Below are 40,377 nucleotides of genomic sequence, written 5' to 3'. Positions count from 1 at the left end.
ATGGCGAAGGCAAAGTTTGAACGGACGAAACCGCATGTGAACATCGGGACCATCGGTCACGTTGACCATGGCAAGACGACGCTGACGGCGGCGATCACCAAGTATTTCGGCGAATTCAAGGCCTATGACCAGATCGACGGCGCGCCGGAAGAGCGGGCGCGTGGCATCACGATCTCGACCGCGCATGTGGAATACGAGACCGAGAAGCGCCACTACGCCCACGTCGACTGCCCCGGCCACGCCGACTATGTGAAGAACATGATCACCGGGGCCGCCCAGATGGACGGCGCGATCCTGGTGGTGGCGGCCTCGGACGGCCCGATGCCGCAGACGCGCGAGCACATCCTGCTGGGCCGTCAGGTGGGCATCCCCTACATGGTCGTCTACATGAACAAGGTGGACCTCGTGGATGACGAGGAACTCTTGGAACTGGTCGAGATGGAAGTGCGCGAGCTTCTGTCCTCCTACGAATATCCCGGCGACGAGATCCCGATCATCAAGGGCTCGGCCCACCAGGCGATGATCGGCGAGAACCCCGAGATCGGCGAGAAGTCGATCCGCGCGCTGATGGCGGCGGTGGACGACTACATCCCGACCCCGGCGCGGGCGGTGGACCAGCCCTTCCTGATGCCGATCGAGGACGTGTTCTCGATCTCGGGCCGCGGCACGGTGGTGACCGGCCGGGTGGAGCGGGGCGTGATCAACGTCGGCGACGAAGTGGAGATCGTGGGCCTGCGCGAGACCAAGAAGTCGGTCTGCACCGGGGTGGAGATGTTCCGCAAGCTCTTGGACCGCGGCGAGGCGGGCGACAACATCGGCGCGCTCCTGCGCGGGATCGACCGTGACGGGGTTGAGCGTGGCCAGGTGCTGTGCAAGCCCGGCTCGGTCAAGCCGCACACCAAGTTCGAGGCCGAGGCCTATATCCTGACCAAGGAGGAAGGTGGCCGTCACACGCCGTTCTTCGCGAACTACCGCCCGCAGTTCTACTTCCGCACGACGGACGTGACGGGCACGGTGAAGCTGCCGGAAGGCACCGAGATGGTGATGCCGGGCGACAACCTGAAGTTCGAGGTCGAGCTGATCGCCCCGATCGCGATGGAAGAGAAGCTGCGCTTCGCCATCCGCGAAGGCGGCCGCACCGTCGGCGCCGGCGTCGTGTCGAAGATCATCGCCTGATGACGATCGCAGGGTGGGCGATATCGCCCACCCTACCTGACCCTCGGAAGGGCTGCCCTCGGGCGGCCCTTTTGCGTCTGGAGTCACAGCTGCGGAACCGACCATGGGATCGGTTGACGATTCGTGCGATCAGCCCCACCCTTCCCCTCTCGACAGGGCCAGCAGGGGAGCGCCAGCCATGTGTCAGATGTTCGCCGGACAGGATCCGGCCCGCTACGAATATGTCACCCGCCGCTTGCGGCTGAACGGCCAGTCCACCTCGATCCGGCTGGAACGCGCCTTCTGGGGCATCGTCGACCAGATGGCGGCGAAGGACGGCTCCTCCACGCCCGCCTTCCTGTCCAAGCTGCACTCCGAGGTGCTGGAACTGCATGGCGAGGCGACGAATTTCACCTCGCTGCTGCGCTGTGCCTGCACGATCCACCTGGGCGAGCTTGACCAGCTGCCGCAAGCCGGCGCAGCCATGGCGGCTGAGTAGAAAAACCGGACTGTAGTAATCCGCTACTACCCGGCCCGGAAACTGGTTCGGTAACCTTACCAATATCAAGTGCAGATGGGGTCAGGCATGGCCAAGGCGATCCATTCGATGATCCGCGTCCTGGATGAGGCGCGGTCGCTGGCGTTTTACGAGACGGCCTTCGGGCTGAAGGTGGCCGACCGGCTGGATTTCGACAGCTTCACGCTGATCTACCTGTCGAATACCGAAAGCAGTTTCGAGCTCGAACTAACCGTGAACAAGGGCCGGACCGAACCCTACGATCTTGGCGACGGCTACGGGCATCTGGCGGTCAGCGTGGCCGATGTCGATGCCGAGCACGCCCGGATGACCGCAGCGGGTCTGGCCCCGCGCAAGCTTGTCGATTTCGCCCCGGCGGGCAGCGTCATTGCCCGCTTCTTCTTCATCGCGGACCCCGACGGCTACCAGATCGAGGTCCTGCAACGCGGCGGGCGCTATCTCTGAGGAGGGAGCGGCGTCCGACCCGAGCCATACACCAGGGAGGAAACCATGACAAAACATGATCTCAGGGGGCTGACGCGGCGTCAGCTTCTGTCGCGCGGCCTTTCCGTGGGCGCCCTGGCGGTCGTCGGCAGCGGCTTCATCGCTGCGCCGGACGCCGCCTGGGCGGTCGAGGTGACGGTGATCACGCCCGAACAGATGGCGACGCTTTTGCAGATGGCGCGCGACATCTATCCACATGACCAGGTGGCGGACCGGTTCTATGCGGTGGCCGTCAAGGGTTATGACAGCGAGGAGATGAAGGCGATGGTGGCCGAGGGCGTCGCGGCCCTGGATGCCGCCGCAAAGGCTGCCGGGTTCGACAGCTATGTCGCCGCCGGATGGGAGGAGGACCGGGTGAAGCTCCTCCAGGGTATCGAGATGACTCCCTTCTTCCAGACGGTGCGCTCGGGTCTGGTGACCGGGCTTTATAACCAGAAAGAGGTCTGGCCGATCTTCGGCTACCAGGGGGAAAGCTTCTCTCAGGGTGGCTACATCGAGCGCGGCTTCAACGACATCGACTGGCTCTGAGGGGGGACGATCATGGCACCGTTTGACAAGAACGACGATTCAGTGGTCGTCATCATCGGCACCGGCGCGGGCGGCGGGGTTCTCGCCAACGAACTGGCGCAGAAGGGCGTCAAGGTCGTGGCGCTGGAGGCCGGGGGCCGTTATCTGCCCGAGGATTACATCAACGACGAATGGGAAAGCTTTGGTCAGCTGGCCTGGCTGGATGCCCGGACCACCAGCGGCAGCTGGCGTGTGGCCAAGGATTTCGCCGGCCTGCCCGCCTGGATCGTGAAGGCCGTGGGCGGCACCACAACGCATTGGGCCGGGGCCTCGATCCGCTTCCAGGACCATGAATGGAAGGCGCTGACAACCTATGGCCCGGTCGAGGGCGCGAACCTCTTGGACTGGCCGATCGACGCGGCGGAAATGGCGCCCTGGTATGAAAAAGCCGAGACCAAGCTGGGCGTCACCCGCACCGGCGACCGCGCGGGCCTGCCGGGGAACAACAACTATCTGGTTTTCGAGAAGGGCGCGAAGGCCCTGGGCTACAAGGAGGTCCACACCGGCCGGATGGCGATCAACTCGGCCGATTACGATGGCCGTATGGCCTGCCAGCAGACGGGCTTCTGCTTCCAGGGCTGCAAATGGGGCGCGAAGTGGTCGGCGGCCTATACCGACATACCGGCGGGCGAGGCGACGGGGAACCTGGAGGTCCGCGAGCGCAGTCACGTTGCGCGCATCCTGCACAATGAGGCGGGGAAGGTGACCGGGGTCGAATATTTCGACAAGGACGGCACCTTGCAGATGCAGAAGGCGCGGATCGTCTGCGTCGCGGGGAACTCGTTCGAGAGCCCGCGCCTGCTCTTGAACTCGGCGTCCTCGATGTTCCCGGACGGGCTGGCGAATTCCTCGGGCATGGTCGGCAAGAACTACATGCGCCACACCACGGGGTCGGTCTATGCCATATTCGACAAGCCGGTGCGGATGTGGCGCGGCACGACGATGGCGGGGATCGTGCAGGACGAGGCGCGGCATGACCCGTCGCGCGGCTTCGTCGGCGGCTACGAGCTGGAGACGCTGAGCCTGGGCCTGCCGTTCATGGCGGCCTTCCTCAACCCCGGCGGCTGGGGCCGCAGCTTCACCACCGCGCTTGACCATTACGAGAACATGGCGGGCATGTGGATCGTGGGCGAGGACATGCCGCAGGCGACGAACCGGGTCACGCTGTCCGAGACCAAGGACCAGTTCGGCCTGCCGGTGGCGAATGTCCATTTCGACGACCACCCGAACGACATCGCCATGCGCAACCATGCCTACCAGCAGGGCATGGCGATCTACGAGGCCGTGGGGGCGACCCGCGCCTTCCCGACGCCGCCCTATCCGTCCACGCACAACCTGGGCACCAACCGGATGTCCGAGAAGCCCGAGGATGGCGTGTGCAACAGATGGGGGCAGACCCATGACATTGCGAACCTCTTCATCTCGGACGGCTCGCAGTTCACCACAGGGGCGGCCGAGAATCCGACGCTGACCATTGTCGCGCTGGCGATCCGTCAGGCGGACCACATCGCGCGCGAGATGAGCGCGGGAAATATCTGACACCAGGACCGGGCCGGGGGCAGCTTCCGGCCCGGTCTGCGGTGGGCGGGTGCGTCGGGTCCCCAGCGGCTCCCGCTTCCGCCTAAACCTGCGCCCTCGCCGCTGCCTGCTTCATCTGCCAGCCCAGCCGCACGCCCGGGTTGGCCCGGATCTGGTCGAGCATCGCCTTGAAGCGCGCACGCGGCACCATGGCCTCGTGCCACTTCGCCGCCTCGCGCACCCGTTGCATCAGTCTGCCATCGGTCAGCCCTCCGACCCGTGCCGCGGCCAGAGCCGCCTCTGTCACCGGGGCCACCGACAGGAACACCACGCCGACGCGCGGCACCTGGGCCAGCGGCTGGAAACAGTCGCGCAGCGCCACCATCTGGGCGGGAAGCCAGGGTTGCACCGCCATGAGGTAGTCCTGCTGCACGACGATTGACCGCCCCGGCACCAGGGCCGGAAAGAACTCGGCCGCGACATGGTCGGCCATGACGGCACCCTTGGCGGCATCGACCGACAGGATCTCGATCGGCCCCCCGGTCCAACGCTTTTCGCCGATGTCGCCGATGTGAAGTGTCACATGGTCGGCCCAGGGGGCGAGGTGGCGTCGCACGACCGGCAGAAGGTCGGCATCGTCGGCTTCGGGCAGGGGCTCGTCGGGCAGGTACTTGGCCCAGAAGGCGCGGGAGGAGCGGAAGCGGTCAAAGCTGTGGACATGGAAGCGGCGCCCCGAGAGGGCGAGCCCCGACAGCAACCGCGCGGCCGAGCCTCCGGCATAGGCGCCAAGGTCCACCGTCGCGCCATCGCCCTGCACCCGGCGGCCGAGCCAGTGATACAGCAGGCGCTCTTCGGGGGTCAGCATGGTCGGCACGTCGGCTGCCGGACCAAGATCGGCCTCGGCCACCTGTTTCCAGGGCCGCCGGGCGAAGTTCTCGGCAATCTCGGCTATGGTCTGCACGGGGCTCCTCCTGGCGGCAGACTAGGCAAGGTCATGCGACCTTTCCAGACCGTCCTGCGGCGCGCCATCTGCCTTTCCTCACACAGCCGCCCGTGTGCGCAGATGAAATCAGGAAGGCTCCCGGACGGCTTCGGTCTTTGCCCCGGCCTTGCGGCAGCGGTCCGAGCAGAAGCGCACCGCGTCCCAGTCCCGCGCCCACTTCCTGCGCCAGGTGAAGGGCAGGCCGCAGGCGGCGCAGACCTTGGTCGGCAACTCGGATTTCTTGCGCATCTTCGGCATGGCGGTCTCCGTCTTCCGGGGAAACTGGCTTGGCCTGTCGTGCGGACAAGGGCAACCGCCCGGTCGGAGCCTTGCCTTCCCCGCCACTTTCCCCCCGGTAGGGGCGCGGTGAGACAAGGGGCCTGCCAGAGGAGGCGCAGATGGATCAGACGGCCTGAACCGTTTGCACCTTTCCCTTCCCCGGTCTTCGATCCCTGCTCCACCGTCGCGGGCAACCCGGCGCGCCTGATCCGGCAGGCCAAGACCGGGCCGGAAACGGCGGGAGGTGCGCGAGAGAATCCCTTGACCTCTCGCCGCGCCTGCCGTAACTCGGCCTCCGCATAGGGGTATAGCTCAGCTGGTAGAGCGACGGTCTCCAAAACCGTAGGTCGCGGGTTCGAGCCCTGCTGCCCCTGCCATCCCTCCTGTCCTTGCAGATGACCGACCGGACCCGGCTGCCATGCCGGAACCGGATCCGCGCTGGCGCGTTCCTTCATCAGCAACACGTTTGCAGGATAATGGAGTTCATCATGTTTACATCACGCAGCCTCACCACGGGCGCCGCGACCTGTGCCTTCGTCTCGCTTCTGGCCATTCCGGCCTTCGCTGGTGTGGACAAGATCGCGAAGATCGACGTTCAGGTCGACCTCAGCGCCGTGCAGAACGAACAGGCGGCCGCCTATTGGGCGACCCTGGAAACCGATCTGGAGAATGCCCTGGCCGCCCGTCTGGTCGACCGTCTGGTCACCGAAGCGGCCAAGCCGGATGACAGCGGCAAGATCGACGGGGCGCAGATCATCGTCGACATCCGCGAGTTCGAACTGGCCAACGCGCTTCAGCGCGAGTTGAACCTTGGCGACGCGGTCCTGGTGGGTCAGGTGACCATCAAGGACGACACCGACAACTCGAATGCCGATGGCTACGAGCTGACCACGACGCTGGAAAACGCAAAGGTCGAGGTGCCCGAAGGCATGACCGTGGTCCTGTCGACCGACACCAGAGAAGCCTACACCCGGCTGGTCGACGCCTTTGCCGAAGGGGTCGTGACACGTCTGAAGTAACGACCGGCGGCGGCCCTTTCGCCCTCGGTCCTCTGCGCCCTCCGATGCCGGTCCGGCATGGGGGCGCAGTCGTTTTCAGCGGCCGGCCAGGCGATCGACCGCCCCGTTTCCCGGCGCGGCTTGAAATCCCGGGCCGAACCCCGTATCTCCCCCGTGACCCAACCCCGGAATCCCCATGTCCACCACGAACCCCTTCCAGTTCCTCCAGCAGGTCCGCACCGAAGTCTCCAAGGTGGTCTGGCCCACCCGGCGCGAGGTTCTTCTCACCACGTTGATGGTGTTCATCCTCTCGGCGCTGGCGGCGACCTTCTTCAGCCTGGTGGACCTGCTGATCCGCACGGGCCTGACCTACATCGTCGGGGCGTGATTTCGGTCAGGCCCGGCTTTCCCTCTTGAATTGACCGCGGCCAGGGGGTAGACCCCCGGCCTAACCAAAGGGACACCGGCGCGCATCGATTCGGGGTGCGCGCTGTTTTTTGTTCCGGGCGAAGACGAAGACGGGGCCGAATGGCCCGCGCAGCAAGGATTGAGGCAGATGGCGAAGCGCTGGTATTCGGTAAGCGTTCTCTCGAATTTCGAGAAGAAAGTGGCCGAGCAGATCAAGACCGCCGTTGCCGAAGCCGGTCTTCAGGACGAGATCGACGAAGTGCTGGTGCCCACCGAAGAGGTGGTCGAGGTCCGGCGCGGCAAGAAGGTCACGTCCGAGCGCCGCTTCATGCCGGGCTATGTGCTGGTGCACATGGAGATGTCGAACCGCGGCTATCACCTGATCTCGTCGATCAACCGCGTCACCGGCTTCCTGGGCCCCCAGGGCAAGCCGATGCCGATGCGCGACAGCGAGGTGAACGCGATCCTGAACCGGGTCGAGGAAGGTCTGGAAGCCCCGCGCAACCTGATCCGCTTCGACATCGGCGAGACGGTGCAAGTGACCGACGGCCCGTTCGAGGGCTTTTCGGGCATGGTCGAGGATGTGGACGAGGCGCACAGCCGCCTGAAGGTCACGGTGTCGATCTTCGGTCGGGCGACGCCCGTGGAACTGGAATTCACCCAGGTCTCGAAAGGGGCCTGAGTGCATCGCGTGGGAGGTGCGCGTCCCCGACTGGATCGGGGATGACAAGCCGGACCACTAAACCCCGTCCCGGGCCTGACCCGGGACCTCTGCAAGACGCAGAGCAACGGTGACAAAGGAGAAGGCCAGATGGCCAAGAAGATTATCGGCAGCCTCAAGCTGCAAGTGAAGGCCCAGCAGGCCAACCCCTCGCCCCCGGTCGGCCCGGCCCTGGGTCAGCGCGGGCTGAACATCATGGCCTTCGTGAAGGAATTCAACGCGAAGACCGCCGACATCCCGCCGGGCACGCCCACGCCCGTCATCATCACCTATTACCAGGACAAGTCGTTCAGCCTGGAGCTGAAGACCCCGCCGGCCTCGTTCCTCATCAAGCAGGCCGCCGGTCTGCCGCCGGTGGGCAAGCGGTCGCGGTCCAAGGGCTCGGCCAAGCCGGGCCGGGAAGTGGCCGGCACGATCACCGCGGCGCAACTGCGCAAGATCGCCGAGACCAAGATGAAGGATCTGAACGCCAACTCGATCGAGGCGGCGATGAAGATCATCCTCGGTTCGGCGCAATCCTGCGGCATCGAAGTGAAGGGCTGAGCACCATGGCAAAGATTGCAAAGCGCATGGCCAAGGCGAGAGAGCTTTTCGCGGGCAAGTCGAACGTTTCGGTCGAAGAGGCGGTGAAGCTGGTCAAGCAGGCCGCTTCGGCCAAGTTCGACGAAACCGTCGAGATCGCGATGAACCTGGGCGTCGATCCGCGCCACGCCGATCAGATGGTCCGTGGTGTGGTCGCCCTGCCGAACGGCACCGGCAAGACCGTCCGCGTCGCCGTCTTCGCCCGTGGCGCCAAGGCCGACGAGGCCAAGGCCGCCGGGGCCGACATCGTGGGCGCCGAGGACCTGATGGAGACGATCCAGCAGGGCAAGATCGAGTTCGACCGCTGCATCGCGACCCCGGACATGATGCCGCTGGTCGGCCGTCTGGGCAAGATCCTGGGGCCCCGCAACCTGATGCCGAACCCGAAGGTCGGCACCGTGACGATGGACGTGAAGGCGGCCGTCGAGGGTGCCAAGGGCGGGGAAGTGCAGTTCAAGGTCGAGAAGGCCGGCGTGGTCCACGCGGGCGTCGGCAAGGTGTCCTTCGACGAGGCGAAGCTGGCCCAGAACATCCGCGCCTTCGTGGATGCGGTGTCCAAGGCCCGGCCGACCGGCGCCAAGGGGACCTACCTGAAGAAGGTGTCGCTCTCCTCGACCATGGGTCCGGGCGTGTCGGTGGACATCGCCTCGGCGACCCAGGCGTAAGTCAGAGTCGGGGCAAGCCCCGACCTACGAATTCCCGGGAAACCGGGATGCTACCCGGGCCGCCTGTTTGGCCCGGTTCTGTCCGAGACGGTGGGTGGTGCGCAAACACCATAAATCCTGCCTGAGATGGGGAACGAGATTGAAGGCGCCTTTCGAGGCGATCTTGGTTTCGGGAACCAAAGCGGACCCGACGCCTCCAGCGATGGGGGCAAACATGAGCCGGGGGGAAACCCCCAACCTTGGAGTGAAACTGTGGATAGAGCCCAGAAAGAGAAAGTGGTCGAGGAACTCGGCCAGATCTTCGAAAGCTCTGGCGTTGTGGTGGTTGCCCACTACACCGGGATGACGGTTGCACAGATGCAGGACCTGCGCGCGAAGCTTCGCGAAGTGGGCGGGTCCGTTCGCGTTGCCAAGAACACGCTCGCCAAGATCGCCCTTGAAGGGAAGCCCGCTGCAAAGATGGGTGACCTGCTCACGGGCATGACCGTGCTGTCCTTCTCGGAAGACCCCGTGGCTGCGGCCAAGGTCTGCGATGCCTACGCCAAGACGAACGACAAGTTCGTCATCATCGGCGGGGCCATGGGCGAAACGGTTCTGGACCAGGCCGGTGTCAAGGCCGTGGCCGCCATGCCGTCGCGCGAAGAGCTTATCGCTCAGATCGTGTCGTGCATCGGTGCGCCCGCGTCGAACATCGCCGGGGCCATTGGCGCGCCTGCTTCGAACATCGCAAGCATCCTGTCGACCATCGAGGAGAAGGCTGCCGCCTAGTCGGGGGCCCGATCCTTTCATCCCGGTTGTGGTTGACCCCGCACCGTTGGAACCCATCTCAACATACGGAACGTGAAAAATGGCTGATCTGAACAAACTCGCCGAAGAGATCGTCGGTCTGACCCTCCTGCAAGCGCAGGAACTGAAGACCATCCTGAAGGACAAGTACGGCATCGAGCCGGCCGCCGGTGGCGCCGTCATGATGGCTGCTGCTCCGGGCGCTGGCGCTGCTGCCGCCGCCGAAGAAGAGAAGACCGAGTTCGACGTCGTCCTGACCGACGCCGGCGCGAACAAGATCAACGTGATCAAGGTCGTGCGCGAAATCACCGGCCTGGGTCTGAAGGAAGCCAAGGACCTGACCGAAGCCGGTGGCAAGGTCAAGGAAGGCGTCTCGAAGGCCGACGCCGAGGCGATGAAGAAGAAGTTCGAAGAAGCCGGCGCCAAGGTCGAGCTGAAGTAATCGGACATCCGACAGCGGCAGGGGGCGGCGGATCGCTGGCACCTGACCGCACGAAAATCCGCCTCCCCGGCGTTCTTGCCGGGGCGGCGTTCTTCGTCTGAAGACCCCCGCCCTTACGGACATCCTGCCCCTTGCCCTATCTTTTGCCCCAGAAGAAGCTTGCCGTGTTCTTCTCGCCCAAGGCGGCGGGAACCTCGGTGCGCGCCTTTCTGTTCGAGCTCGAGAACGGCTTTCCGCTGATGCCCTACCAGGTCCAGGGATGCGTTCACGACCTGAACACGGTGGCGAACCAGCTGGTGGTCAACAACCGCTTCAGGCTGGTGGATCACGCGGCGATCGCGGATTTCGAACGCATCGCCCTGGTCCGCGATCCGGTCCGGCGGCTGTTGTCGGCCTATTCCAACCGGGTGCTGCACTACCGTGAACTGAGCGAGGAGGCCGCAGGCCCCGCCCTGGCGGCCGCAGATCTTGCGCCCGACCCCGATATCGACCTTTTCATGGCCAATATCGCGCGCTACATGCAGATCTCCAAATCGATCGCGCGTCACTTCAGCCATCAGGAGGTCTTCCTGGGCAAGTCCAGGGACTATTTCAGCAAGCTGTTCCTCGTCGAGGACATGGGCAGCTTCGAGACCGAGATGAACCGTCACTTCGGGGCCAAGGCCAAAGTGCCCAGGTTGCAGGACGGCGGGCCGAAGATCGACTTTCACAGCCTCGCCCCGGCGACCAGGGAAAGGATCATGGCCTATGTCGGGACCAGCGTGATCTTCGACTGGGTAAAGGAATACAGGGAGGCATACGCCGACGCAGACCTGCCGGTGTGAGGCCGGAAAACACGATCGCCTCTCGTTGGAGGCTCGCGTGCGAGCCTCTTCCCAGACGCGACCGGGTTCGGGAGCCGCCCTTCGGGACGGGCGGCACGAATGGAACCCATCGGTCTCTTCGCAAGCGGTGCGCGCCCGTGGCCCGACGGGTGGTGCGCCAGCGAAACACGGAAAGGTGACCAGAAACATGGCGCAAGCTTATGTTGGCCAGAAACGCATCCGCCGCCACTACGGCAAGATCCGCGAAGTGCTGGAGATGCCGAACCTGATCGAGGTTCAGAAATCCTCCTACGACCTGTTCCTGCGGTCCGGCGACGGCGACAAGCCGATGGACGGCGAAGGGCTTCAGGGGACGTTCCAGTCGGTTTTCCCGATCAAGGATTTCAACGAGACTGCGGTCCTGGAATTCGTCAAGTACGAGCTGGAAAAGCCCAAGTATGACGTGGACGAATGCCAGAGCCGCGACATGACCTATGCCGCGCCGCTGAAGGTCACGCTGCGCCTGATCGTGTTCGATGTCGATGAAACCACCGGGGCCCGGTCTGTCAAGGACATCAAGGAACAGGACGTCTACATGGGCGACATGCCCCTGATGACCGCGAACGGCACGTTCATCGTGAACGGCACCGAACGGGTGATCGTCAGCCAGATGCACCGTTCGCCCGGCGTGTTCTTCGACCATGACAAGGGCAAGACCCATTCCTCGGGCAAACTCTTGTTCGCCTGCCGCATCATCCCGTATCGCGGCAGCTGGCTGGACTTCGAGTTCGACGCCAAGGACATCGTCTATGCCCGCATCGACCGCCGCCGGAAACTGCCGGTGACGACGCTGCTCTATGCGCTGGGCATGGACCAGGAAGGCATCATGGATGCCTATTACGAGACGATCAACTTCCGCTATGTGAAGAACAAGGGCTGGGTCACCAAGTTCTTCCCGAGCCGCGTGTCGGGCACCCGTCCTACCTATGATCTGGTCGATGCCGCGACCGGCGAAGTCATCCTGAAGGCGGGCGAAAAGGCCACGCCGCGGATGGTGAAGAAGTGGAAGGACGAGGGCACCGTCACCGAGCTTCTGGTGCCCTTCGACCACATCCTCGGCCGCTATGTCGCCAAGGACATCATCAACGAGGAAACCGGCGAGATCTGGGTCGAGGCCGGGGACGAGCTGACCTGGGAACTGGACCGCGACGGCGAAGTGAAGGGCGGCACGGTCAAGCTGCTGCTGGACCAGGGCATCACCGACATTCCGGTGCTGGACATCGACAACGTCAACGTCGGCCCCTACATCCGCAACACCATGGCGGTGGACAAGAACATGAGCCGGGACACCGCGCTCATGGACATCTACCGCGTGATGCGCCCCGGTGAGCCGCCGACCGTCGAGGCCGCCGCCGCGCTGTTCGACACGCTGTTCTTCGACAAGGAACGCTATGACCTGTCGGCCGTGGGCCGGGTCAAGATGAACATGCGGCTCGACCTCGACAAGCCGGACACCCAGCGCACGCTGGACCGCGAGGATATCGTCGCCTGCATCAAGGCGCTGTGCGAGCTGCGCGACGGCAAGGGCGAGATCGACGACATCGACCACCTCGGCAACCGCCGGGTGCGGTCCGTCGGCGAGCTGATGGAGAACCAGTATCGCGTGGGTCTCCTCCGCATGGAGCGCGCGATCAAGGAGCGGATGTCCAGTGTCGAGATCGACACGATCATGCCGCAGGACCTGATCAACGCAAAACCGGCGGCCGCTGCGGTGCGGGAATTCTTCGGTTCTTCGCAGCTGTCGCAGTTCATGGACCAGACCAACCCGCTGTCCGAAGTCACCCCCAAGCGCCGCCTGTCGGCGCTTGGGCCGGGCGGTCTGACGCGGGAACGTGCGGGCTTCGAGGTCCGCGACGTTCACCCGACCCACTACGGCCGGATGTGCCCGATCGAGACGCCGGAAGGCCAGAACATCGGCCTGATCAACTCGCTGGCGACCTTTGCCCGGGTGAACAAGTACGGCTTCATCGAGACCCCCTACCGCAAGGTGATCGACGGCAAGGTGACCGACGAGGTCGTCTACATGTCGGCCACGGAAGAAATGCGCCACACCGTCGCCCAGGCGAACGCGGCGCAGGACGCGGAAGGGCGCTTCACCGACGACCTGATCTCCAGCCGGAAGGCCGGGGAATTCATGCTGAACCCGCCGGACGCGATCGACCTGATCGACGTCTCGCCGAAACAGCTGGTCTCGGTCGCGGCCTCGCTGATCCCCTTCCTGGAAAACGACGACGCCAACCGCGCGCTGATGGGGTCGAACATGCAGCGTCAGGCGGTGCCGCTGTTGCAGTCGGACGCCCCGTTCGTGGGCACCGGCATCGAGGCGGTCGTCGCGCGTGACAGTGGCGCGGCCATCATGGCGCGGCGCGCGGGTGTCATCGACCAGGTGGACGCGACCCGTATCGTCGTGCGCGCCACCGAGATGCTGGAGCCGGGCGAGCCGGGCGTGGACATCTACCGTCTGCGCAAGTTCAAGCGGTCGAACCAGTCGTCCTGCATCAACCAGCGCCCGCTGGTGAAGGTGGGCGATCAGGTCAAGCGCGGCGAGGTCATCGCCGACGGCCCCTGCACCGACATGGGCGAACTGGCTCTGGGCCGGAACGTGATCGTCGCCTTCATGCCCTGGAACGGCTACAACTACGAGGACTCGATCCTGATCTCGGAACGGATCCTGCGGGATGACGTGTTCACCTCGATCCACATCGAGGAATACGAAGTCGCCGCCCGGGATACCAAGCTGGGGCCGGAAGAGATCACCCGCGACATCCCGAACGTCGGCGAGGAAGCCCTGCGCAACCTTGACGAGGCGGGCATCGTCTACATCGGCGCCGAAGTGCAGCCGGGCGACATCCTGGTCGGCAAGATCACGCCCAAGGGCGAAAGCCCCATGACGCCCGAAGAGAAGCTGCTCCGCGCCATCTTCGGGGAAAAGGCCAGTGACGTCCGGGACACCTCGCTGCGGCTGCCTCCGGGCGCCTATGGCACGGTGGTCGAGGTGCGGGTGTTCAACCGCCACGGCGTGGACAAGGACGAACGCGCGCTCCAGATCGAGCGGGAGGAGGTCGAACGCCTCGCCCGCGACCGCGACGACGAGCTGGCGATCCTGGAACGCAACATCTACGCGCGCCTGAAGTCGCTGATCCTGGGCAAGACCGCCGTGAAGGGGCCGAAGGGCATCAAGGCGGGCTCGACCATCGACGAGGAGCTCTTGTCCACGCTGAGCCGCGGCCAGTGGTGGCAGCTTGCCGTGGGTGAAGAGGACCTGGCCAAGGAGATCGAAGCCCTGAACGACCAGTTCGAGGCGCAGAAGCGCGCCCTGGAACACCGGTTCGACGACAAGGTCGAAAAGGTGCGCCGCGGCGACGATCTGCCCCCCGGCGTGATGAAGATGGTCAAGGTCTTCGTCGCGGTGAAGCGCAAGCTGCAACCGGGCGACAAGATGGCCGGCCGTCACGGCAACAAGGGCGTCATCTCGAAGGTCGTGCCGATGGAGGACATGCCGTTCCTCGCGGATGGCACTCCGGTCGATCTGGTGCTGAACCCGCTGGGCGTGCCCAGCCGGATGAACGTGGGCCAGATCCTGGAAACCCACATGGGCTGGGCCGCGCGCGGCCTCGGCCTGAAGATCGACGAGGCGCTGAAGGAATACCGCCGTTCGGGCGACCTGACCCCGGTGCGTGAGGCCGTCCGTCTGGCCTATGGCGACGAGACCTACGAAGAGGCCTTCGCGGGCCGCTCCGAGGAGGAGTTCCTGGAACTGGCGGGCAACGTGACCAAGGGCGTGCCGATCGCCACCCCGGTCTTCGACGGCGCGAAAGAGGCCGACGTGAACGACGCGCTGGTGCGCGCCGGGTTCGACACGTCGGGCCAGTCCGAGGTGTTCGACGGCCGCACCGGCGAGAAGTTCAGCCGCAAGGTGACGGTGGGCGTGAAATACATGCTGAAGCTGCACCACCTGGTCGACGACAAGCTGCACGCGCGGTCCACCGGCCCCTACAGCCTGGTGACCCAGCAACCGCTGGGCGGCAAGGCGCAGTTCGGTGGCCAGCGTCTCGGCGAGATGGAGGTCTGGGCTCTGGAAGCCTACGGCGCCGCCTACACCCTGCAGGAAATGCTGACGGTGAAGTCGGACGACGTGGCAGGCCGGACCAAGGTCTACGAGTCGATCGTCAAGGGCGAGGACAACTTCGAAGCCGGCGTGCCGGAATCGTTCAACGTCCTTGTCAAGGAAGTGCGGGGCCTCGGCCTCAACATGGAACTCCTGGATGCGGAGGAGGAGTGAGGGCCAAAAATCTTCGAAGATTTTTGCAAATTCCTTCGAAGGAATTTGGCCTCAACCCTCTGACCGCAGCCCCGAACATGGGAAAATGACATGAACCAGGAACTCTCGACCAACCCGTTCAACCCGGTTGCCCCGATCAAGACCTTCGACGAGATCAAGATCAGCCTGGCCTCGCCCGAGCGGATCCTGAGCTGGTCCTACGGCGAGATCAAGAAGCCGGAAACCATCAACTACCGGACCTTCAAGCCGGAACGCGACGGCCTGTTCTGCGCCCGCATCTTCGGGCCGATCAAGGACTACGAATGCCTTTGCGGCAAATACAAGCGCATGAAGTATCGCGGCGTCGTCTGCGAGAAATGCGGTGTTGAAGTCACGCTCCAGAAGGTGCGGCGTGAACGCATGGGCCATATCGAACTGGCCGCCCCCGTCGCGCATATCTGGTTCCTGAAGTCGCTGCCCAGCCGGATCGGCCTCATGCTCGACATGACGCTGCGCGATCTGGAACGCATCCTCTATTTCGAGAACTACGTCGTCATCGAGCCGGGTCTGACCGACCTGACCTATGGCCAGCTGATGACCGAAGAGGAATACCTCGACGCGCAGGACCAGTATGGCGCGGACGCCTTCACCGCCAACATCGGTGCCGAAGCGATCCGCGAGATGCTGGCGGCGATCGACCTGGAGGCGACCGCCGAACAGCTGCGTGAAGAGCTGAAGGAAGCCACTGGGGAACTGAAGCCGAAGAAGATCATCAAGCGGCTGAAGATCGTCGAGAGCTTCCTCGAATCCGGCAACCGGCCGGAGTGGATGATCCTGACCGTGCTTCCGGTGATCCCGCCGGAACTGCGCCCGCTGGTGCCCCTGGACGGCGGCCGCTTTGCCACGTCCGACCTGAACGACCTCTACCGTCGCGTCATCAACCGCAACAACCGCCTGAAGCGCCTGATCGAGCTGCGCGCGCCGGACATCATCGTCCGCAACGAAAAGCGGATGCTGCAAGAGGCGGTCGATGCGCTGTTCGACAACGGCCGTCGCGGCCGCGTCATCACGGGAACCAACAAGCGCCCGCTGAAGTCCCTCAGCGACATGCTGAAGGGCAAACAGGGCCGGTTCCGTCAGAACCTCCTGGGCAAGCGGGTGGACTTCTCGGGCCGTTCGGTCATCGTGACCGGGCCGGAACTGAAGCTGCACCAGTGCGGCCTGCCGAAGAAGATGGCCTTGGAACTCTTCAAGCCCTTCATCTACTCGCGGCTGGAGGCCAAGGGGCTTTCCTCGACCGTGAAGCAGGCCAAGAAGCTTGTCGAAAAGGAACGCCCCGAGGTCTGGGACATCCTGGATGAGGTGATCCGCGAACACCCGGTCCTCCTCAACCGCGCGCCGACGCTGCACCGTCTGGGCATCCAGGCCTTCGAGCCGATCCTGATCGAAGGCAAGGCGATCCAGCTGCACCCGCTGGTCTGCTCGGCCTTCAACGCCGACTTCGACGGCGACCAGATGGCCGTGCACGTGCCCCTCAGCCTCGAGGCCCAGCTGGAAGCGCGCGTGCTGATGATGTCCACCAACAACGTGCTGTCGCCCGCCAACGGCAGCCCGATCATCGTGCCGTCGCAGGACATGGTCCTCGGCCTCTACTACGTCACGATGGAGCGCAAGGGCATGAAGGGCGAGGGCATGGCCTTCGCCGACATCGACGAGGTGGAACATGCGCTTGCGGCAGGCGAAGTGCATCTGCACGCCAGGATCAAGGCGCGCATCCGTCAGGTGGACGAGACCGGCAACATCGTCTGGAAACGGTATGACACCACCCCGGGCCGCCTGCGGCTGGGGAACCTCCTACCCTTGAACGCCAAGGCCCCCTTCGACCTGGTCAACCGGCTTCTGCGCAAGAAGGACGTCCAGACCGTCATCGACACCGTCTACCGCTACTGCGGCCAGAAGGAATCGGTGATCTTCTGCGACCAGATCATGACGCTGGGCTTCCGCGAGGCCTTCCGCGCCGGCATCTCCTTCGGCAAGGATGACATGGTGATCCCCGACACCAAGTGGACCATCGTCAACGAGGTGAAGGAACAGGTCGCGGGCTTCGAACAGCAGTACCTCGACGGGCTCATCACCCAGGGCGAGAAGTACAACAAGGTCGTGGACGCCTGGACCAAGTGCAACGACAAGGTGACCGAGGCCATGATGGCCACGATCTCGGCCGTCCGCACCGACGAGACCGGCGCCGAGAAGGAGCCGAACTCGGTCTACATGATGGCCCACTCCGGCGCCCGGGGCTCGGTCATCCAGATGAAGCAGCTGGGCGGCATGCGCGGCCTGATGGCCAAGCCGTCCGGTGAGATCATCGAGACGCCGATCATCAGTAACTTCAAGGAAGGTCTGACCGTTCTTGAATACTTCAACTCGACCCACGGCGCCCGGAAGGGTCTGTCCGACACCGCGCTGAAGACCGCGAACTCGGGCTATCTCACCCGCCGTCTGGTCGATGTGGCGCAGGACTGCATCGTCCGCATCCACGACTGCGGCACCGAACAGTCGATCATGGCCTCGGCCGCGGTCAACGACGGCGAGGTGATCGTGCCGATGGGCGAACGGGTTCTTGGTCGCGTCGCGGCCGAGGACGTCATCGCCCCCGGCTCGGACGAAGTGATCGTCGCGAAGAACGAGTTGATCGACGAACGCAAGGCCGACGCCATCTCGGCGGCCGGTCTCGCCTCGATCCGCATCCGCTCGCCGCTGACCTGCGAGGCCGAAGAGGGCGTCTGCGCGCTCTGCTACGGGCGCGACCTGGCGCGCGGGACGCTGGTGAACATCGGCGAAGCGGTCGGCATCATCGCCGCCCAGTCCATCGGCGAACCTGGCACCCAGCTGACGATGCGGACCTTCCACATCGGCGGCGTGGCGCAGGGCGGCCAGCAGTCCTTCCTGGAAGCCAGCCAGGAAGGCAGGATCGAGTTCCGCAACGCCAACCTGCTGTCCAACGTCTCGGGCGAGCAGATCGTGGTCGGCCGGAACATGTCGATCGCGATCATCGACGAGGCGGGCCATGAACGGGCCGTCCACAAGCTGACCTACGGCGCGAAGCTGCACGTGAAGGAAGGCGAGACCGTCAAGCGCGGCACCAAGCTCTTCGAATGGGACCCCTTCACCCTGCCGATCATCGCCGAAAAGTCCGGCGTGGCGCGGTTCAAGGATCTCGTCGCGGGGATCTCGGTCCGCGAGGAAACCGACGATGCGACGGGCATGACCCAGAAGATCGTGTCGGACTGGCGGTCGGTGCCCAAGGGCGGCGATCTCAAGCCCGAGATCATCGTGATGGACCCGGCGACCGGCGAACCCGTGCGCAACGAGGCGGGCAACCCGATCACTTATGCCATGTCGGTGGACGCGATCCTGTCGGTCGAGGACGGCCAGGAACTGCGGCCCGGCGACGTTGTGGCGCGGATCCCGCGCGAAGGCGCCAAGACCAAGGACATCACCGGGGGTCTGCCCCGCGTGGCCGAACTGTTCGAGGCGCGCCGTCCGAAGGATCACGCGATCATCGCCGAATGCGACGGCTATGTGCGGTTCGGCAAGGACTACAAGTCCAAGCGCCGCATCACCATCGAGCCGGTGGACGAGACGTTGCAGCCGATGGAATACATGATCCCCAAGGGCAAGCACATTCCGGTCCAGGAAGGTGATTTCGTCCAGAAGGGCGACTACATCATGGATGGCAACCCGGCTCCGCACGACATCCTGCGGATCCTGGGGATCGAGGCGCTTGCCAATTACATGATCGACGAAGTGCAGGACGTCTATCGCCTGCAAGGCGTGAAGATCAACGACAAGCACATCGAGGTCATCGTCCGTCAGATGCTTCAGAAGTTCGAGATCACCGACTCGGGCGACACCACGCTGCTGAAGGGCGAACAGGTCGAGAAGATCGAGCTGGACGAAGAAAACGCCAAGGCCGTGGCCCGTGGTGGCCGTGAGGCGAAAGCCGAGCCGGTCCTCCTTGGCATCACCAAGGCGTCGTTGCAAACGCGCAGCTTCATCTCGGCGGCCTCGTTCCAGGAAACCACGCGCGTCCTGACCGAGGCCTCGGTGCAGGGCAAGCGGGACAAGCTGCTGGGCCTGAAGGAAAACGTCATCGTGGGCCGGTTGATCCCGGCGGGCACGGGTGGCGCCACCAGCCGCGTGAAGAAGATCGCCGCCGACCGCGACCAGACCGTGATCGAGGCCCGCCGGTCCGAGGCGGAACACGCCGCCGCGCTGGCTGCTCCGATGGCGGTGGTAGAGCCCGAAGCGGACGACGTCTTCGACGGCGGCCTCGTGGACACGATCGAAAGCCGGGACTGATCCGGACCGGCGATCCGCAAGGTCAGCCCCCGCCATCCGAAAGGGTGGCGGGGGTTTCCCTTTTCGGAAAGGGGTGGCGTCTTCCGGGGCAGTCATCGGCCGGGAAAACCCATGCGTTTTCTGATCGGGCTCACCCCCCCCACCCCTTCCTCGGTCGGCGCTGCCGCGGATGCAGTTGCAAGGCGAGGCGCCAGGCTGAAACTGCCGACGCCCGGGGGAAGTGCTTGAAACCGGCAATCACCCTTGCCGTTTCCCGCGCGGAGAGTCCGCGCCTCTCTCTCGCAGCCGTGCCGGCTGACCGGCTCCGGCTTGCTCACGTCGAAAATACTCTCCGGGGGTTCGGGGGTGGAAAACCCCCATCACCCGAGAAGGAGGCGGAGCCCGACGACGCGACAAAGGACTTGCAGGGCCGCGCCCAAGTCGAAATCCAGACGCGAAATCCACCCCGGCCAGGCAAGGCGGCAAGCCTTTCCGGACGGCAGACACCCCCGCCTGAACCCTTGAGTGCAAAGACGCGAAAAGTCTTTTCGCGGGTTGACCCTTCCCCTTGCCCATGCCGCCTGCTACCGAAGGGGCCAGGAGAAGGACCCCATCTTGCCCGTATCGGAAAACCTTCGCGGCATCCTTCTGATGTGCGCCTCGATGGCCGCCTTCACCATCAACGACACCTTCATGAAATCGGTCACCCTGACCCTGCCCCTGTTCCAGACCATCGGCCTGCGCGGGCTGATCGCGGTGGCGGGCCTTGCGCTGCTGTGCCTGGCGACGGGGGCCTTCCGCTTTCGTCCGAACCGCCGCGACGCGGGGCTCATCCTGTTGCGGTCGCTGGCGGACGTGGCCGCAACGGTCTTTTTCCTCGAGGCCCTGCTGCGGATGCCGCTTGCCAATCTGTCGGCCATCCTTCAGGCCCTGCCGCTGCTGATCACCCTCGGCGCCGCCATCGTCTACGGCGACCGGATCGGCTGGCGGCGGATGACCGCGATCCTGGTGGGCCTCGCAGGCGTCCTCATCATCATCCGCCCGGGCACCGAAGGCTTCGACCGCTGGTCGCTGCTGGGTCTTGCCTCGGTCGCCTGCGTGGTGGTCCGCGACCTGTCGGTGCGGCCCTTGCAGGGCCAGGTGCCCTCGGCCCTGGTCGCCCTGGGCGCTGCGGTCGCGGTGACACTGATGGGCTGGACCGGCACCCTGTTCCAGGGCTGGCAAAGCCCCGACAGCGGCGAGGCCGCCAAGGTGCTTGGCGCCGGGCTTTTCCTGATCGTCGGCTACCTCACATCGGTCAGCGCCATGCGCCACGGCGATGTCGGCATGGTCGCGCCGTTCCGCTATACCTCGCTGCTCTGGGCCATCGTCCTGGGACTTTTCGTCTTTGGCGACCTGCCCGACGGCTGGACCCTGCTCGGTGCGGCGATCGTCGTCGGCGCGGGTCTCTTCACGCTCTGGCGCGAGCGCCAGCTGCGCCGCCGGCCGGGCTGAGCGGCAGGGCAGGGGGCGTCCATTGACACCTCCACCGATTCCCCCTATACGCCGCCCAACCCGAAGGGCGAGGTCTGCCTTGTCCCAGGGCTCAGAGCGCTTGATGTGGTCATGATCCGGGCCGAAAACGCCCCGATCCTCTGGAATTCCACCGCGGCATCGCCGGAAACGGCGGTGGATGCGGTGTTCGTGTTTTGCGATTCGCGCAGGGCACGGTCGAGAAGCGGCGCCGAGGTGGCACCCGGCGAGTATCGAAACGAGGAACGTGAATGCCGACGATTCAACAGCTGATCCGGAAGCCCCGGGAAGCAGTGGTCCGGAAATCCAAGTCGCAGCACCTGGAATCCTGCCCGCAGAAACGTGGGGTCTGCACCCGCGTCTATACCACCACCCCGAAGAAGCCGAACTCGGCCATGCGGAAAGTCGCCAAGGTGCGCCTGACCAACGGCTTCGAGGTCATCTCCTACATCCCCGGCGAAAAGCACAACCTTCAGGAACACTCCGTCGTCCTGATCCGTGGCGGCCGGGTCAAGGACCTTCCGGGTGTGCGTTACCACATCCTCCGCGGCGTTCTGGACACCCAGGGCGTGAAAGAGCGTCGTCAGCGTCGTTCGAAATACGGCGCCAAGCGTCCGAAGTGAGGAGATAGAAGATGTCCCGTCGTCACGCCGCCGAAAAGCGCGAAATCCTGCCCGATGCCAAGTTCGGCGACCGGGTGGTCACCAAGTTCATGAACAACCTGATGCTCGACGGCAAGAAATCGGTCGCCGAGTCGATCGTCTATGGCGCGCTTGACCGCGTCCAGACCCGTCTGAAGCGCCCGGCGGTCGAGGCTTTCCACGAAGCGCTCGACAACGTGAAGCCCTCGGTCGAGGTCCGCTCGCGCCGCGTCGGCGGTGCGACCTATCAGGTCCCGGTCGAGGTTCGGACCGAACGTCGCGAGGCCCTGGCGATCCGCTGGCTGATCGCCGCCGCTCGCAAGCGCAACGAGAACACGATGGAAGAGCGTCTGGCCGCCGAACTGGCCGATGCCGTGCAGAACCGCGGCAGTGCCGTGAAGAAGCGCGAAGACACCCACAAGATGGCCGACGCGAACAAGGCGTTCAGCCACTATCGCTGGTAAGGAGCGCAGATCATGGCACGCGAATATCCGCTGCACCTCTACCGCAACTTCGGGATCATGGCCCATATCGACGCGGGCAAGACCACCACGACCGAGCGGATCCTGTATTACACCGGCAAGTCGCACAAGATCGGCGAAGTGCACGACGGCGCTGCGACCATGGACTGGATGGAGCAGGAGCAGGAGCGCGGGATCACCATCACCTCGGCTGCGACCACCACCTTCTGGGAACGCACCACCGACGGCAAGACCGCCGAAGGCCCGAAGCACCGCTTCAACATCATCGACACTCCCGGCCACGTGGACTTCACCATCGAGGTCGAACGATCGCTGGCCGTGCTTGACGGGGCCGTCTGCCTGCTGGACGCCAACGCCGGCGTCGAGCCGCAGACCGAAACGGTCTGGCGTCAGGCCGACCGCTACAAGGTGCCGCGCATCGTCTTCGTCAACAAGATGGACAAGATCGGCGCCGATTTCTTCAAATGCGTCCAGATGATCAAGGACCGCACCGGCGCGACCCCCGCCCCGATCGCCTTGCCGATCGGCGCCGAGGACAAGCTGGAAGGCATCATCGACCTGGTGACGATGAAGGAATGGGTCTATCAGGGCGAAGATCTGGGCGCGACCTGGGAAATCCGCGACGTCCGCGACAGCCTGAAGGGCGAGGCGGAAACCTGGCGCGCCAAGCTGATCGAGCTTGCCGTCGAACAGGACGACGAGGCGATGATGGCCTATCTCGAAGGCCAGGAACCGGACGTCGAGACCCTGCGCAAGCTGATCCGCAAGGGCACGCTGAACATGTCCTTCGTGCCGGTCACCGCCGGTTCCGCGTTCAAGAACAAGGGCGTCCAGCCGGTCCTGAACTCGGTCATCGACTATCTGCCCTCGCCCCTGGACGTCCCGCCCTACCTGGGCTACGCCCCGGGCGACGAGACGGAAACCCGCAACATCGAGCGCAAGCCCGATGACGCCGAGCCCTTTGCGGCCCTGGCGTTCAAGATCATGAACGACCCCTTCGTGGGCTCGCTCACCTTCACCCGCATCTATTCCGGCACCCTGAAGAAGGGCGACCAGATGCTGAACTCGACCAAGGGCAAGCGCGAGCGTGTCGGTCGGATGATGATGATGCACGCCATCAACCGCGAGGAAATCGACGAAGCCTTCGCGGGCGACATCATCGCGCTGGCGGGGCTGAAGGAAACCACCACCGGGGATACGCTCTGCGATCCGAACAAGCCGCTGGTGCTGGAAACCATGACCTTCCCCGAGCCGGTGATCGAGATCGCGGTCGAGCCGAAGTCGAAGGCCGACCAAGAGAAGATGGCGCTGGCCTTGCAGCGTCTGGCCGCCGAAGACCCGTCCTTCCGCGTCGAGACCGATCTGGAATCGGGCCAGACCATCATGAAGGGTATGGGCGAACTTCACCTCGACATCCTCGTCGACCGCATGCGGCGCGAGTTCAAGGTCGAGGCGAACATCGGCGCCCCGCAGGTGGCCTACCGCGAAACCATCTCGCGCCCGACCGAGATCGACTACACCCACAAGAAGCAGACCGGCGGCACGGGCCAGTTCGCCCGCGTCAAGCTGGAGATCACGCCCACCGAGCCGGGCGAGGGCTACAGCTTCGAAAGCCGCATCGTCGGCGGCGCGGTGCCGAAGGAATACATCCCCGGCGTCGAGAAGGGCATCAAGTCGGTCATGGACTCGGGCCCGCTGGCGGGCTTCCCGGTCATCGACTTCAAGGTGGCGCTCGTTGACGGTGCTTACCACGACGTCGACTCCAGCGTGCTCGCCTTCGAGATCGCGACCCGGGCTGCGATGCGCGAGGGCCTGAAGAAGGCCGGCGCGAAACTGCTGGAACCGATCATGAAGGTCGAGGTCGTGACGCCCGAGGAATACACCGGCGGCGTCATCGGCGACCTGACCTCGCGTCGGGGCATGGTGACCGGGCAGGACAGCCGCGGCAACGCCAATGTCATCAACGCGATGGTGCCGCTGGCCAACATGTTCGGCTACATCAACAACCTGCGCTCGATGACGAGCGGTAGGGCGGTGTTCACGATGCTCTTCGACCACTACGACGCGGTGCCGGAGAACATCAGCCAGGAAATCCAGAAGAAATACGCATGACATTCGGTGCGCCCTAAAGGCGCACCCTACCAACCCGTAGGGTGCGCATTCATCGCGCACCGCACCGAAACAGGAGGCCAGCATGGCGAAGGCAAAGTTTGAACGGACGAAACCGCATGTGAACATCGGGACCATCGGTCACGTTGACCATGGCAAGACGACGCTGACGGCGGCGATCACGAAGTATTTCGGCGAATTCCGCGCCTATGACCAGATCGACGGCGCGCCGGAAGAGCGGGCGCGGGGGATCACGATCTCGACCGCGCATGTGGAATACGAGACCGAGAAGCGCCACTACGCCCACGTCGACTGCCCCGGCCACGCCGACTATGTGAAGAACATGATCACCGGGGCCGCCCAGATGGACGGCGCGATCCTGGTGGTGGCGGCCTCGGACGGCCCGATGCCGCAGACGCGCGAGCACATCCTGCTGGGCCGTCAGGTGGGCATCCCCTACATGGTCGTCTACATGAACAAGGTGGACCTCGTGGATGACGAGGAACTCTTGGAACTGGTCGAGATGGAAGTGCGCGAGCTTCTGTCCTCCTACGAATATCCCGGCGACGAGATCCCGATCATCAAGGGCTCGGCCCACCAGGCGATGATCGGCGAGAACCCCGAGATCGGCGAGAAGTCGATCCGCGCGCTGATGGCGGCGGTGGACGACTACATCCCGACCCCGGCGCGGGCGGTGGACCAGCCCTTCCTGATGCCGATCGAGGACGTGTTCTCGATCTCGGGCCGTGGCACGGTGGTGACCGGCCGGGTGGAGCGGGGCGTGATCAACGTCGGCGACGAAGTGGAGATCGTGGGCCTGCGCGAGACCAAGAAGTCGGTCTGCACCGGGGTGGAGATGTTCCGCAAGCTCCTGGACCGTGGGGAAGCTGGCGACAACATCGGCGCGCTCCTGCGCGGGATCGACCGTGACGGGGTGGAGCGTGGCCAGGTGCTGTGCAAGCCCGGCTCGGTCAAGCCGCACACCAAGTTCGAGGCCGAGGCCTATATCCTGACCAAGGAGGAAGGCGGGCGTCACACGCCGTTCTTCGCGAACTACCGTCCGCAGTTCTACTTCCGCACGACGGACGTGACGGGCACGGTGAAGCTGCCGGAAGGCACCGAGATGGTGATGCCGGGCGACAACCTGAAGTTCGAGGTCGAGCTGATCGCGCCGATCGCGATGGAAGAGAAGCTGCGCTTCGCCATCCGCGAAGGCGGCCGCACCGTCGGCGCCGGCGTCGTGTCGAAGATCATCGCCTGAGGCGTATTGCACTCCTGAAGGGTGGGCTGTAGAAGCCCGCCCTTCGACCAACGAAACAGAACCTCTCGGGTGAGGCGCGTCGCCCCAGGCCGATGTTCTAAAGGGAAAAAACCGATGCAAGGTCAGACCATCCGCATCCGGCTTCGCGCCTTCGATTACCGTGTGCTGGACGCCAGCACGCAGGAAATCGTGAACACCGCGAAGCGTACCGGTGCCACCGTCCGCGGGCCGATTCCGCTGCCCAACAAGATCGAGAAATTCACGGTTCTCCGTGGTCCGCACATCGACAAGAAGTCGCGCGACCAATGGGAGATCCGCACGCACAAGCGGCTTCTCGACATCGTCGACCCCACCCCGCAGACCGTGGACGCGCTGATGAAGCTCGACCTCGCGGCCGGTGTGGACGTCGAGATCAAAGTGTAAGGAGGGCAGGCAGATGCGCTCTGGAGTTATTGCGAAGAAGCTGGGCATGACCCGGCTGTTCCTGGCCGACGGCAAGCAGGTTCCGGTGACGGTCCTGCAACTCGACAGCCTTCAGGTCGTGGCACAGCGCACCGCGGACAAGGACGGCTACACCGCCGTCCAGCTGGGTGCGGGCGTGGCCAAGGCCAAGCGGACCACCGCCGCGCAGCGCGGCCATTTCGCCAAGGCGAACGTGGCGCCCAAGCGCAAGATCGCGGAATTCCGCGTCTCGCCCGACTGCCTGATCGAAGTGGGCGCGGAAATCACCGCCGACCACTATCTGGAAGGCCAGTATGTCGATGTCGCGGGCACCTCGATCGGCAAAGGTTTTGCCGGTGCGATGAAACGGCACAACTTCGGCGGCCTGCGCGCCAGCCACGGTGTGTCGGTGTCGCACCGGTCGCACGGCTCGACCGGCCAGTGCCAGGACCCCGGCAAGGTGTTCAAGGGCAAGAAGATGGCCGGCCACATGGGTGCGGTGCGCGTGACCACGCAGAACCTGCAAGTGGTGCGCACCGATGCCGACCGCGGTCTCATCATGATCAAGGGCGCGGTCCCCGGATCGAAGGGTGGCTGGGTCACGATCAAGGACGCCGTGAAGAAGCCGGAAGCCAAGGACGCCCCGCGTCCCGCCGCGATCCGGACTGCCGCTGCTCCGGCCGCTGAAGTCGCCGCCGAAGGGGGTGAAGCATGAAACTCGATGTGATCAAGCTGGACGGCGGCAAGGCCGGTTCCGTCGAACTGGACGAAGCGCTGTTCGGCCTCGAGCCGCGCGCCGACATCCTGCACCGCGTGGTGCGCTGGCAGCGGGCGAAGGCCCAGGCGGGGACCCACTCGGTCCTCGGCAAGTCGGACGTCAGCTACTCGACCAAGAAGATCTATCGCCAGAAGGGCACCGGCGGCGCACGCCACGGTTCGAAGAAGGCACCGATCTTCCGGCACGGCGGCGTCTACAAGGGCCCGACCCCGCGCAGCCACGCCCATGACCTGCCGAAGAAGTTCCGCGCCCTCGGGCTGCGGCATGCGCTCTCGGCCAAGGCCAAGGCGGGTGAGCTGGTGATCCTGGACGCGGCCACGCTGGCCGAGGCCAAGACCGCCCATCTCGCCAAGGTGAAGTCGGAACTCGGCTGGAAGCGCGTCCTCATCATCGACGGCGCTTCGGTCGATCCGAACTTCGCCCTGGCCGCCCGCAACCTGGAGGGTGTGGACGTCCTGCCGACCATCGGCGCCAACGTCTACGACATCCTGAAGCGTGATACCCTGGTCATCACCAAGGCCGGTATCGAAGCCCTGGAGGCTCGCCTGAAATGAGCAAAGCACCGAAAACCGCGGCGAGCCTGAAGCCGGAGCACTACGACCTGATCCAGAAGCCGGTCATCACCGAAAAGGCCACCATGGCCTCGGAGGCGGGGGCCGTCGTGTTCCAGGTCGCGATGGATGCGTCCAAGCCGCAGATCAAGGAAGCCGTCGAGGCGATCTTTGGCGTGAAGGTGAAGGCGGTGAACACCACCATCACCAAGGGCAAGGCCAAACGCTTCCGCGGTCGCCCCGGCGAGCGGTCGGACAAGAAGAAGGCCTATGTCATGTTGGAAGACGGTCAGACGATCGACGTGACGACCGGCCTCTGAGCCTTAGGCTTGAGTGAAATGAGAGAGCCCCTGCCGGAAGGCGGGGGCTTTTGCCATTCTGGGGCGCGGTGAATGTTGGTGGTGTATTTCTACCTGTCAGCTTAGACGAGCTTCCATCTCATCTCAAGCTTGGAAAGTTCGTCGAATAGCTGCGGCCTGAAGTTGTTTGCACCACTTGATCGCCCATGCCCCAAAACAACATTTATCCTTAGTTCCCCGTCCGCTCGCTCGATCTTTGAAACGAATTCAGTGGGGAGATGCTTGCGGATAGCGGCATACTCGGGGGTTTGGACCAATTCGGAGAGAGCTGCACTGTGATCTTGAGCGAACCTACGAACAGCGTCGATGTAGTCAATTCGGCGTTGTCTCTGAAGGCGCCGTTTCTCAATTCCCCAGTTTACCCAAGGAAGCGAAATTGACATTGCCGCGGCGACAATAGCGGCGACGACAGCAGGTGTAAGGTAGGTAAGAACATGGTCCATGAACATTCAGGGTTTCTCGCTAAAGACAACTTGCATCTGAGGTGACCATGCGCCGAAGATAGCGCTGCATTGATTTCTAGGAAAGGTGCGGCAGGGCGGGTCTTAGGTCAAGCATTGCAAGCCTTGGCACTGTCACAGTCTGCAAAGCTCGAAGACCAACCAACTGTCAGGACCGAAGAATCCCTACCTTCCCCCCTTGCCACCCCCACCCCCCTCTGCTAATCCCGCGCCACGCCAGCAGCCCCGGATTCGTCCGGGGCTCTTGGTTTGTTCGTTCCCGATGCAGCCGCAGGAGGAAAGAACACCCAATCGGGGATCTTCGGAGCCCTTCACCCGAGGCCCGCAAGGGTCGCGAAGCAAACGGAAGACAGGAAACATGGCACTCAAGTCGTACAAGCCGACGACGCCTGGCCAGCGCGGGCTGGTTCTGATCGACCGTTCGGAGCTGTGGAAAGGCCGCCCGGTCAAGCACCTCACCGAGGGTTTGAACCGTTCTGGCGGCCGGAACAACACCGGACGTATCACGATGTGGCACCAGGGCGGGGGCGCGAAGCGTCTCTACCGGGTGGTCGATTTCAAGCGTCGCAAATGGGACGTCCCCGCCACGGTCGAGCGGATCGAATATGACCCGAACCGCACCGCCTTCATCGCGCTGATCAAGTATCAGGACGGTGAACTGGCCTATATCCTCGCGCCGCAGCGTCTGGCTGTCGGCGACCAGGTGATCGCGGGCGCCAAGACCGACGTGAAGCCCGGCAACGCGATGCCGTTCAGCGGCATGCCGATCGGCACGATCGTCCACAACGTGGAACTCAAGCCCGGCAAGGGCGGCCAGTTGGCCCGTGCGGCGGGCACCTATGCCCAGTTCGTCGGCCGTGACGGCTCCTACGCGCAGATCCGGCTCTCCTCGGGCGAGCTGCGGATGGTCCGTCAGGAATGCATGGCCACCATCGGTGCCGTGTCGAACCCCGACAACTCGAACCAGAACTTCGGGAAAGCCGGCCGCATGCGCCACAAGGGCATCCGCCCGACGGTGCGCGGCGTCGCGATGAACCCGATCGACCACCCGCATGGCGGTGGTGAAGGCCGCACCTCCGGTGGCCGTCACCCGGTCACCCCGTGGGGCAAGGGCACCAAGGGCAACAAGACGCGCAAGCCGAAGGCTTCGGATGCACTGATCGTCCGTTCGCGTCACGCCAGGAAGAAAGGGCGTTAATCCATGGCACGTTCCATCTGGAAAGGCCCGTTTGTCGACGGCTACCTTCTGAAGAAGGCCGAGAAGGCGAAGGCATCGGGCAAGTCGGAAGTGATCAAGATCTGGTCGCGCCGCTCCACCATCCTGCCGCAGTTCGTGGGCCTGACCTTCGGCGTCTACAACGGCAAGAAGCACGTCCCCGTTGCGGTGACGGAAGAAATGATCGGCCAGAAGTTCGGTGAATATTCGCCGACGCGGACCTACTACGGTCACGCCGCCGACAAGAAAGCGAAGAGGAAGTAAGCCATGGGTGCGGAAAAGAACCCCCGCCGCGTGGCGGACAACGAAGCGATGGCCGTGCTGCGCATGTTGCGCACGTCCCCGCAGAAGCTGAACCTGGTCGCGGGCATGATCCGCGGCAAGAAGGTGGACAAGGCCTTGGCCGACCTGACCTTCTCCAAGCGCCGCATCGCCGGCGACGTGAAGAAGTGCCTGCAATCGGCGATCGCCAATGCGGAAAACAACCACAATCTCGACGTGGACCAGCTGGTCGTGGCGGAAGCCTGGGTCGGCAAGAACCTGGTGATGAAGCGGGGCCGTCCGCGGGCCCGTGGCCGTTTCGGCAAGATCATGAAGCCGTTCTCTGAAATCACCATCAAGGTCCGTCAAGCCGGGGAGTCCGCATAATGGGTCAGAAGGTCAATCCGATCGGGATGCGCCTCCAGGTCAACCGCACCTGGGACAGCCGCTGGTTTGCCGGGTCGAAGGACTATGGCGATCTGCTGCTGGAAGACCTGCGGATGCGCGAGTTCATCCACAAGGAACTCAAGCAGGCCGGCATCAGCCGCGTCATCATCGAGCGTCCGCACAAGAAGTGCCGTGTGACCATCCACACCGCGCGTCCGGGTGTCATCATCGGCAAGAAGGGCGCGGACATCGAGACGCTGCGCAAGAAGCTGTCGCAGTTCACCAAGTCGGAACTGCACCTGAACATCGTCGAGGTCCGCAAGCCGGAACTCGACGCCCAGCTGGTGGCTGAATCGATCGCCCAGCAGATGGAACGCCGCGTCTCCTTCCGTCGCGCGATGAAGCGCGGCGTGCAGAACGCGATGCGGATGGGTGCGCTGGGTATCCGGGTCAACGTTTCGGGCCGCCTCGGCGGCGCCGAGATCGCCCGGACCGAATGGTACCGCGAAGGCCGCGTGCCGCTGCACACGCTGCGTGCCGACATCGACTATGCGCTGTCGGAGGCCGAGACCCCCTACGGGATCATCGGCGTGAAGGTCTGGATCTTCAAGGGCGAAATCCTCGAGCATGATCCCCAGGCCCATGACCGTCGTCTTGCCGAAGCGGCTGACGGCCCGGCCCCGCGCGGCCCGCGCCGTGAGCGGGCGTAAGGAGTAGGAAGATGCTGCAACCAAAGCGCACCAAGTATCGCAAGATGCACAAGGGCCGCATCCATGGCGAAGCCAAGGGCGGTTTCCTGATCAACTTCGGCTCCTACGCCCTGAAGGCAACCGAGCCCGAGCGCGTCACCGCGCGGCAGATCGAGGCGGCCCGCCGCGCGATCACCCGCCACATGAAGCGTCAGGGCCGGGTCTGGATCCGCATCTTCCCGGACGTTCCGGTCTCGGCCAAGCCCGTCGAGGTCCGCATGGGCTCGGGCAAGGGTTCGACCGACTACTGGGCCTGCAAGGTCAAGCCCGGCCGGATCATGTTCGAGATCGACGGCGTGAACGAGGAAACCGCGCGCGAGGCCCTGCGTCTGGGCGCGATGAAGCTTCCGGTCCAGACGCGCATCGTCGCGAAGGAAGACTGGTAAGCGTCGGGGTGAACCCCGACCTGCATAATCGGCCCCCGCTGGAAACGGCGGGGGCTTTTTCCATAGATCGGCCACCCCTCCCCCATCCCCTCCCCCTCGTGGGGAGGGGATGGGGGAGGGGGCAGCCGAAGGATAGAGCCCATGCCCGAGATCACTTCCCTCTTCGTCACCCGCCTTTACCGCGCCGGTCTCAATGACCTTGCGAAGAAGAAGGTCGATTACGCAGAACTGCGTCAGACCTGCGAGACCATCGCCGAGGATGACGAGGCCGGGCAGGAGTGGTGCGAGGCGAACGGCTATCCCGGCTATACCTCCTATGCCTCGCTGAACGACCTGCCCTGGCGGATGCCGATCTTCGCCGATCTGGAAAAGGCGCTGGACAAGCATGTTGCCGCCTTCTGCACCGATCTCGGCTTCGACCTGGGCGACAGGAAGCTGAAGTGCAATTCCCTCTGGATCAACATCCTGCCCGAAGGCGGCACCCACGCCAGCCACATCCACCCGCATTCGGTGATCTCGGGCACCACCTATGTCGCGATGCCGGAGGGGACCTCCGCGCTGAAGCTGGAGGACCCCCGCCTGCCGATGATGATGCTGGCCCCCGTGCCGCTGAAAACTGCGCCGCAGGAGTTGCAGCGCTTCGTCTACGTCAAGCCCGCGGTGGGCGAGGTCCTGCTCTGGGAAAGCTGGCTGCGCCACGAGGTGCCGATGAACATGGCCGAGGAGGAGCGGATCTCGGTCAGCTTCAACTATGGGTGGGCGTGAGAAACAACCGTCCCGGCCTTGAGCCGGGACCTCTTGCGTCAATAGAGGCCCCGGCTCAAGGCCGGGGCGCTACGGATAGGGTGCGCATTCATTGCGCACCTTTATCGGCGTGGAATGGTGCGCAATGAATGCACACCCTACAGGGCGGCACCATGACAGAACCCAAGCCCATCACGGCGGCTGAGTTGGACGAAATGTTCGACAACGGCGAGGACGTCAGCGCCTATGTGGACTGGTCAAAAGCCCGCCGCCCCAACCAGGAACCCCGCCGGGTGAACGTGGACTTCCCGGCTTGGATGGTGCGCGACCTCGACAAAGAGGCCGGGCGGCTGGGCGTGACCCGGCAGTCGCTGATCAAGATGGGGATTGCGGAGAAGTTGGGGTAGTTGGCGGGGCGTGCCGCACATTCTGCTGCGGAGACTACATCACTCTCAAGAGGACGATGGCTCCAAGGCCGATTGCAAACACTACTAACGCCCATCGCGTAAGCTTCTGCTCCCACGGCGGTGGCCCCAATCCGGACTGACTGTAGAACTGCTTTTCCGCGCCAAGCTTTTCCCACTTCGCATCGCGCGCCAACTTCCTTTCATAGTCGGAGAGCTTTACGCCTCGCTCTTTTGCGGCCTTCCGTGCAGCCTTGATCTCTTGTTCGCGCAACTGGGCCGCAAGTGCTTTGTTCCGTAGGTTTGGACGATTGACAGGCATTTTGCACTTCTACAATTGTACTTGCGCGGACATCCTCCTTACTTTGGTGCGGTTACTTTCTGAAAGCAAGTCTGTCCAAGATTTGCTCCGCCTCTACGCTAGACGCTGCTACCCGCCGTCGAGGGGTTCGCCTGCCTCCCAACTTCCCCCTTGCCCCCCGCCGCCTTCCCCCCTATACGGGCGCATCCGCGATTCCGGGGTGACTCGGCGTCGGCGGTCTGTCATTGATCCGCCAGGTCCTCGGTGACCCTGCCAAGGGGCCGACTGGCGATTGTGAAAAGGAAAGACCGGCATGAAAGCCGAAGAACTGCGTTCGAAGACGCCGGACCAGCTGCGCGACAGCCTGATCCAGCTGAAGAAGGAAGCCTTCAACCTGCGCTTCCAGCAGGCGACCAACCAGCTTGAGAACACCGCCCGCATGCGTGCCGTCCGTCGTGACGTCGCCCGCATCAAGACCGTTCTCAACCAAAAAGCCGCCGAAGCTGCGAAGTAAGGGGAAAACACATGCCGAAACGCATCCTGCAAGGCGTCGTCACCTCGGACAAGAACGAGCAGACGATCACCGTCCTCGTGGAACGTCGCTTCAAGCACCCGCTGCTGCAGAAGACCGTCCGCAAGTCGAAGAAATACCGCGCCCATGACGCGGAGAACAGGTTCAAGGTCGGCGACGTGGTCCGCATCGAGGAATGCGCGCCGATCTCGAAGACGAAACGCTGGACCGTGGTCACCGACGCAACCGCGTAAGTGACCCCGGTCCCGAACGAAACCCCGGGCTGCGTGCCCGAAGGTCGGGAGACTGAAAAATGATCCAGATGCAGACGAATCTGGATGTGGCTGACAACTCCGGCGCACGCCGGGTGCAGTGCATCAAGGTTCTGGGCGGCTCGCACCGCCGTTATGCTTCCGTGGGTGACATCATCGTGGTGTCGGTCAAGGAGGCGATTCCGAAGGGCCGCGTGAAGAAGGGGGACGTGCGTAAAGCCGTCGTCGTTCGCACCGCCAAGGAAGTCCGCCGTGAGGACGGCACCTCGATCCGTTTCGACCGCAACGCCGCCGTCATCCTGAACAACCAGGGCGAACCGGTCGGCACCCGCATCTTCGGGCCGGTCGTGCGCGAACTGCGGGCCAAGAACTTCATGAAGATCATCTCGCTGGCTCCGGAGGTGCTCTGATGGCCGCCAAGCTGAAAAAGGGTGACACGGTCGTCGTGCTCACCGGCAAGGACAAGGGCAAGAAGGGCGAAATCAGCGCCGTCATGCCCAAGGAGAACAAGGCCATCGTCGAGGGCGTGAACATCGCGATCCGGCACACCAAGCAGTCGGCGGCGTCGCAAGGCGGCCGTCTGCCGAAGGCGATGCCGATCGACCTGTCGAACCTGGCCATCCTGGACAAGAACGGCAAACCGACCCGCGTCGGCTTCCGCATGGAAGGCGACAAGAAGGTCCGCTACGCCAAGACCACCGGGGAGGTGATCTGATGCTTGATGCAGCGAAATACACGCCCCGCCTGAAGGCCGTCTATGCCGACAGGATCCGCGCGGCGATGAAGCAGGAATTCGGCTACAAGAACGACATGCAGATCCCGCGTCTGGACAAGATCGTCCTGAACATGGGTGTCGGCGAGGCGGTCAAGGACACCAAGAAGGTGAAGCAGGCTGCCGAGGAACTTGGCCAGATCGCCGGTCAGAAGGCCGTCATCACCAAGGCCAAGAAGTCGATCGCCGGCTTCCGCGTCCGCGAGGAGATGCCCTTGGGCTGCAAGGTCACGCTGCGCGGCGACCGGATGTACGAATTCCTCGACCGGCTCATCAACGTGGCGCTGCCCCGCGTCCGCGACTTCCGCGGCGTCAAGGGCACCAGCTTCGATGGTCGCGGCAACTATGCCATGGGCCTGAAAGAGCACATCGTGTTCCCCGAAATCAACTTCGACAAGGTCGATGAGGTTCTGGGGATGGACATCATCATCTGCACCACCGCGAACACCGACGCGGAAGCCAAGGCGCTGTTGAAGCATTTCAACATGCCCTTCACGTCGTAAGCCGCGAGGAACCGAGATATGGCAAAGAAATCCATGGTGAACCGCGAAGTGAAGCGCGCCAAGCTGGTGAAGCAGCATGCTTCCAAGCGCGCCGCGCTGAAGGCGGTGATCAACGACCAAACGAAGCCGATGGAAGAGCGTTTCAAGGCGACTCTGAAACTGGCCGAACTGCCCCGCAACTCGTCGGCGACGCGGATCCACAACCGCTGCCAGCTGACGGGCCGTCCGCATGCGTATTACCGCAAGCTCAAACTCAGCCGTATCATGCTGCGTGACCTGGCCTCGTTCGGCCAGATCCCCGGCATGGTCAAGTCCAGCTGGTAAGGGAGGCATCAGATGTCCATGAACGATCCTCTCGGCGATATGCTGACCCGTATCCGCAACGCCCAGATGCGCGGCAAGTCCACCGTGACGACCCCCGCCTCCACGCTGCGGGCCCGCGTGCTCGACGTGCTCCTCTCGGAAGGCTACATCCGTGGCTATGAAAAGTCCGAGACGGCGAACAAGCAGGGCGAATTCACCATCAGCCTGAAGTACTATGAAGGCGAGCCCGTGATCCGCGAAGTCAAGCGCGTGTCCAAGCCCGGCCGTCGCGTGTACATGGGTGTGAACGAGCTTCCCTCGGTCCGCAACGGCCTTGGCGTCGCCATCGTCTCGACGCCCAAGGGTGTTCTGTCGGATGCAAATGCACGCGCGGCCAATGTTGGCGGCGAAGTGCTTTGCACCGTGTTCTGAGGAGGGTGCAATGTCTCGTATCGGCAAGAAACCCGTCGAACTGGTCAAGGGCACCTCGGCCTCGATCAGCGGTCAGACCATCGAAGTGAAGGGCCCGAAAGGCACCCGCAGCTTCACCGCGGGCGACGATGTGACCCTCACCATCGAGGGCAACACCGTCAAGGTGACGCCGCGTGGGCTGTCCAAGCGCGCCCGCCAGCAGTGGGGCATGACCCGTTCGATGGTGGCGAACCTGGTCACCGGCGTCTCGGAAGGCTTCAAGCAGGAAATGGAAATCCAGGGCGTCGGCTATCGCGCCGCCATGGCTGGAAACGTCCTGAAACTGTCGCTGGGCTATTCTCACGAAGTGAACTTCGAAGTGCCGAAGGGGGTGACGATCACCGTCCCGAAGCAGACCGAGATCGTCGTGGAAGGCATCGACCAGCAGCAGGTCGGCCAGGTGGCCGCGAACATCCGCGAATGGCGCGCGCCCGAGCCCTACAAGGGCAAGGGCATCCGCTACAAGGATGAGTATATCTTCCGCAAGGAAGGCAAGAAGAAGTAAGGGTGGCGAAAATGGCAAACAACAAGAGAGAGTTGTTCCTCAAGCGCCGCCTGCGCGTCCGGAACAAGATCAAGGCGACCGCGCATGGTCGTCTGCGGCTGTCGGTGCACCGGTCCTCGAAGAACATCAGCGTCCAGCTGATCGACGACGTGAAGGGTGTGACGATCGCTTCGGCCTCCTCGCTGGAGAAGGAACTCGGCGTGGTCGGCAAGAACAACATCGAGGCTTCGGCCAAGGTGGGCGCGGCGATTGCCGAGCGGGCCAGGAAGGCGGGCGTCGAAGAGTGCTACTTCGACCGTGGCGGCTTCCTGTTCCATGGCAAGATCAAGGCGCTTGCCGATGCAGCCCGCGAAGGCGGACTGAAGTTCTGAACCCGGCGGGCAGCGGCAACGCTGCCCCGATGATCCGGGCCCCGGACCAGATCCGGGGCACCAGGATTGGCTTTAACGGCGCGATGCGCCACCACGAAGGATATGCCCCATGGCAGAACGTGACAACCGCCGGGAAGGCCGCGGCAACGACCGCCGCGACAACCGCCCGGAAGAAAACCCGGAATTCGCCGACCGTCTGGTCGCGATCAACCGCGTCTCGAAAACCGTCAAGGGTGGCAAGCGCTTCGGCTTTGCCGCGCTCGTCGTCGTCGGGGACCAGCGCGGCCGCGTCGGCTTTGGCAAGGGCAAGGCCAAGGAAGTGCCGGAAGCGATCCGCAAGGCCACGGAACAGGCCAAGCGCAGCCTGATCCGCGTGCCGCTGAAGGACAGCCGGACGCTTCACCACGACATGGAAGGCCGCCACGGCGCCGGTCGCGTCGTGATGCGTTCGGCCGTGGCCGGGACCGGCATCATCGCCGGCGGCCCGATGCGCGCCGTGTTCGAGATGCTGGGGGTCCAGGATGTCGTCGCCAAGTCGATCGGCTCTGCCAACCCCTACAACATGATCCGCGCCACCATCGACGGGCTTCGCCATGAAACCTCGCCCCGTTCGGTCGCCGCGCGCCGTGGCAAGAAGGTCGCCGAGATCCTGCGCAAGCCGGAAACCGAAGCCGCCGCTGAAACCGTGGAGGCCTGAGCATGGCTGACAAGAAAACCACCGAAGCGCCGAAGAAGACCATCGTCGTGAAGCAGATCCGCTCGGCCGCCCGCCGTCCGGCCGTGCAGACCGCGACGCTGAAGGGCCTCGGCCTGAACAAGCTGAACCGCACCCGCGAGCTGGAGGATACGCCTGCCGTGCGCGGCATGGTGAACTCGATCAGCCACCTGGTCCAGATCATCGAAGAGCGCGGCTGAGGCCTGACGCCCGGGCGTAGGGTGGGCAATCTGCCCACCGCCCGCTGAAACAAGAACGCCCTCGCGGAAACGCGGGGGCGTTCTTTACCGAAACGGGTTCACGATCCGAAGCTGCGCTTCCGCCAGCAGCGCGTCCTGCATGTCCTCGCTCCACAGCGTCGGGCACCCCGAAACAAGCGCGCTCGCCACGATCATCGCGTCGTAGATCGACGGGCTGTAACGCTCCGCCAGGGGCAGGCCGACCTCATGGGTCTGCAAAGTCAGGTCGTTGCTCGAGCAGAGGGATTGGAGGCCCGCCAGAAAGACCGATGTCTTTCCCCCAACTCAGCCCGGCCTTGCGGCGGCAGTTGACCAGACTCTCGTTGAGCACCTGCACGCTGATCCCTGGGCTGTGTGACCGTAAGCACCACCTCCAGGAGCGCCCTCCGCAGGTCGGGCTTCAGATCGACCCCCCAAGGGTTAACCCCACCCTAACGCGATTTCATAACCTATTGAAATCGTTCAATCCAAAAGGCGCGCCGCGCGCGGCGCCCTTTTCCTTGCCAAGGCCCCGGCCTTCCTGTATGCCCCCCGATGGCCAGTCCCGGCCATGAGAATCAAGAAAAGCCGTGGTCGTCCCGTTCTCGCTTCGGGGGCGCATCCGGCAAGGAGAAGCGAAATGAAACTGCATGAACTCGCCGACAATCCCGGCGCGGCCAAGAAACAGAAACGCGTCGCGCGGGGCCCGGGCTCGGGCAAGGGCAAGACCGCCGGCCGGGGTATCAAGGGCCAGAAGTCCCGCTCGGGCGTCGCCATCGGCGGCTACGAAGGCGGCCAGATGCCGCTGTACCGCCGCCTGCCGAAGCGCGGCTTCAACAAGCCGAACCGCCTGGAATTCGCCGTCGTCAACCTCGGCATGATCGAGAAGTTCATTGCCGCCGGCAAGCTGGACCCCAAGGTCGAGATCACCGAGGACGCGCTGGTCGCGGCTGGTGTCACCTCGAACAAGCGCGACGGTATCCGGGTGCTGGCCAAGGGCGAGATCAAGTCCAAGGTCAACCTGACCGTCACCGGCGCCTCGGCTTCGGCTGTGGAAGCCGTGGAAAAGGCCGGTGGCAAGGTCACGCTCCTGGCACCGGTCGCGGCTGCGGCTGAATAAGGCATTGTGAGCGGCCCAAAGGTCGCTTACATCAGCACCCAGTTTTCCCGCGCCGCCGAACCGGAAAACGGTCCGGCGGCGCTTGGCTTGAAAGAGACCTGACATGGCATCTGCGGCAGAGCAAATGGCGGCCAACCTCAGCTGGAGCACGCTGGGCAAGGCCACCGACCTGCGCCAACGCATCATCTTCACCATCGGCCTGTTGATCGTCTATCGCCTGGGCACCTTCATCCCGGTCCCGGGCATCGACGGTGACGCCCTGCGCGAGTTCATGACCCAGGCCGGGCAGGGGATCGGCGGGATGCTGAACCTGTTCACCGGAGGCGCGGTCAGCCGGATGGCGATCTTCGCGCTGGGGATCATGCCCTACATCAGCGCCTCGATCATCGTGCAGCTGCTGGGCACCATGTACGCGCCCTGGCAGCAGCTGAAGAAGGAAGGCGAGCAGGGCCGCAAGAAGCTGAACCAGTACACCCGCTATGGCACCGTGGCGCTGGCGATCCTGCAAGGCTATGGCATCGCCATGTCGATCCAGGCCGGCGGGCTGGCCCACAATCCGGGCCTGTTCTTCGTCGCCTCCTGCGTCATCACGCTGGTCGGCGGCACGATGTTCCTGATGTGGCTGGGCGAACAGATCACCGCGCGCGGCATCGGCAACGGCATCTCTCTCATCATCTTCGTCGGCATCGTGGCCGAGATCCCGGCCGCCCTGGCGCAGTTCTTCGCGCAGGGTCAGTCGGGCGCCCTGTCCACCCCGGTGATCCTGGGCGTGATCGTGATGGTCGTGGTCGTCATCGGCTTCGTGGTCTTCATGGAGCGCGCGCTGCGCAAGATCTCGATCCTCTATCCGCGCCGCCAGGTGGGGATGAAGGTCTATGAGGGTGGCTCGTCGCACCTGCCGATCAAGGTCAACCCGGCGGGCGTGATCCCGGCGATCTTCGCGTCGTCGATCCTGCTTCTGCCCACGACCGTCTCGACCTTCTCCGGCGGCAGCACCAATCCGGTGCTCAGCTGGCTGGCGGCGAACCTCGGCTACGGCCAGCCGCTGCACCTGCTGTTCCTTGCCGGGATGATCGTGTTCTTCGCCTATTTCTACACGCTGAACGTGTCGTTCAAGGTCGATGACGTCGCCGAGAACCTGAAGAACCAGAATGCCTCGGTCCCCGGCATCCGTCCGGGCAAGAAGACCGAGGAGTATCTGGAATACGTCGTCAACCGCGTCCTGGTGCTGGGCTCGGCCTATCTCGCGGCGGTCTGCCTGCTGCCCGAGATCCTGATCAGCCGCGTCGGCATTCCCTTCTACTTCGGCGGCACCTCGGTGCTGATCGTGGTCTCGGTGACGATGGACACGATCCAGCAGGTCCAGTCGCATCTGCTGGCCCACCAGTACGAGGCGCTGATCGAGAAGTCGCAGCTGCGCGGCCGGAAGAAGACCGGCGCGCCCAAGGCCCCGGCCCGGCGCTGACCCATGGCGAACATCATTCTTCTGGGTCCGCCCGGGGCGGGAAAGGGCACACAGGCCAAGCGGCTGGAAGAGACGCGCGGCATGGTGCAGCTGTCCACCGGCGACATGCTGAAAGAGGCGATCGCAAAGGGCACGGACCTTGGTCGCCGTGTCGAAGGCATCATGGCGCGGGGCGAACTGGTGACGGACGAGATCGTCATCGGCCTGATCGAGGCCAAGATGACGGAAGGCGCGCGGGGCGGCTTCATCTTCGACGGCTTCCCGCGCACGCTGAAGCAGGCGGATGCCCTGGCCGAGCTGATGGCCCGGACCGGGTCGAGGCTGGATCGCGTGATCGAGATGCAGGTGGATGACGCGGCGCTGGTGGAGCGGATCACCGGGCGGTTCACCTGTGGCAACTGCGGTGCGGTCTATCACGACAGGACCCACCCGACCAAGGTGCCGGGCGTCTGTGATGCCTGCGGCAGCACGGATCTGCGGCGGCGGGCCGACGACAATGCCGAGACGCTGAAGACGCGG

The 40,377-nt window shown here is 64.2% G+C and carries 50 protein-coding genes and 1 tRNA gene (1 of these 51 cut by a window edge); 47 read left to right on the top strand and 4 right to left on the bottom strand.

Annotation, left to right across the window (positions count from 1 at the left end):
* The 5 genes from tuf (G8O29_RS02490) to G8O29_RS02470 all read left to right on the top strand — a co-directional run.
* Positions 1-1,176: elongation factor Tu (gene tuf, locus G8O29_RS02490; RefSeq protein WP_166401623.1), on the top strand; the 1,176-nt coding region annotated here is incomplete at its 5' end.
* 178 nt (positions 1,177-1,354) lie between these two features.
* Positions 1,355-1,654: a ribbon-helix-helix domain-containing protein gene (locus G8O29_RS02485; protein WP_166401622.1), complete on the top strand. Its 300-nt coding sequence runs from the start codon at positions 1,355-1,357 to the stop codon at positions 1,652-1,654.
* An 87-nt stretch (positions 1,655-1,741) separates the two neighbouring features.
* A complete protein-coding gene (locus G8O29_RS02480; RefSeq protein ID WP_166401621.1) occupies positions 1,742-2,137 on the top strand; it encodes a VOC family protein in 396 nt (131 codons plus the stop codon).
* Positions 2,138-2,182: 45 nt separating this feature from the next.
* The gene (locus G8O29_RS02475; RefSeq protein ID WP_166401620.1) at positions 2,183-2,704 is read left to right on the top strand and encodes a Twin-arginine translocation pathway signal; all 522 of its coding nucleotides are present in this window, start codon (positions 2,183-2,185) and stop codon (positions 2,702-2,704) included.
* Between the two features lie 9 nt (positions 2,705-2,713).
* Positions 2,714-4,282: a GMC family oxidoreductase gene (locus G8O29_RS02470; protein WP_166401651.1), complete on the top strand. Its 1,569-nt coding sequence runs from the start codon at positions 2,714-2,716 to the stop codon at positions 4,280-4,282.
* Between the two features lie 82 nt (positions 4,283-4,364).
* Here G8O29_RS02470 and G8O29_RS02465 read toward each other — a convergent pair whose 3' ends face one another.
* Together G8O29_RS02465 and G8O29_RS02460 are read right to left on the bottom strand one after the other, a co-directional pair.
* Positions 4,365-5,222, bottom strand: coding sequence for a class I SAM-dependent methyltransferase (locus G8O29_RS02465; RefSeq protein WP_166401619.1), 858 nt, complete (start codon positions 5,220-5,222; stop codon positions 4,365-4,367).
* Positions 5,223-5,330: 108 nt separating this feature from the next.
* Positions 5,331-5,501, bottom strand: coding sequence for a DUF2256 domain-containing protein (locus G8O29_RS02460; RefSeq protein WP_166401618.1), 171 nt, complete (start codon positions 5,499-5,501; stop codon positions 5,331-5,333).
* Between the two features lie 322 nt (positions 5,502-5,823).
* Between G8O29_RS02460 and G8O29_RS02455 the strand changes: the two genes are divergently transcribed.
* The 28 genes from G8O29_RS02455 (at position 5,824) to brnA (ending at position 32,334) form a co-directional block, all read left to right on the top strand.
* Positions 5,824-5,899: transfer RNA gene (locus G8O29_RS02455), tRNA-Trp, on the top strand.
* A 111-nt stretch (positions 5,900-6,010) separates the two neighbouring features.
* Positions 6,011-6,541 (top strand): hypothetical protein, encoded by a 531-nt coding sequence (locus tag G8O29_RS02450; RefSeq protein ID WP_166401617.1) that lies wholly within the window; start codon positions 6,011-6,013, stop codon positions 6,539-6,541.
* Positions 6,542-6,716: 175 nt separating this feature from the next.
* On the top strand, positions 6,717-6,908 hold the full coding sequence (gene secE, locus G8O29_RS02445) for a preprotein translocase subunit SecE (protein ID WP_166401616.1): 192 nt from the start codon (positions 6,717-6,719) through the stop codon (positions 6,906-6,908).
* Between the two features lie 168 nt (positions 6,909-7,076).
* The gene (gene nusG, locus G8O29_RS02440; protein WP_166401615.1) at positions 7,077-7,610 is read left to right on the top strand and encodes a transcription termination/antitermination protein NusG; all 534 of its coding nucleotides are present in this window, start codon (positions 7,077-7,079) and stop codon (positions 7,608-7,610) included.
* Positions 7,611-7,739: 129 nt separating this feature from the next.
* Complete coding sequence (rplK, locus tag G8O29_RS02435; protein ID WP_166401614.1) at positions 7,740-8,192, top strand: 50S ribosomal protein L11; 453 nt, start codon at positions 7,740-7,742, stop codon at positions 8,190-8,192.
* 5 nt (positions 8,193-8,197) lie between these two features.
* A complete protein-coding gene (gene rplA, locus G8O29_RS02430; RefSeq protein WP_166401613.1) occupies positions 8,198-8,896 on the top strand; it encodes a 50S ribosomal protein L1 in 699 nt (232 codons plus the stop codon).
* Positions 8,897-9,148: 252 nt separating this feature from the next.
* Positions 9,149-9,664: a 50S ribosomal protein L10 gene (gene rplJ / locus G8O29_RS02425; RefSeq protein WP_128515325.1), complete on the top strand. Its 516-nt coding sequence runs from the start codon at positions 9,149-9,151 to the stop codon at positions 9,662-9,664.
* Positions 9,665-9,743: 79 nt separating this feature from the next.
* Positions 9,744-10,124 carry a 50S ribosomal protein L7/L12 gene (gene rplL, locus G8O29_RS02420; protein WP_166401612.1) on the top strand — a complete coding sequence of 127 codons (381 nt, stop codon included), beginning with the start codon at positions 9,744-9,746 and terminating at the stop codon, positions 10,122-10,124.
* Between the two features lie 131 nt (positions 10,125-10,255).
* Positions 10,256-10,948 carry a sulfotransferase family 2 domain-containing protein gene (locus G8O29_RS02415; protein WP_166401611.1) on the top strand — a complete coding sequence of 231 codons (693 nt, stop codon included), beginning with the start codon at positions 10,256-10,258 and terminating at the stop codon, positions 10,946-10,948.
* Positions 10,949-11,135: 187 nt separating this feature from the next.
* Entirely contained in the window at positions 11,136-15,269 is a 4,134-nt protein-coding gene (gene rpoB, locus G8O29_RS02410; protein WP_166401610.1) for a DNA-directed RNA polymerase subunit beta, read from the top strand.
* Between the two features lie 90 nt (positions 15,270-15,359).
* Entirely contained in the window at positions 15,360-19,610 is a 4,251-nt protein-coding gene (rpoC, locus tag G8O29_RS02405; protein ID WP_166401609.1) for a DNA-directed RNA polymerase subunit beta', read from the top strand.
* 594 nt (positions 19,611-20,204) lie between these two features.
* Entirely contained in the window at positions 20,205-21,083 is an 879-nt protein-coding gene (locus G8O29_RS02400) for a DMT family transporter (RefSeq protein ID WP_166401608.1), read from the top strand.
* A 111-nt stretch (positions 21,084-21,194) separates the two neighbouring features.
* The gene (locus tag G8O29_RS02395; RefSeq protein ID WP_166401607.1) at positions 21,195-21,374 is read left to right on the top strand and encodes a hypothetical protein; all 180 of its coding nucleotides are present in this window, start codon (positions 21,195-21,197) and stop codon (positions 21,372-21,374) included.
* Positions 21,353-21,724, top strand: coding sequence for a 30S ribosomal protein S12 (gene rpsL / locus G8O29_RS02390; RefSeq protein ID WP_103259202.1), 372 nt, complete (start codon positions 21,353-21,355; stop codon positions 21,722-21,724). Before G8O29_RS02395 ends, rpsL begins: the two co-directional genes overlap by 22 nt.
* 11 nt (positions 21,725-21,735) lie before the next feature.
* Positions 21,736-22,206: a 30S ribosomal protein S7 gene (rpsG, locus tag G8O29_RS02385; RefSeq protein WP_166401606.1), complete on the top strand. Its 471-nt coding sequence runs from the start codon at positions 21,736-21,738 to the stop codon at positions 22,204-22,206.
* A gap of 12 nt (positions 22,207-22,218) precedes the next feature.
* On the top strand, positions 22,219-24,336 hold the full coding sequence (fusA, locus tag G8O29_RS02380; RefSeq protein ID WP_166401605.1) for an elongation factor G: 2,118 nt from the start codon (positions 22,219-22,221) through the stop codon (positions 24,334-24,336).
* Positions 24,337-24,418: 82 nt separating this feature from the next.
* Entirely contained in the window at positions 24,419-25,594 is a 1,176-nt protein-coding gene (gene tuf, locus G8O29_RS02375) for an elongation factor Tu (protein ID WP_166401604.1), read from the top strand.
* A 114-nt stretch (positions 25,595-25,708) separates the two neighbouring features.
* The gene (rpsJ, locus tag G8O29_RS02370; protein ID WP_128515209.1) at positions 25,709-26,017 is read left to right on the top strand and encodes a 30S ribosomal protein S10; all 309 of its coding nucleotides are present in this window, start codon (positions 25,709-25,711) and stop codon (positions 26,015-26,017) included.
* A 13-nt stretch (positions 26,018-26,030) separates the two neighbouring features.
* The gene (gene rplC / locus G8O29_RS02365; protein ID WP_128515210.1) at positions 26,031-26,750 is read left to right on the top strand and encodes a 50S ribosomal protein L3; all 720 of its coding nucleotides are present in this window, start codon (positions 26,031-26,033) and stop codon (positions 26,748-26,750) included.
* The gene (gene rplD, locus G8O29_RS02360; RefSeq protein WP_149076693.1) at positions 26,747-27,367 is read left to right on the top strand and encodes a 50S ribosomal protein L4; all 621 of its coding nucleotides are present in this window, start codon (positions 26,747-26,749) and stop codon (positions 27,365-27,367) included. The genes rplC and rplD overlap by 4 nt, the downstream gene beginning before the upstream one ends.
* Positions 27,364-27,684: a 50S ribosomal protein L23 gene (locus tag G8O29_RS02355; RefSeq protein ID WP_166401603.1), complete on the top strand. Its 321-nt coding sequence runs from the start codon at positions 27,364-27,366 to the stop codon at positions 27,682-27,684. Before rplD ends, G8O29_RS02355 begins: the two co-directional genes overlap by 4 nt.
* Positions 27,685-28,542: 858 nt before the next feature.
* The gene (gene rplB / locus G8O29_RS02350) at positions 28,543-29,382 is read left to right on the top strand and encodes a 50S ribosomal protein L2 (protein ID WP_149076690.1); all 840 of its coding nucleotides are present in this window, start codon (positions 28,543-28,545) and stop codon (positions 29,380-29,382) included.
* 3 nt (positions 29,383-29,385) lie between these two features.
* The gene (gene rpsS / locus G8O29_RS02345) at positions 29,386-29,664 is read left to right on the top strand and encodes a 30S ribosomal protein S19 (RefSeq protein ID WP_128515226.1); all 279 of its coding nucleotides are present in this window, start codon (positions 29,386-29,388) and stop codon (positions 29,662-29,664) included.
* A gap of 3 nt (positions 29,665-29,667) precedes the next feature.
* Positions 29,668-30,048 (top strand): 50S ribosomal protein L22, encoded by a 381-nt coding sequence (rplV, locus tag G8O29_RS02340; protein ID WP_166401602.1) that lies wholly within the window; start codon positions 29,668-29,670, stop codon positions 30,046-30,048.
* A complete protein-coding gene (gene rpsC / locus G8O29_RS02335; protein WP_166401601.1) occupies positions 30,048-30,758 on the top strand; it encodes a 30S ribosomal protein S3 in 711 nt (236 codons plus the stop codon). The genes rplV and rpsC overlap by 1 nt, the downstream gene beginning before the upstream one ends.
* Before the next feature lie 11 nt (positions 30,759-30,769).
* Positions 30,770-31,183, top strand: coding sequence for a 50S ribosomal protein L16 (gene rplP / locus G8O29_RS02330; RefSeq protein ID WP_166401600.1), 414 nt, complete (start codon positions 30,770-30,772; stop codon positions 31,181-31,183).
* Positions 31,184-31,324: 141 nt separating this feature from the next.
* On the top strand, positions 31,325-31,948 hold the full coding sequence (locus G8O29_RS02325) for a TIGR02466 family protein (protein ID WP_166401599.1): 624 nt from the start codon (positions 31,325-31,327) through the stop codon (positions 31,946-31,948).
* A gap of 152 nt (positions 31,949-32,100) precedes the next feature.
* On the top strand, positions 32,101-32,334 hold the full coding sequence (brnA, locus tag G8O29_RS02320) for a type II toxin-antitoxin system BrnA family antitoxin (RefSeq protein WP_166401598.1): 234 nt from the start codon (positions 32,101-32,103) through the stop codon (positions 32,332-32,334).
* A gap of 34 nt (positions 32,335-32,368) precedes the next feature.
* Here brnA and G8O29_RS02315 read toward each other — a convergent pair whose 3' ends face one another.
* Complete coding sequence (locus G8O29_RS02315) at positions 32,369-32,653, bottom strand: DUF1682 domain-containing protein (protein WP_166401597.1); 285 nt, start codon at positions 32,651-32,653, stop codon at positions 32,369-32,371.
* Positions 32,654-32,945: 292 nt separating this feature from the next.
* On the opposite strand from G8O29_RS02315, the gene rpmC reads away from it, so the two are divergent.
* The 11 genes from rpmC to rpmD all read left to right on the top strand — a co-directional run bounded on the left by rpmC (position 32,946) and on the right by rpmD (position 37,255).
* Positions 32,946-33,146, top strand: a complete 201-nt coding sequence (rpmC, locus tag G8O29_RS02310) for a 50S ribosomal protein L29 (RefSeq protein ID WP_128515231.1) — start codon at positions 32,946-32,948, stop codon at positions 33,144-33,146.
* Positions 33,147-33,157: 11 nt separating this feature from the next.
* A complete protein-coding gene (gene rpsQ / locus G8O29_RS02305; RefSeq protein WP_149076685.1) occupies positions 33,158-33,397 on the top strand; it encodes a 30S ribosomal protein S17 in 240 nt (79 codons plus the stop codon).
* 59 nt (positions 33,398-33,456) lie between these two features.
* Positions 33,457-33,825: a 50S ribosomal protein L14 gene (gene rplN / locus G8O29_RS02300; protein ID WP_023666245.1), complete on the top strand. Its 369-nt coding sequence runs from the start codon at positions 33,457-33,459 to the stop codon at positions 33,823-33,825.
* Entirely contained in the window at positions 33,825-34,130 is a 306-nt protein-coding gene (rplX, locus tag G8O29_RS02295; RefSeq protein ID WP_166401596.1) for a 50S ribosomal protein L24, read from the top strand. Before rplN ends, rplX begins: the two co-directional genes overlap by 1 nt.
* A complete protein-coding gene (gene rplE, locus G8O29_RS02290) occupies positions 34,130-34,690 on the top strand; it encodes a 50S ribosomal protein L5 (RefSeq protein ID WP_166401595.1) in 561 nt (186 codons plus the stop codon). The genes rplX and rplE overlap by 1 nt, the downstream gene beginning before the upstream one ends.
* A gap of 18 nt (positions 34,691-34,708) precedes the next feature.
* Positions 34,709-35,014 (top strand): 30S ribosomal protein S14, encoded by a 306-nt coding sequence (rpsN, locus tag G8O29_RS02285; RefSeq protein WP_128515235.1) that lies wholly within the window; start codon positions 34,709-34,711, stop codon positions 35,012-35,014.
* 12 nt (positions 35,015-35,026) lie between these two features.
* On the top strand, positions 35,027-35,425 hold the full coding sequence (gene rpsH / locus G8O29_RS02280; protein ID WP_128515236.1) for a 30S ribosomal protein S8: 399 nt from the start codon (positions 35,027-35,029) through the stop codon (positions 35,423-35,425).
* 10 nt (positions 35,426-35,435) lie between these two features.
* Complete coding sequence (rplF, locus tag G8O29_RS02275) at positions 35,436-35,969, top strand: 50S ribosomal protein L6 (RefSeq protein WP_166401594.1); 534 nt, start codon at positions 35,436-35,438, stop codon at positions 35,967-35,969.
* An 11-nt stretch (positions 35,970-35,980) separates the two neighbouring features.
* Complete coding sequence (gene rplR / locus G8O29_RS02270; protein WP_166401593.1) at positions 35,981-36,340, top strand: 50S ribosomal protein L18; 360 nt, start codon at positions 35,981-35,983, stop codon at positions 36,338-36,340.
* A 109-nt stretch (positions 36,341-36,449) separates the two neighbouring features.
* The gene (gene rpsE, locus G8O29_RS02265) at positions 36,450-37,037 is read left to right on the top strand and encodes a 30S ribosomal protein S5 (RefSeq protein ID WP_166401592.1); all 588 of its coding nucleotides are present in this window, start codon (positions 36,450-36,452) and stop codon (positions 37,035-37,037) included.
* A 2-nt stretch (positions 37,038-37,039) separates the two neighbouring features.
* Complete coding sequence (rpmD, locus tag G8O29_RS02260) at positions 37,040-37,255, top strand: 50S ribosomal protein L30 (protein ID WP_166401591.1); 216 nt, start codon at positions 37,040-37,042, stop codon at positions 37,253-37,255.
* A gap of 84 nt (positions 37,256-37,339) precedes the next feature.
* Here the strand turns inward: rpmD and G8O29_RS18865 are convergent, their stop codons facing one another.
* The gene (locus G8O29_RS18865) at positions 37,340-37,513 is read right to left on the bottom strand and encodes a PIN domain-containing protein (protein WP_242678841.1); all 174 of its coding nucleotides are present in this window, start codon (positions 37,511-37,513) and stop codon (positions 37,340-37,342) included.
* Between the two features lie 400 nt (positions 37,514-37,913).
* Between G8O29_RS18865 and rplO the strand changes: the two genes are divergently transcribed.
* The 3 genes from rplO to G8O29_RS02240 all read left to right on the top strand — a co-directional run.
* Positions 37,914-38,393, top strand: coding sequence for a 50S ribosomal protein L15 (gene rplO / locus G8O29_RS02250; protein ID WP_128513558.1), 480 nt, complete (start codon positions 37,914-37,916; stop codon positions 38,391-38,393).
* A gap of 103 nt (positions 38,394-38,496) precedes the next feature.
* The gene (gene secY, locus G8O29_RS02245) at positions 38,497-39,858 is read left to right on the top strand and encodes a preprotein translocase subunit SecY (RefSeq protein ID WP_166401590.1); all 1,362 of its coding nucleotides are present in this window, start codon (positions 38,497-38,499) and stop codon (positions 39,856-39,858) included.
* A gap of 3 nt (positions 39,859-39,861) precedes the next feature.
* Positions 39,862-40,377, top strand: the 5' portion of a protein-coding gene (locus G8O29_RS02240; protein WP_166401589.1) for an adenylate kinase. The gene runs 129 nt beyond the window's last position; the window shows 516 of its 645 coding nt (coding positions 1-516); it begins with the start codon at positions 39,862-39,864; its stop codon lies beyond the right edge, outside the window.

Origin of the sequence: Rhodobacter calidifons, assembly GCF_011174775.1 — a bacterium.
Taxonomy (GTDB): domain Bacteria; phylum Pseudomonadota; class Alphaproteobacteria; order Rhodobacterales; family Rhodobacteraceae; genus Tabrizicola; species Tabrizicola calidifons.
Note: the sequence above shows the minus strand (reverse complement) of the source record. Positions and strands in the feature narration are given on the sequence as shown.

Excerpts from the sequence above, each read along its gene's own strand:
- G8O29_RS02485 (WP_166401622.1), top strand. The coding sequence starts at position 1,355 with ATGTGTCAGATGTTCGCCGGACAGGATCCGGCCCGCTACGAATATGTC.
- G8O29_RS02480 (WP_166401621.1), top strand. The coding sequence starts at position 1,742 with ATGGCCAAGGCGATCCATTCGATGATCCGCGTCCTGGATGAGGCGCGG.
- G8O29_RS02475 (WP_166401620.1), top strand. The coding sequence starts at position 2,183 with ATGACAAAACATGATCTCAGGGGGCTGACGCGGCGTCAGCTTCTGTCG.
- G8O29_RS02460 (WP_166401618.1), bottom strand. The coding sequence starts at position 5,501 with ATGCCGAAGATGCGCAAGAAATCCGAGTTGCCGACCAAGGTCTGCGCC.
- G8O29_RS02450 (WP_166401617.1), top strand. The coding sequence starts at position 6,011 with ATGTTTACATCACGCAGCCTCACCACGGGCGCCGCGACCTGTGCCTTC.
- secE (WP_166401616.1), top strand. The coding sequence starts at position 6,717 with ATGTCCACCACGAACCCCTTCCAGTTCCTCCAGCAGGTCCGCACCGAA.
- nusG (WP_166401615.1), top strand. The coding sequence starts at position 7,077 with ATGGCGAAGCGCTGGTATTCGGTAAGCGTTCTCTCGAATTTCGAGAAG.
- rplK (WP_166401614.1), top strand. The coding sequence starts at position 7,740 with ATGGCCAAGAAGATTATCGGCAGCCTCAAGCTGCAAGTGAAGGCCCAG.
- rplA (WP_166401613.1), top strand. The coding sequence starts at position 8,198 with ATGGCAAAGATTGCAAAGCGCATGGCCAAGGCGAGAGAGCTTTTCGCG.
- rplL (WP_166401612.1), top strand. The coding sequence starts at position 9,744 with ATGGCTGATCTGAACAAACTCGCCGAAGAGATCGTCGGTCTGACCCTC.
- rpoB (WP_166401610.1), top strand. The coding sequence starts at position 11,136 with ATGGCGCAAGCTTATGTTGGCCAGAAACGCATCCGCCGCCACTACGGC.
- rpoC (WP_166401609.1), top strand. The coding sequence starts at position 15,360 with ATGAACCAGGAACTCTCGACCAACCCGTTCAACCCGGTTGCCCCGATC.
- G8O29_RS02395 (WP_166401607.1), top strand. The coding sequence starts at position 21,195 with ATGATCCGGGCCGAAAACGCCCCGATCCTCTGGAATTCCACCGCGGCA.
- rpsL (WP_103259202.1), top strand. The coding sequence starts at position 21,353 with ATGCCGACGATTCAACAGCTGATCCGGAAGCCCCGGGAAGCAGTGGTC.
- rpsG (WP_166401606.1), top strand. The coding sequence starts at position 21,736 with ATGTCCCGTCGTCACGCCGCCGAAAAGCGCGAAATCCTGCCCGATGCC.
- fusA (WP_166401605.1), top strand. The coding sequence starts at position 22,219 with ATGGCACGCGAATATCCGCTGCACCTCTACCGCAACTTCGGGATCATG.
- tuf (WP_166401604.1), top strand. The coding sequence starts at position 24,419 with ATGGCGAAGGCAAAGTTTGAACGGACGAAACCGCATGTGAACATCGGG.
- rpsJ (WP_128515209.1), top strand. The coding sequence starts at position 25,709 with ATGCAAGGTCAGACCATCCGCATCCGGCTTCGCGCCTTCGATTACCGT.
- rplC (WP_128515210.1), top strand. The coding sequence starts at position 26,031 with ATGCGCTCTGGAGTTATTGCGAAGAAGCTGGGCATGACCCGGCTGTTC.
- rplD (WP_149076693.1), top strand. The coding sequence starts at position 26,747 with ATGAAACTCGATGTGATCAAGCTGGACGGCGGCAAGGCCGGTTCCGTC.
- G8O29_RS02355 (WP_166401603.1), top strand. The coding sequence starts at position 27,364 with ATGAGCAAAGCACCGAAAACCGCGGCGAGCCTGAAGCCGGAGCACTAC.
- rplB (WP_149076690.1), top strand. The coding sequence starts at position 28,543 with ATGGCACTCAAGTCGTACAAGCCGACGACGCCTGGCCAGCGCGGGCTG.
- rpsS (WP_128515226.1), top strand. The coding sequence starts at position 29,386 with ATGGCACGTTCCATCTGGAAAGGCCCGTTTGTCGACGGCTACCTTCTG.
- rplV (WP_166401602.1), top strand. The coding sequence starts at position 29,668 with ATGGGTGCGGAAAAGAACCCCCGCCGCGTGGCGGACAACGAAGCGATG.
- rpsC (WP_166401601.1), top strand. The coding sequence starts at position 30,048 with ATGGGTCAGAAGGTCAATCCGATCGGGATGCGCCTCCAGGTCAACCGC.
- rplP (WP_166401600.1), top strand. The coding sequence starts at position 30,770 with ATGCTGCAACCAAAGCGCACCAAGTATCGCAAGATGCACAAGGGCCGC.
- G8O29_RS02325 (WP_166401599.1), top strand. The coding sequence starts at position 31,325 with ATGCCCGAGATCACTTCCCTCTTCGTCACCCGCCTTTACCGCGCCGGT.
- brnA (WP_166401598.1), top strand. The coding sequence starts at position 32,101 with ATGACAGAACCCAAGCCCATCACGGCGGCTGAGTTGGACGAAATGTTC.
- G8O29_RS02315 (WP_166401597.1), bottom strand. The coding sequence starts at position 32,653 with ATGCCTGTCAATCGTCCAAACCTACGGAACAAAGCACTTGCGGCCCAG.
- rpmC (WP_128515231.1), top strand. The coding sequence starts at position 32,946 with ATGAAAGCCGAAGAACTGCGTTCGAAGACGCCGGACCAGCTGCGCGAC.
- rpsQ (WP_149076685.1), top strand. The coding sequence starts at position 33,158 with ATGCCGAAACGCATCCTGCAAGGCGTCGTCACCTCGGACAAGAACGAG.
- rplN (WP_023666245.1), top strand. The coding sequence starts at position 33,457 with ATGATCCAGATGCAGACGAATCTGGATGTGGCTGACAACTCCGGCGCA.
- rplX (WP_166401596.1), top strand. The coding sequence starts at position 33,825 with ATGGCCGCCAAGCTGAAAAAGGGTGACACGGTCGTCGTGCTCACCGGC.
- rplE (WP_166401595.1), top strand. The coding sequence starts at position 34,130 with ATGCTTGATGCAGCGAAATACACGCCCCGCCTGAAGGCCGTCTATGCC.
- rpsN (WP_128515235.1), top strand. The coding sequence starts at position 34,709 with ATGGCAAAGAAATCCATGGTGAACCGCGAAGTGAAGCGCGCCAAGCTG.
- rpsH (WP_128515236.1), top strand. The coding sequence starts at position 35,027 with ATGTCCATGAACGATCCTCTCGGCGATATGCTGACCCGTATCCGCAAC.
- rplF (WP_166401594.1), top strand. The coding sequence starts at position 35,436 with ATGTCTCGTATCGGCAAGAAACCCGTCGAACTGGTCAAGGGCACCTCG.
- rplR (WP_166401593.1), top strand. The coding sequence starts at position 35,981 with ATGGCAAACAACAAGAGAGAGTTGTTCCTCAAGCGCCGCCTGCGCGTC.
- rpsE (WP_166401592.1), top strand. The coding sequence starts at position 36,450 with ATGGCAGAACGTGACAACCGCCGGGAAGGCCGCGGCAACGACCGCCGC.
- rpmD (WP_166401591.1), top strand. The coding sequence starts at position 37,040 with ATGGCTGACAAGAAAACCACCGAAGCGCCGAAGAAGACCATCGTCGTG.
- rplO (WP_128513558.1), top strand. The coding sequence starts at position 37,914 with ATGAAACTGCATGAACTCGCCGACAATCCCGGCGCGGCCAAGAAACAG.
- secY (WP_166401590.1), top strand. The coding sequence starts at position 38,497 with ATGGCATCTGCGGCAGAGCAAATGGCGGCCAACCTCAGCTGGAGCACG.